The organism is Pseudomonas sp. NPDC088414 (genome assembly GCF_044753325.1).
Lineage (GTDB): Bacteria > Pseudomonadota > Gammaproteobacteria > Pseudomonadales > Pseudomonadaceae > Aquipseudomonas.
Genome location: NZ_JBIVMY010000018.1, coordinates 1 through 55,940, shown reverse-complemented (window position 1 = coordinate 55,940; position 55,940 = coordinate 1). Strand labels below are relative to the sequence as shown.

The following is a 55,940-nucleotide window of genomic DNA, read 5'->3' as shown; positions in this document are numbered from 1 at the left end:
GGAAGTCGTAGTTGAGCTTTTCGCTCTTCAGGCCACGACCGAATTTCTCGCCCATCGAGTCGTCGGACAGGTAGGTGATGTGCCCGACCATCCGCGCCAGCATCAGCCCGCGCTTGGGGATCACGCCCGCTTCCTGGAACGAGCCGCCGTGGAATTCCGGGTCGGTGAGGATCGCCTGACGCGCGACTTCGTTGAAGGCGATGTTCTGCGCCGACAGCTTGGGCGCCGAGGCGATGGCCAGGCAGTGACGCACCCTATCCGGATAGGTGATGGTCCATTGCAAGGCCTGCATGCCACCGAGGCTGCCGCCGATCACGGCGGCGAACTGACGAATGCCGAGCAGGTCAGCCAGACGCGCCTGACTGTGCACCCAGTCTTCGACGGTGAGCACCGGGAAATCGGCGCCGAACGGCTTGCCGGTCTCCGGGTTGATACTGCTCGGGCCGGTGGAGCCGTTGCAGCCGCCCAGATTGTTCAGGCTGACCACGAAGAACTTGTTGGTGTCGATCGGTTTGCCGGGGCCGATGCAGCTGTCCCACCAACCGGGCTTGCGGTCGTCGGCGCTGTGATAGCCGGCGGCATGGTGATGCCCTGACAAGGCGTGGCAGATCAGCACGGCGTTACTCGCCTGCGCGTTCAGCGTGCCGTAGGTTTCGTAGATCAGGTCGTAGGCGGGCAGCGAACGGCCACAGGCCAGAGCCAGAGGTTCACTGAAGTGCGCCGTTTGCGGCGTCACCAGACCAACAGAATCGGGGGGAAAGGCAGCTGGCATCGACCCTGCTCTCGTTGAAATGAGGCGTAAGTCTAAAGACCGGGGGGGTTAGCGGCAAGCGGCCCTCACCCTAGCCCTCTCCCAGAGGTAGAGGGGACCGACCGAGGTGTTCTTTTGAGCTACACCGACCTGATCTATCCGGGGTGAACTCAGGTTCTGAAAACACCCTGGATCGGCTCCCTCTCCAAGGGGAGAGGGCTGGGGTGAGGGGTACAGACGCCGCAAAAACTCAAGACAAGCGCCCAACCAACCCAGGCAACTCCGGCAGCTTCTTCGGCGCACAGATCTTCACCCGTTTCTGCCGGTTCAACTCGCCGCTGAGCAAGCTGACCTGGCTCTTGGACACGCCAAACGCCTTGGCCAGAAAGCCCATCAAATAAGCATTGGCCTTGCCCTCGACCGGCGGCGCGGTAAGGCGGATCTTCAGGCGGTCACCGTGCAGCCCGGCGAAATCATCGCTGCGGGCTGCCGGTTGCAGATGACATTCGAGGATCAAGTCGTCCCCGTCCCAGCGAAACCAGCTCACATCAGCAGGCGCAGGATTTCCGGCATCATGGTCATCGCCGCCAGATTATTGATCACCAGCATGTCGATCAGCTTCAGCGCGAGAAAGGCGAAGATTGGCGACAGATCCAGACCGCCGAGGTTCGGCAGAATCCTGCGGAACGGTGCCAGCGCCGGCTCACAGATCTGGTTCACCAGTTCAGCGCCCGGGTTGTGGCTGCCCGGAGCGACCCACGACAGGATCACGCTGATGATCAGGGCGAAGAAGAAGATCTTCAGGAACAGCGCGGTCACGCCTATGATCGACCAGATGAACAGCTGCAGCGGGTTGCCGGTGGTGCCATAGGTCAGCAGCAGGGTCAGGGCCATCAGCGCCAGTTGCACGAGGATCGCCAGCACCAGCGACGACATGTCCAGGCCGAACAGGCTCGGGATGATCCGGCGCAGTGGTTTGAGCAGCGGCTGGGTGGCCTTGACCACGAACTGGCACAGCGGGTTGTAGAAGTTCGCGCGCACCAGTTGCAGGACGAAGCGCAGCAGCACGATCAGCAGGTACAGACTGCCGAGGGTTTGCAGCACGTAAACCGCTGCGGTGTTCAATCCAATCATGTAAGGCTCCTTATTTGCCCAGTTGTTCGGCCATTTCGGCCGAGCGGTGCGCGGCGGCGCCGAGTGCTTTTTCTACCAGGGCTTCGAAGCCATCAGCCTGGAATGATTTGATCGCGGCCTCTGTGGTGCCATTTGGCGAGGTCACGCGGCGGCGCAGTTCGGCGGCGTCGACATCGCTGGATACCGCCATGTGCGCGGCGCCCAAGGCCGTCTGCACAGTCAGTTGCTCGGCGATTTCCTTGGGCAGGCCGAGTTTGACGCCGGCGGCGGTCATCGCTTCGATCAGCAGGAAGAAATACGCCGGGCCGGAGCCGGAGACCGCGGTCACGGCATCGAGTTGCTGTTCTTCGTTCAGCCACAGCGCGATGCCGACGGCGGACAGCAGCTCTTCAGCCTGCTGACGCTGTTTGGCGGTCACTTCGCTGGTGGCGTACAGGCCGCTGACGCCCTGACGCAGCAGCGCCGGGGTGTTCGGCATGCAGCGCACGATCGGCTGCTCGCCAAGCCATGCGGTCATGCTCGCGCAAGTGATGCCGGCGGCGATCGACACCACCAGTTGCTGCGGCTTCAGGCTGGGGCGGATGGCTTCGCACACGGCTTTCATCGCCTGTGGCTTGACCGCCAGCACGATCACGTCGACGCCGTCGATGGCCTGGGCGTTGTCGGCGAAGGTTTCGATGCCGTGTTCGGCGCTGACGCGTTGGCGGGTCTCTTCGCCCGGATCGCTGGCGCGAATCTGGCTGGCTTGCAGACCCTTGGCCCGCAGGCCGCCGATCAGGCTGGCGGCCATGTTGCCGGCACCGATAAAGGCAATGCGTGTGTTGCTCATGTCAGGTCCTTTTTCAGATGGCTGTCGGTCATTGCTGACCGTAATCTCTGGCGCCAAACAGGGCGGTACCGATCCGCACCCAGGTAGCGCCTTGGGCGATGGCCGACTCGAGGTCGTGGCTCATGCCCATGGAAAGTGTGTCGAGCGGCAGATTCAGGCTGGCCTGCAAACGTTGCACGGCAGCAAAAGCGGCATCTTGTTCGGCGCGATCTTCGGTCGGCTCGGGAATCGCCATCAGCCCGCGCAGTTTCAATCGGGGCAGGGCGCTGATGGCCTCGGCCAGCGCCGGCAGGTCGGCCGGGGTGCAGCCGGACTTGCTGGCTTCGCCGCTGACGTTGACCTGAATGCAGATGTTCAGCGGCGGCAGCTCGGCCGGGCGCTGTTCGGACAGGCGTTGGGCGATTTTCAGGCGATCCACGGAGTGCACCCAGTCGAAATGCTCGGCGATGGCGCGAGTCTTGTTCGATTGAATGGGGCCGATGAAGTGCCAGATCAAGGGCAGGTCGGCCAGTTCGAGCTGTTTGCCCAAGGCTTCCTGCAGATAATTCTCGCCAAAGTCACGCAAGCCGGCGGCGTAGGCTTCACGCAGGTCCTGCGCGGGTTTGGTTTTGCTGACCGCCAGCAACTGCACGCTGTTTTCACTGCGCCCGGCCGCTGCGGTGGCAGCCTGGATGCGCGAACTAACCAGTTGGATGTTGTCTGCTATCGTGGACATCAAGAGGCGCCGGCGGTCTGAAGGTTCGCGGCATTCTACTGGAATTGAGGGACGCTATGGATATCACTGAACTGCTGGCGTTCAGCGCCAAACAGGGCGCTTCCGACCTGCACCTGTCGGCCGGTCTGCCGCCGATGATCCGCGTGGATGGCGATGTGCGGCGGATCAATCTGCCGGCGCTGGATCACAAGCAAGTGCACGAATTGATCTACGACATCATGAACGACACCCAGCGCGTCGACTTCGAGAAACACCTGGAAACGGATTTCTCGTTCGAAGTCCCCGGCGTGGCGCGCTTTCGGGTCAACGCCTTCAACCAGAACCGTGGCGCCGGCGCGGTGTTCCGCACCATTCCCTCGAAAGTGCTGAGCATGGAAGACCTCGGCATGGGCGACGTGTTTCGCAAGATCACCGATGCGCCGCGCGGGCTGGTGCTGGTGACCGGGCCGACCGGGTCCGGCAAGTCGACCACGCTGGCGGCGATGATCGATTACCTCAATACCCATCGCCATCACCACATCCTCACCATTGAAGACCCGATCGAATTCGTCCACGAATCGCGCAAATGCCTTATCAATCAGCGCGAAGTCCATCGCGATACCCGCAGCTTCGCCACCGCGCTGCGTTCGGCGCTGCGTGAAGACCCGGACGTGATTCTGGTGGGCGAGATGCGTGATCTGGAAACCATCCGTCTGGCGCTGACCGCTGCCGAGACCGGGCATCTGGTGTTCGGCACGCTGCACACCACATCGGCGGCGAAAACCATCGACCGTGTTGTCGATGTGTTCCCGGGTGACGAGAAGTCCATGGTGCGTTCGATGTTGTCCGAGTCGCTGCTGGCCGTGGTATCGCAGACCCTGATCAAGAAGATCGGCGGCGGGCGGGTCGCGGCGCACGAGATCATGCTGGGAACGTCGGCGATCCGGAACCTGATCCGCGAGGACAAGGTGGCGCAAATGTATTCGGCGATTCAGACCGGTGGGTCGTTGGGGATGCAGACACTCGACATGTGCCTGAAGGAGCTGGTGACCAAGGGCTTGATCAGCCGCGAGCACGCGCGGGAGAAGGCGCGTACGCCGGATAATTTCTAAAGGCTGGAATGCACCTGTGGCGAGGGAGCTTGCTCCCGCTTGAGCGCGTAGCGCTCACAAGATTTTGGGGCTGCTGCGCAGCCCAGCGGGAGCAAGCTCCCTCGCCACAGTTGATCGTGTTTCAGCGTTGAACTACACGCATCTGCTTGCCAGCCGGTTCTTTCGGCAACACACGCTTGGCAACCACGTAATGCTGTTCCCAGTACGGCTTGTTCAGCGTATCGATGCTCACCGCTTTGCCACGGCGCGGGGCATGGATGAAGCGGTCGTTGCCCAGGTAGATGGCAACGTGGTTGACCCGACGGCTCTTGATGTTGAAGAAAATCAGATCGCCCGGCTTCAGATCCTTGCGTTCGACTTTCTCGCCATGCCCGCTGGCCATCGCGTTGGAGGTGCGTGGCAGGTCGAAGGTCGCGTCGTTGAACGCATATTTCACCAGACCACTGCAGTCGAAACCTTTACTTGGGCTGCTGCCGCCCCAACGATAGGGAGTACCGAGGACGTTCACCGCACGGCTCAGGACGTTGCTGCTTTCCTTGTTGGCCATCGGTGGCACCAGCTTGCCGTGACTCTTGCTGGCGAGCGTGGTGTGTTTCGTTTGTTTGCTGCTCTTGCTCGAAGGAGCCGAAGCATGGGATTTAGGGGTGAAACCGTTAACGTTGGGAAGACGTTGCTCACGATTGGTGGCGTGGGCGGCCAGTGGCATTAATAGGCAGATGGTTAGCCATGTCTTGAAAAATGGTCGCATTAGGCGTGGCTCTTATGTGTTAGCGCGCAACTTTATAACAGCTTTTTTGTCCCTTCCGAGGCCGTTGGTCGATTCCATCGGAGGGCAACGGAACCAAACAAGCGGCAAATGGACGCAATTGTCGGACAGAAGTCCGGTGCTACAAGGCTTTGACGGACGACACGGTAACATTTGCCGTACGTCGCCTACATGTAAAAAAGTCACAAAGAATTAAAGAAAATTTATCTATCGTGTGAATCGAGGTCTTCATGAACCGCTATCAGCAGGTCGCTGCACCGCAGGATACACACAGCAAAATCATCGGTTATCTGCTGTGGATTTTTGGTTTCACCGGCGCTCACCGCTTCTATTACGGCAAGCCGGTGACCGGGACGATCTGGTTCTTCACCTTCGGTCTGCTGGGCATTGGCTGGCTGATCGACGTGTTCCTGATCCCGGCAATGGATCGCGAGGCGGATCTGCGTTTCACCGCAGGGCCGATCGAATACAACGTGGCGTGGATTCTGCTGACGTTTCTGGGCGTATTCGGCGTGCACCGGATGTACCAGGGCAAGTGGATCAGCGGCTTGCTGTATCTGCTGACCGGCGGGTTGTTCTTTGTCGGGGTGCTGTATGACTTCTGGACCCTGAATGATCAGGTGTCGGTGCGCAACGCGCAGAATCGCGGCGCCTTCCAGTAAATGAAAAGAGGGGCAGGCCGCGGGCGCAGTTCGTGCGCTGGCAGGCCCCTCGAATTCCGGCATTGCATCTGTGTTATTTCAAATGAGCGAAGGTTTGCATTTGAAAAACGACAAACGTAACAGCAGTGACACCATAAAGTATTGCAATGATGGCGTGATGGGGCATGGACCAGTACACAATCCGGTCCACCAAAATCATCAGCGATACTGTTGCAATCAAGTAGGCTGATATTTTCAATAACAGACTTGCGAATGATTTAGTGTGTGCCCAGCGTAATAAGAGAACCTGCAGTAGGTGTGTTAGCGTCAGCGTAAGAAAAATAATCAGCGTTACACCAATGGGCAGGCCGATCGAGTCCTGATTTACACTATAAATTCCTGTTTCGAGATTCTTTAATAGTATGAGTGCTCCTGCGCCAGATGTAAGTGCGAGAGTGATCAGGTATATGTAGCTTGGTAGCTTGTAAGTTCTGCTCATTCGCTCTCCGTTGTGCAGGTGTCTGTAACAATATTTGTGTTTATGGGGTGGGATTAAACCCAGTTCCACTTAGCCTTATTTTATGGTCACCGAAAATTTCGATTTCATAATGCGTTCCGGAAAATACCCTGCCTGCTGTCGTTAATAACTCAAGGGCGGTTGATCTGTTGCTTGCGTCGAAGTCGTAAGTATCCGTGTAGGCTCTGATGACACCATCGAAAACCCAGGATCCAGTATTGTCCCGGGTAAAATTTCCTTCCATTTTTAACGTTATTCTTCCTAGATAAGCTCCCGTGACGCTGCTGTCATTGATAGTGGCGTAAGGAATCTTTGGGTCGGATAAGTAATAGGTGCCGGCCTGTCGAGTGCTTGCGATAGAGCTTGCCAATAATGGCAGTTCATTGGCCCTGACATTCAGACCGATATTATTGATGTTAACCCTCATCCTTTCACCATTACCCCAAAGATAATGAGCGAAAGCTTTGATCGGGCTAAAGGTGCCTCCTGAGAGCTCTGTTGTGAGTGTTTCGTAATTCAGGTTGTACGGGGCAGTGGCTGAGACTTTGATCAACGCTTCTATGGGGCTTAGTTTTTGCTGTGCCGCGAATGAATCAGCCAGGCTGAAGTTGATGACTTTGTTCTTGAAGTAACCATGGCTGATAATGGTGGAGCTGTTTAGTAAGTAGTTGTCGCTTTCTGTGATTCTCCAAAGTTCTCGAATTCCACCCAAGGTATCGTTATTGATTGCCTTGCTGACCATTTGCAGTTCATAGGTGAAGGCTTTGATTCCGGATTTCATTTCAAGCCAGGCATGAAACATATCCATTTCTGCTGAGGTTATTACGGGTCCAGTGCTCATTGGTAGTGAGTAGGTTTGGCCGTTATTTGTAATGATGGCCTCTCCGGCGCCTTGCCAGTCTGCTACTGCGTAGGTACCCCAGCTGAATCCGGTATCGACTGTAAAACCGCCAGAGTTTCCTGTTGTGCCTCGGGTGACAATAGGGGGAAGCGTAAGTCCATTTTTCATATGTTCATCCTTGTGGGTATTGGTTGTCCTTCTGACGATTTGATATTAATGGCTGTGCGTATATGTCGCCTAAAGTAACTTTGTAGGCTGTTTCTGATTGTGTGGAAGCTGTTTTTACAGGCGGGTAAAGCGTCGGATATTTCTTTACGGCGGGCGGCCGCTTTCCTACGCCACTTGGTGTAGTCCTATCGGCGGGAATGGCGGGAAGGAGATGTCTGTTGCGAGCAATGATTTTGAGTGAAGCTTATTAATAAAAATGTTTGTCGCAAATCAAATGACACTCAAGGGATAGCAGGCCGTTGCAGCCTGCTATCCCTTGTCTTCAGGCCTGGTGGCTGATCCGACCATCCACCAGCGTATAGCGCACCACACCCGGCAGGGTGTGCCCAAGGAACGGACAGTTCTCGCCCTTCGACAGCCAGCGTTCACCGGCCACGGTGGACGCCTTCGGATCGAACAGTACGATATCCGCCGCACCGCCCACCGCCAGTTTGCCCGCCGGCAGACGCAGTGCATCCGCAGGCCCGGCGCTCAGGCGTGCCAGCAGGGTCGGCAGATCCAGCAAGCCGTCTTCAACCAGCGTCATCGCCAGCGGCAGCAGCAATTCCACGCTGCTGATGCCCGGCTCGGTCGCGCCGAACGGCGCCAGTTTGGCGTCGCGTTCGTGCGGCTGGTGATGGCTGGAGATCGCCGAAATCACCCCGGACTTCACCGCTTCACGCAGGCCGTCGCGGTCGGCGCGGGTGCGCAGCGGCGGTTGCACGTGATACAGGCTGCTGAAGTCGATCAGCGCTTCATCGGTGAGAATCAACTGATACAGGGCGACATCCGCCGTGACCTTCAAGCCACGGGCCTGGGCCTGGGCGATCAGAGCCACGCCGCGCGCGCTGGTCAGTTGGCTGAAGTGCGCGCGCACGCCGGTCTGCTCGACCAGCAGTAGATCGCGGGCCAGGGCTACGGTTTCCGCAGTTTCCGGGATGCCCGGCAGACCGAGGAAACTGGCGACCGCGCCCTCATGGGCCAGACCGCCATCGGCCAGATCGTGATCCTGCGAATTGAAGATCACCGTCAGGTCGAAGGTCGCCGCGTATTCCAATGCCCGGCACAGGGTGCGGGTGTTGCGGAAACTCTCCAGACCATTGCCGAACGCCACACACCCGGCGTCGCGCAGCGCCACCAGCTCTGCAAGCTGTTCGCCGTCCAGCCCTTTGCTCAGCGCGCCGATCGGGAACACCTTGGTGTTGCCGGCTTCGCGGGCGCGGTCGAGGATCAGTTCGGCCACGGCCGAGGTGTCGAGTACCGGTTTGGTTTTCGGCGGGCAGCACAGGCTGGTCACGCCGCCAGCCGCCGCGGCGCGGGTTTCGCTGGCGATGCTGCCTTTGCGGCTGTAGCCCGGCTCGCGCAGAGCCACGTTAAGGTCGACCAGCCCGGGCGCGGCAACGAGGCCTTGGGCGTCGATGGTTTCCACAGCGGTGAAACCGGCCGGTGCGGCGCCGAGGGCGACGATCTTGCAGGCTTCAACGTGAATGTTGGTGATTTGATCCAGGCCGCTGCTTGGATCGATGACGCGGGCGCCGAGAATGCTGAGCTTCACTGGGCGTTCTCCTGCTCGAATTGACGTTGCGCTGTTTGCCCGCTCATGGCCATCGACAACACAGCCATGCGGATGGCGATGCCGTAGGTGACTTGATTGAGGATCACCGAGTGCGGGCCGTCGGCCACCGCGGACTCAATCTCTACCCCACGGTTGATCGGCCCTGGGTGCATGACGATGCAATCGGGTTTGGCCCCGGCCAGACGCGCGGTGGTCAGGCCGAACAGGCGGTAGAACTCGCCTTCGCTCGGCAGCAGGCCGCCGGTCATGCGCTCACGCTGCAGGCGCAGCATGATCACCACGTCGACGTCCTTCAGGCCTTCGTTCATGTCGGTGTAGACCTTGACGCCGTACTGCTCGATGCCGATCGGTAGCAGAGTCTTCGGCGCGATCACGCGGATGTCCGGGCAACCGAGAGTCTTCAGGGCGAGCATGTTCGAACGCGCCACCCGCGAGTGCAGGATGTCGCCGACGATCGCCACCGAGAGGTTTTCGAAACCGCCCTTGTGCCGACGGATGGTGAGCATGTCGAGCATGCCCTGAGTCGGGTGCGCGTGACGGCCGTCGCCGCCGTTGATGATCGCCACCTGCGGGCAGACGTGCTCGGCGATGAAGTGCGCAGCGCCGGAGTCACCGTGGCGCACCACGAACATGTCGGCAGCCATGGCTTCGAGGTTGCGCAGGGTGTCGAGCAGGGTTTCACCTTTGCTGGCCGAGGAGGTCGACACGTTCAGGGTGATCACGTCCGCCGACAGCCGCTGGGCCGCCAGTTCGAAGGTGGTGCGGGTGCGGGTGGAGTTTTCGAAGAACACGTTGCACACGGTCTTGCCGCGCAGCAACGGGACCTTCTTCACCGCCCGGGCACCGACTTCGAGGAACGAGTCGGCAGTGTCGAGGATTTCCGTCAGCAACTCGCGGCGCAGGCCGTCGAGCGAGAGGAAGTGGCGCAGCTGGCCCTGATCATTGAGCTGCAGCGGGCGCTTGGTATCTAGAGGCGTCATCGCGAGGGGGACTCTCAATAAGGGCGGATTAGGAATTCAGGTCTTGCAGTTCGAGCGTCAGCGGCTCCGGGCCGGACAGCTTCACGCGCTCATTGGCGGCCAGCGACAGGGTCGCGCCGACCACATTCGGGCGGATCGGCAGCTCGCCGGCGTCCAGGTCGAGCAGGCAGACCAGGGTCACGCTGGCGGGGCGGCCGTAGTCGAACAGTTCGTTCATGGCAGCGCGGATGGTGCGGCCGCTCATCAATACGTCATCGATCAGCACCAAATGCTGGCCTTCGATCTCGAAGGGCAGGGCCGAGGGGCGCACTTGCGGGTGCAGGCCGTTCTGGCTGAAGTCGTCGCGGTAGAAGGAAACATCCAGCGTGCCCAGCGGCGCGTCGCTGCCCAGTTCCTTGAGCAGGGCCTGCGCGACCCAGATGCCGCCAGTGCGGATGCCGATGTAACGCGGTTCGCTGATATCACGCTGTGCAAGGTGCGCCTTGAGGCGGGTCGCCATCTGGCTGATCAGATCGGCGGGATTGGGCAGGCTCATGGTTGCTCCTTCGTGATTCCGAGCCGCGTCCTGCCGGACGTGGCTGGGTTTATAACCAAAAGAAAAGCGCCGAAGCGCTTGTCAGGATTCAAACAATGCAGTGTTTTCATCGAGCCAGCCCTGCAACAGCAGGGCGGCGGCGATGGCGTCCACCGGGTTGTCGCGGTAACTGCCTTTCTGCCCGCCGCGCACCAGTCGTTCACCCTTGGCTTCAAAAGTGGTCAGGCGTTCGTCGTGGGTATAGAAGGGCACATTGAAGCGGCCGTTGAGGCGCCGGGCGAATTTTTCGGCGCGCAGGCACATTTCGCTTGGCGTGCCGTCCATGTTCAGCGGCAGGCCGACCACCACGGCGTCGGGTTTCCATTCCTTGAACAGCGCTTCGACCTGATTCCAGTCGGGTACGCCGTTCTGCGCTTTGAGGGTGCACAGCTCGCGGGCCTGGCCGGTAATCACCTGGCCGACCGCAACGCCGATCTGTTTGGTGCCGTAGTCGAAGCCGAGAATCAGGCGCAGGGCCATCAGGCGTGCCCCGCCTGACTGGTCAGCAGGCTGAGGTTGATCCCCAGGTGCCGGGCCGCTGCTTCCAGACGCAGTTCGCTGCTGGTGTTGAACAGGATGTCGGCGTCGTACGGGCAGGTCAGCCAGGCGTTGTCGGCCAGTTCGGCTTCCAGTTGCCCGGCTTCCCAACCGGCGTAACCAAGGGCGATCACGCTTTTCGCCGGACCTACGCCGTCGGCGATGGCGAACAGCACGTCCTGCGAGGTGGACAGCGCCAGATCACCGTCCAGCTCGACGGTGGCCTGAAAGGTCTTGCCCGACGGGTGCAGGACGAACCCGCGATCGGTCTGCACCGGGCCGCCAATGAAGATCGGCACATGCTGGCACAGCGCTGGCGGATCGATGTCCGGGCGCAATTGCTCGAGAATGTCAGCCAGATTCAGCTCTTGCGGTCGATTGACCACCAGCCCCATGGCGCCATTGGCCGTGTGCTCGACGATGTAGGTCAAGGTGTGGGCAAAGTTCGGGTCGGCCATGTGCGGCATGGCGATCAGGAAGTGATGCTTGAGGTAGCTGGGGCTGACGTTTTTCATGAGCGATAGTGTGGCGTCGTAGGGGCAAACTGACAAGCTGACGATGCGTTGCAAATGGTCTTCACCGGACCTCTGTGGCGAGGGAGCTTGCTCCCGCTCGGCTGCGCAGCAGTCGTAAAACCTGACAACGCGGTGTATCTGGAAAAAGCAGGGGGCCGCTTCGCAGCCCAGCGGGAGCAAGCTCCCTCGCCACAAAAGCTCGCTTGGCGCTGGTCAGTTACTGGAGAGTTTGTCGCCCCGGGCGAATTTCCAGGTGCGGATGATTTCCAGTCGGTCGATATCCGACAGATCGCCGGTAAACGGCGCAAACGGTGCCGCCAGCCGGACGATGCGCTGCGCCGCCTGGTCCAGCAGCGGCTGGCCGGAGGACTCGAGCACCAGCACTTCATACAGCGAGCCGTCACGGTTGATCGAGACCATCAGGCGCAGATTGCCGTAAATCTGCTTGCGCCGCGCTTCCTCCGGGTAATTGAGGTTGCCGATGCGCTCGACCTTCTTGCGCCAGTCGTCCTTGTACCAGGCGCCCTTGTCGCGCATGGTCGAGGCTGCGCTCAAACGGTGGATACGCGGGCGCTTGGCATACAGCTGTTGTTCGTTGGCCAGTTCCGCTTCGAGGCTGGCGATGTCGCTGGACAGCTGCGAGCTGTCGAACGTCGGTGCGTTGACCGCAGGTTTGGTCTCGGTCTTGGTTTCTTCTTTCTTGGTCGGCGCCTTTTGCTGTTTCGGCGCCACAGTGGTCACCGCAGCCTTGGGCGCCGCTTCGCGCACTTCCGGCTTGGCGGCCGGAGGCGGTGTGACCTTCTTGACCTGATTGTCCTGGAACGGCGCGACCTCGGTGGTCTTGGGAATCGCCTTCTTGTCCAGCGTGCCGCTGCCTTCCTGGTTTTCCTGAGCGAGGAAATCAGCCTTTTTCGGCTTGGTTTCGCTCTTGAAGGTAGCGAGGGTGATTTCCAGGGTTTTGCTGATCTGCTTGGGCTCGACCATGGTAAAGCCGACGCCCAGCAGCAGCGCCAAATGAATCAGCGCCGCCAGAAACAGGGTAAATCCGAGGCGATCGGCCGGGCGCACGCCACGATGGGCGAGTTCTGCGGGCAGATCGGACGGGAGGGTCATGACAAGAAAACCAACATCGCGTTTTTCAGAGGCTGCGCATGATAACGCAATGTTGGTTTCACGCCTTGGGCTTCACGCTTCAAGCGACAAGCTGCATGTGACGCACGTCAAGCTTGCGGCTTTTTGCCGGCGGCTTGCAGCTTCTTGTCGATGGCATCCATCAGCATGCCGCCGATGTCGGTACCGAAAGCATTGTCGATTTCGCGGATGCAGGTCGGGCTGGTGACGTTGATTTCGGTGAGGTTTTCACCGATCACGTCCAGACCGACGAACAGCAGGCCTTTCTCACGTAAAGTCGGGCCGACTTGCGCGGCGATCCAGCGATCCTTGTCGGTCAGCGGACGCGCTTCTCCACGACCACCGGCGGCGAGGTTGCCACGGGTTTCGCCCAAAGCCGGGATCCGCGCCAGGCAGTAGTCCACCGGCTCGCCGTCGATCATCAGGATGCGTTTGTCGCCATCGACGATGGCCGGCAGGTAGCCCTGAATCATGATCTGCTGCTTGCCGTGCAGGGTCAGGGTTTCCAGGATCACCGACAGGTTCGGGTGACCGGCGGTGTGGCGGAAGATCGACGAACCGCCCATGCCGTCCAGCGGCTTGAGGATCACGTCGCCATGGTGGTCGGCGAATTCGCGCAGCACATCCGGGCGACGGCTGACAATGGTCGGTGGCGTGCACTGCGGAAACAGCGTGGCGAACAGCTTTTCGTTGCAGTCGCGCAGGCTCTGCGGCTTGTTGACCACCAGCACGCCGGCGGTTTCGGCCTGTTCCAGCAGGTAGGTGGAGTAGACGAACTCCATGTCGAACGGCGGATCCTTGCGCATCAGGATCACGTCGAGGTCGCTCAGCAGGTTGTCCTGCTCGGCGTCCAGTTCAAACCATTTTTCCGGGTTGGCGAAGACTTTCAGCGGCTTCATGCGTGCCCGGGCCTGACCTTCAGCCTGATACAGGTCGCGCTGCTCCATGTAGAACAGTTCCCAGCCCCGTTTCTGCGCGGCCAGCAGCATGGCCAGCGAGCTATCCTTTTTATAGGAAATGCTGGCGATAGGGTCCATGACAATCCCGACGCGAACGCTCATTGGGTTTTCCTCGAAAATTGGCTACCGGATCGGTATTGAAAAAGTGCCGCCAGAGTGGCTCCGGGCGGGTTTTCGGTCAAGGGAAAACCCGTCGATAGATTGGACCGGGAGACTGTGCTAAAAAGGCTGCCATGCGGTGCTGGCCCTTGAGCATCAAGGGTTTCCAGCCATTACTCATCGCAAAACGGACAATTTGATTCGCAAAGGCGACGGTAGAGCCCCCTTATGGAACAGCAGTCCAGCGCCTTGAAGGTCATGGTCATCGACGACTCGAAAACGATTCGTCGCACCGCCGAAACGCTGTTGAAGAATGTGGGCTGCGAAGTCATCACGGCCATCGACGGTTTCGACGCCCTGGCGAAGATCGCCGACCACCACCCCGGGATCATTTTTGTCGACATCATGATGCCGCGTCTGGATGGTTATCAGACCTGCGCTTTAATCAAGAACAACAGTGCGTTCAAGGCCACGCCGGTGATCATGCTGTCGTCGCGTGACGGGCTGTTCGACAAGGCCAAGGGGCGGATTGTCGGTTCTGATCAATTTTTGACCAAGCCTTTCAGCAAGGAAGAGCTGCTTGACGCGATTCAGGCCCACGTTCCGGGCTTCGCCGCCGTTTTGCCGCAGTAAGACACGTACAGTGACGCTCGGCCAGCGGGCCGGATGTCGACAAGAAAAATGGGGAAGACCATGGCACGTATCCTGATCGTCGATGATTCGCCGACTGAAATGTACAAACTCACCGGCATGCTGGAAAAGCACGGCCATGAAGTGCTCAAGGCCGAAAACGGTGCCGACGGCGTGGCCCTCGCCCGTCAGGAAAAGCCCGACGCGGTGTTGATGGACATCGTCATGCCTGGCCTCAACGGCTTTCAGGCTACCCGGCAACTGACCAAGGATGCCGAGACCAGCCACATCCCGGTGATCATCATCACCACCAAGGATCAGGAAACCGACAAGGTTTGGGGCACCCGTCAGGGCGCCAAGGATTACCTGACCAAACCGGTCGAAGAAGACATGCTGATCAAGACTCTGAACAACGTGCTCAAAGGCTGATCGCGTCGCCATGAACGAATCGCTGACCGCGTTCGAACTGCTGTGGCAGATCGACCAGCGCTGCCGCCTGCTGGCGGCGGACCTGCCGTCGCAACCCGGCCGTCAGGACCGCTGGAGCGGCATCGGCTTTCGCTTGGGCGAGCATTGGTACGTGACGCCGATGGGCGAAGTCAGCGAAGTGCTGCACGAACCGCGTTGCACTCAGTTGCCCGGGGTCAAGCCGTGGGTCAAAGGGGTGGCTAATCTGCGTGGGCGCTTGCTGCCGATCATGGATCTGTGCGGATTTTTCGGCCACGAGCTGTCGCCGTTGCGCAAACAGCGCAGGGTATTGGTGGTGGAGCACAACGACGTGTTTGCCGGGTTGCTGGTGGATGAGGTGTTCGGTCTGCAGCACTTCGAGCAGGGCAGCTTCGAGCCGATCTCGATCAGCAAGCGCCAGGGCTCCAAGGCCGAGTTCGTCAAAGGCTATTTCCGGCGCGAGCAGAACTGGCGAGTGTTCAGCCTGTTTGCGCTGGCGAAATCGCCGGTGTTCATGAGCGTCGCGATATAGCCGAAACACCATAAATCCATGGGGTGGGGTTCTGTGGCGAGGGGATTTATCCCCGATGGTTGGCAAAGCCAACCCAAAACCTGCATTCGCGATGCGCCAGATACAACTCAGTTTTGGGGCCGCTGCGCGACCCATCGGGGATAAATCCCCTCACCACAAATCCCACAGTGGACCGTGGCAGGTTTCATAGGCGAGGACCGATGACAAAAGCAAAAACAGGCAAATCGGCAGAAGGGTCGCGCAGTCGCTCGCAGATCATCGTGCTGTTCATCGCACTGATCGTGTTCATCATGCTGCTGTTCGCCAACTTCGCCTACCTCAACACCCAGGCCAACTACGACAAGCAGTACATCGGCCACGCCGGTGAGCTGCGCGTGCTGTCGCAACGCATCGCCAAGAACGCCACCGAGGCGGCTGCCGGGAAGGCTGCCGCGTTCAAGCTGCTGAGCGATGCGCGCAATGATTTTGCCCAGCGCTGGGGTTACCTGAAGAAGGGTGACCCGTCCACCGGCCTGCCGCCCGCGCCGGCCACCGTGCGCCCGGAAATGCGCGCGGTGCAGCTGGATTGGGAACGCCTGCTGAAAAACACCGACGCGATTCTCTCCAGCGAGCAGACCGTGCTCTCGCTGCATCAGGTCGCCGCGACGCTGGCCGAAACCGTGCCGCAGTTGCAGATCGAATACGAAAAAGTCGTCGAGATCCTTCTGCAGCGCGGCGCCCCGGCAGCGCAGGTGGCGATGGCCCAGCGCCAATCGCTGCTGGCCGAACGCATTCTCGGCGCGGTCAACACCGTGCTCGCTGGCGACGAAAACTCGCAGCAGGCTGCCGATGCGTTTGGCCGCGACGCCACCCGTTTCGGCCAGGTCCTCAACGGCATGTTGCAGGGCAACCCGACCCTGAAAATCAGCCAGGTCGAAGACCGTGATGCCCGTGCGCGGCTGAGTGAAATTTCCGAGCTGTTCCAGTTCGTCTCCGGCTCCGTGGATGAAATCCTCGAAACCTCGCCGGAGCTGTTCAAGGTTCGCGAGTCGGCGAGCAATATCTTCAGCCTGTCGCAGACCCTGCTCGACGAAGCCTCGCACCTCGCCAGCGGTTTCGAAAACCTTGCCGGCGGGCGCAACACCGACACCATTGGCGGCTACGTGCTGGGCTTGCTGGCGCTGGCTTCGATCATCCTGATCGGCATGGTCATGGTCCGCGAAACCAACCGCCAGTTGCGCGAGACCGCCGAGAAGAACGAGCGCAACCAGAACGCGATCATGCGCCTGCTCGACGAAATCGAAGACCTTGCCGACGGCGACCTGACGGTGACCGCCTCGGTGACCGAAGACTTCACCGGGACCATCGCCGATTCGATCAACTACTCGGTCGATCAACTGCGCGATCTGGTCGCCACCATCAACCTCACCGCCGGCCAGGTGGCCGCCGCCGTGCAGGAAACCCAGGCCACCGCCATGCACCTGGCCCAGGCCTCGGAGCATCAGGCGCAGCAGATCTCCGAAGCCTCGACGGCGATCAGCGACATGGCCCAGTCGATTGATCAGGTGTCGGCCAACGCCGCCGAATCCTCAGCGGTGGCCGAGCGTTCGGTGGAGATCGCCAACAAGGGCAACGAGGTGGTGCACAACACCATCCACGGCATGGACAACATCCGCGAACAGATTCAGGACACCGCCAAGCGCATCAAGCGTCTGGGCGAGTCGTCGCAGGAAATCGGCGATATCGTCAGCCTGATCGACGACATTGCCGACCAGACCAACATCCTCGCCCTCAACGCGGCGATTCAGGCGTCGATGGCCGGGGATGCCGGACGCGGTTTTGCCGTGGTCGCCGACGAAGTGCAGCGACTGGCCGAACGTTCGTCCGCCGCCACCCGGCAGATTGAAACCCTGGTGCGGGCGATTCAAACCGACACCAACGAAGCGGTGATTTCCATGGAGCAGACCACCACCGAAGTGGTGCGCGGCGCGCGACTGGCGCAGGATGCCGGTGTGGCACTGGAAGAAATCGAAGGCGTTTCGAAAACCCTCGCCGCGTTGATTCAAAGCATTTCCAACGCGGCGCAGCAGCAGACCTCGTCGGCCGGGCAGATTTCCCTGACGATGAACGTGATCCAGCAGATCACCTCGCAGACCTCGTCCGGCTCGACCGCCACCGCCGAGAGCATCGGCAATCTGGCGAAGATGGCCAGTCAGCTGCGCCGTTCGGTATCCGGTTTCACCTTGCCGTCGGCGTCCGCGACGGACAAGGCGTGAGTGGAGTGGTTATGGGTGACCGGCACGACTACGTGGCCCTCGAATGGGTCAAGGGTGAAATTGCCGAAACGCTGAGGCAGGCGCATCAGGCGATTGAAGCCGTGCTCGATGACCCGCAGGCCGCGCCGGGGCTGGATGAATGCCTGGCGTACATTCATCAGGTGCACGGCAGTTTGCAGATGGTCGAGTTCTACGGCGCGGCGTTGCTCGCCGAAGAAATGGAGCATCTGGTCGAAGCCTTGCAGCAGGGGCGCATTGCCCATCGCGACGAAGCGCTGCACTTACTGCTGCAAGCCTTCGGGCAATTGCCGATCTATCTCGATCGGGTGCAGAGTGCCCGCCGCGATCTGCCGCTGGTGGTGCTGCCGCTGATCAATGACCTGCGCAGTGCGCGCGGCGACAGCCTGCTCTCGGAAACCAGCCTGTTCAGCCCGCCACTGCCGGATTTGCCGCCGTTGAGCGCAGAAGCCCTGGCCGCGCTGGAGCCGGCCGACCTGCCCAACGTATTGCGCAAGTTGCGCCAGATGCTGCAAATGGCGCTGGTCGGGTTGCTGCGCGAGCAGGACGACCAGACCCACCTCGAATACCTGGCGAAAGTCTTCCAGCGCCTCGAAGCGCTGAGCGGCGATGCTCCGTTGAGTCCGCTGTGGCAAGTCGCTTCAGCGCTGGTCGAAGGCATGCGCGAAGGCGCCATCGCCAACAGCCCGGCGTTGCGCAGCCTGTTCAAGGACGCCGACAAGGAGCTCAAGCGCCTGCTCGAACAAGGCCCGCGCGGCCTCAATCAGCCGCCCCCGCCGGAGCTGCTGAAAAGCCTGCTGTTCTATATTGCCAAAGCCGAACATCCCACCGGGCAGATGCTGACCATGAAAGATCGCTACTCCCTGGACGACGCGTTGCCCGACAGCGCGATGGTCGACGAAGAACGTGCGCGTCTGGCCGGCCCCGACCGCGATGCGATGCGCTCGGTACTGGCGGCGCTGTGCGAAGAGCTGGTGCGGGTCAAGGAGCGCCTCGACCTGTTCGTCCGTAGCGACCGTCAGCACACCTCCGACCTGGAGAGTCTGCTGGCGCCGCTGCGGCAGATCGCCGACACCCTCGCGGTGCTCGGTTTCGGCCAGCCGCGCAAAGTCATCATCGACCAACTGGCGGTGGTGCTCAGCCTCGCTCAGGGCCAGCGCGAACCGAATGACGCGACCCTGATGGACGTGGCCGGCGCGCTGCTTTACGTCGAAGCCAACCTCGCCGGAATGGTCGGTACCGTAGAGCCGGAAAGCCCCGAAGACGCGCGCCTGCCGACCACCGACCTGACGCAGATCCATCAGATCGTGATCAAGGAAGCGCGCATCTGCCTGCAACAGGCCAAGGACATGATCGTCGATTACATCGACGCCGATTGGGATCGCCAGCAACTGCAACCGCTGCCGGAGTTGCTGACCCAGGTGCGCGGTGCGCTGGCGATGATTCCGCTGAGCCGCGCGGCGAGTCTGGTCGAGGCCTGCAACAGCTTTATTCGCGAACACCTGCTGCTCGATCCGCACCAGCCGGGCTGGCAGCAACTGGATAATCTGGCCGACGTCATCACCAGCCTCGAGTATTACCTCGAACGCCTGAGTGACGACCCGCAAGCGCCGAATGAACAACTGCTGGATGTCGCGCAAAAGAGCCTTGCCAGTCTGGGGTTCTTTCCACATGAGCCGCACGTGCCGCTGCTCGACGATGTGCTCAGCCCCAGCGAAGCGCTGGTGATGCAGGACCTGCAGGCGCTGGATGACCCCGAGACCGTGCAGTCGCTGGCAGATGTATTGGCCAGCCCGGTGTCGGCGCTCAACCCGCCGGCCTTGATCACCCCCCGCAGCCTGATGCCGCCGCCGGCCGATGAGGAGCCGGTGGACGATGAATTGCGCGAAGTGTTCCTCGAAGAGACCGACGAGGTGCTTGAAGTCCTGCACGAATACCTGCCGCGCTGGACGGCCGACACCCAGAACCGCGCCGCCCTGACCGAACTGCGCCGCGCCTTTCACACCCTGAAGGGCAGCGGGCGCATGGTGCGTGCGCTGATCCTTGGCGAGCTGGCCTGGGCTGTGGAAAACCTGCTCAACCGCGTGCTGGAGCACAGCGTCGAACCCGGCGCGCAGGTGCAGCAGTTGCTCACGGACACGGTGTTGTTGCTGCCGGAACTGATCAGCGAATTCGCCACTCAGCGCCAGCGGCAGCGCAGCGATGTCGATCAACTGGCGGCCCGCGCGCATGCGCTGGCCAAAGGCGTCGAGCCGCTGGCGGCCGAAGACGTCGATGATGTGGCAGCCCTCGACCCGCTGTTGCTGGAGATCTTCCGCAACGAGGCCGAAACCCACCTCGCCAGCCTCAACCGCTTCCTCGATCAGGCCGCCGAGCATGTGCCGCTGCCGGCCAGCGACGAATTGCAGCGCGCCTTGCACACGCTCAAGGGCAGTGCGTCGATGGCCGGCGTGTTGCCGATTGCCGAACTGGCGGCGCCGCTGGATAAACTGGCGCGCGAGTTCAAGGCGCATCAGTTGCCGCTGGATCTCGATGAAGTGGAATTGCTCCTCGAAGCCGAAGGCCTGTTCCGCGTTGGTTTGCGCCAGCTCAAGCACGATCCGCTGGCGCCGATTGTCGGTGCGCAGTCGCTGATCAAACGCACCGAAACGCTGCTGGCCGAACGTCTGGAGGCGATCCTCAGCGCGCCGAGCACCGGCCTGCGGATCAAGCGCGATCCGCAACTGATCAACAACTTCCTCGCCCAGGGCATGGACATCCTGCTCGACGCCGAAAGCCTGTTGCAACGCTGGCAGCAACACCCCGGCGAGCGCCAGGAACTCAGCGCGCTGCTGGACGAACTCACTACTCTGGGCGAAGGCGCACACCTCGCCGATCTGCTGCCGGTGGATGTGCTGTGCGAAGCCTTGCTCGACCTGTATGGCGCCGTCGAAGAAAGCAGCCTGGCGGTCAGCGACAGGTTTTTCCACGAAGCGCAGAACGCCCACGAAGCGCTGATCAACATGCTCGACGAACTGGCTGCCGGCCAGGAAATCACCCCGCAGCCGCAGCGCATCCGCGCCTTGCACGAACTGCTCGATGAAAGCCTCGACCCGACGGCGATGGGGCTGATTCGTAGCGACGGCAGCCGCACCTTGAGCATCCATGAGCTGGGCGCCGCCACCGCCGAACTGTCCCACGCCAATGCCGAGGCGGCGCCGGACGACGAGATCGTCGAGATCTTTCTCGAAGAAGCGGTCGACATTCTCGACAGTGCCGGGCAAGCCCTGCAGCGCTGGTTGAGCGACCCGGACAACGCTGCGCCGCTGTCGTCGTTGCAGCGCGATTTGCACACCCTCAAGGGCGGCGCGCGAATGGCCGAGGTCGATGCCATAGGCGATCTGGCCCATGAGCTGGAAAGTCTTTACGAAGGGCTGGTGGATCGTCGCTACAGTCACAGTGAAACGCTGGGTCGCTTGCTGCACAAGGGCCATGATCGCCTGGCCTTGTTGCTGGAGCAGTTGCAGGCGCATCAACCACTGCGCCCGGCGCAGGATCTGATCGAGACAATCCGCCAGTTCCGCCAGGGCGCCTCCGGCACTGCCGAAACGGCGCAACCGGCCGCCGATCACGACAGCGCCGCACATGACCCGGAACTGCTGGAAATCTTCCTCGAAGAAGGTTTCGACATCATCGAAAATTCCGGCGCGGCACTGCAGCGCTGGCAGGCCGAGCCGGGCAATCGCCAGGAAGTGGAAACCCTGCTGCGCGATCTGCACACCCTCAAGGGCGGTGCGCGGATGGTCGAGATCGGCCCGATCGGCGACCTCGCCCATGAGCTCGAATACCTTTACGAAAGCCTCGCCACCGGCGTGCTGCAACCGTCCGCCGAACTGTTCGCGCTGGTGCAGCGCGGGCATGACCGGTTGGCGCAGATGCTCGATGGCGTGCGCGCCGGGCAGCCATGCCCGCCGGCGGATCGGCTGATCAATGCGATCCAGAATTTCAGCCACCCGGCGACCCCGGACACGCCGCCGTCGTTGCCGCTTCCGGCCAAAACCGAGCCCGCAACACCCGCAGCTGATGCCGGCGCGGACATGGTCAAGGTCTCCGCCGAACTGCTCGATGACTTGGTCAATCTGGCCGGGGAAACCTCGATTTTCCGTGGACGTATCGAGCAGCAAGTCAGCGATGCGCAAACCGCGCTGAACGAGATGGAAACCACCATCGAACGCATGCGCGATCAGTTGCGCCGACTCGACACCGAAACCCAGGGACGGATCCTCAGCCGTCAGCAAGTCGATGCCGAACGCCTTGGTTACGAAGAATTCGACCCGCTGGAAATGGACCGTCATTCGCAGTTGCAGCAACTGTCGCGGGCGCTGTTCGAGTCCGCCTCCGACTTGCTCGATCTCAAGGAAACCCTCGACCGCCGCAATCACGACGCCGAAAACCTGTTGCAACAACAGGGGCGGATCAACACCGAATTGCAGGAAGGCCTGATGCGCACGCGCATGGTGCCATTCGAACGCATGCTGCCGCGCCTCAAACGCATCGTGCGGCAGGTCGCCGAAGAGCTGAACAAAGACGTCGCGTTCATCATCGGCAACGCCGAAGGCGAGATGGATCGCAATGTGCTGGAGCGCATGGCCGCGCCGCTGGAGCACATGCTGCGCAACGCCGTCGACCATGGTCTAGAGTCAGCCGAAGTGCGGCTGGCGGCGGGCAAACCGGCGCAGGGCACGATCACCCTCGACCTGACCCGCGAGGGCGGCGACATCGTTTTCGATATTCGCGACGATGGCGCCGGGGTGCCGCTGGAAGCGGTGCGGCGCAAGGCGATCAAGCGTGGTCTGCTCGCACCGGACGCCGAACTCAGCGACCGCGACGTGCTGCAATTCATCCTGCAGCCGGGGTTTTCCACGGCGGAAAAGATCACCCAGATTTCCGGGCGCGGCGTCGGCATGGACGTGGTTCATGAGGAAGTCCGTCAGCTCGGCGGTACCATGAGCATCGATTCGGTGCCGGGGCAGGGCGTGCATTTCCGCATTCGTCTGCCGTTCACCGTGTCGGTCAACCGTGCGCTGATGGTGCAGTGCGGCGAGGATCAGTACGCGATTCCGCTGAACACCATCGAAGGCATCGTCCGGGTGTTGCCGAATGATCTGGAAGCGCACTACCGCAACGATCCGCCGAGCTACCACTACGCCGGCCAGCGTTACGAACTGTGCTATCTGGGCGAGCTGCTGAAAACCGCGCCGCGGCCCAAACTGCTCGGCCAGAGCCTGCCATTGCCGGTGCTGCTGGTGCAGTGCAATGACCGGCACATCGCGGTGCAGGTCGATGCGATGGCCGGCACCCGCGAGATCGTGGTCAAGAGCCTCGGCCCGCAGTTCGCGGCGGTGCAGGGCGTGTCCGGGGCGACGATTCTCGGCGATGGCCGGGTGGTGCTGATTCTTGACTTGCTCGCGCCGATCCGCGCGATGCAGGCGCGGGTTGCGCAGCGTCCGGCGCAGGCGGAAATCGACAGCGAACCGCAGAAACCGCTGCTGGTGCTGGTGGTCGATGACTCGGTGACCGTGCGCAAGGTCACCAGCCGTTTGCTCGAACGCCACGGCATGAACGTGCTGACCGCCAAGGACGGCGTCGACGCGATGTTGCTGCTGGAAGAACACATGCCCGACCTGATGCTGCTCGACATCGAAATGCCGCGCATGGACGGCTTCGAAGTCGCCACTCAGGTTCGCCAGGACGAACGTCTGCAACACCTGCCGATCATCATGATCACCTCGCGCACCGGGCAGAAACACCGCGACCGCGCGATGGCCATCGGCGTCAACGACTACCTCGGCAAGCCGTATCAGGAATCGGTGCTGCTCGAAAGCATTGCCCACTGGAGCAAGAAACATGCATGAGCGCCGCCACAACGCGCGCACCAGCCAACTCACCGGCCTGCTGCTGCCACTGGCTGATCGCAATCTGATCCTGCCCAACGTCGCCGTGGCCGAGCTGATCGACTACCAGGCCAGCGCCTTCGATCTGGACACGCCACCGTGGTATCTGGGGCGGGTGAGCTGGCGTGAGCGACAGATTCCGCTGCTGAGTTTCGAGTCGGCCTGCGGGCAGAAAATCGTCATCGGCGAACGCGCGCGGATCGTCATCCTCAATGCCCTCGGTGGGTTGCCGCAGCTGAAATTCATTGCGCTGCTGGTGCAGGGGATTCCGCGTTCGTACAAGCTCGACAGTCAGTTGAGTTATGTCGATGTGCCGTTGTGTGCGCTGGAACAGGCAGCGGTGCAGGTCGGGGAGCAGGTGGCGAAAGTCCCGGATTTGTTGGGGTTGGAGCAGTTGTTGGTGGAGGCTGGGCTGGCTCACTGATCCTGCCTTTGTGGTGCTTTGACTGGCCTCATCGCTGGCAAGCCAGCTCCCACAGTGTCCGCGTCGTATTCGGATTTTGTGAATCACCCAAAACCCTGTGGGAGCTGGCTTGCCAGCGATAGGGCCAATTGAATCAGTAAATTCTCACAGGCAAATCCTCAATTCCTGCAGTGCAATAAACACCTTCCAGCACAGCTGTTTAAAGACACTCAGTGTTACGCCTAATCCGCCTACAAATCCTTGCGCCACTGCCTACGCATGCACCAGAATCCGCCGGCTTGTGCGCCCTCGGCGGGCTGCGTAACTTGATTGCGTCACTGATTCCCAGTGATCGGGTTTAGCAGCCCGGCTTCGTTTTATTCCGGTCGTACAAGTCTCATCCGGTCAGGCATTCGCCTGCGCTTGATGGTGGCTGTGTGCATGGCACCTTCGGGTGCGCCGGGTTCCGGAATGACCGGTCTGCTAACTTGCGCACAGCCGCCACCCTACCGTTTAGCAGCGGGATGGTGCGGCCTCACAGAGGTACATTCCGATGTTCAAAGTAACACCTAACCCGCCAGTCACCGACACGGCCTCCCCCTACGAGGCCCCCGAATCAAAGAAATTCCACGAAGCCGCCGAACGCGCCCTCGACCATTACCTCGGCCCGCCAAAACCCGACCTCATGGCCACGGCCTACACCCCCAACACGCTGTACATGGCCAACCCCGACGCCGACAGCGAATCCCTGTTGGCCGACGCCTCCGAATCCCTCGGCTCGGCCACGGTCATGCTCAACAACCATGCGGCGCTGGTGCAAGGCACGCACCGCAAGACACTGCAGGGCATTGCTCAGGTGGTGATGGTGGCGGAGATGGCGGTGAACCGGGTGTTGGATAAGTTGGTGCCGACGGAGTGATTAAAAGCCGACCCTCACCCCAGCCCTCTCCCGGAGGGAGAGGGGGCCGACCGAGGTGTCTGGCGTTGTACATCGACCTGAAAAACCGAGTCGATTATGGATTTGGTAAACCTGGTGAATTCCGGATTCAGTACAACACTCCCAGGTCGGCGTATCCCTTGAGCAACCCCCAATCAGTCCCCTCTCCCTCCGGGAGAGGGCTAGGGTGAGGGCAGCTCTCGATCGTTACCCTGACCGTAACGATCCACCACCGCGCTTGATTGATGCGCCCCGCTCACACGCCTACCTTGGCTCCACGACAGCGAACCCCGTGGAGTGAGCATGACAACAACAATTTCCCCCGACTCGCGCTGGACGCGGCGGCGTGACGAGAAGCAGCGGCGTCTGGACAAGGTGCGCGGGCTGGCCGACGGTGTGGTGTTGCCCAGCGACAAGATCGTCGCCGCGCTTGAAGCGTTGATCCATCCCGGCGACCGCGTGGTGCTGGAGGGCAACAACCAGAAGCAGGCGGATTTCCTTTCCCGTTCGCTGGCCAAAGCCGATCCGGCCAAGCTGCATGATCTGCACATGATCATGCCCAGCGTCGGTCGCTCCGAGCACCTGGACCTGTTCGAACGCGGCATCGCCCGCAAGCTGGATTTCTCCTTCGCCGGCACCCAGAGCCTGCGCATCAGCCAGTTGCTCGAAGACGGCCTGCTGGAAGTCGGTGCGATCCACACTTACATCGAACTCTATGCGCGGCTGGTGGTGGACCTGATCCCCAACGTCGTGCTCTCGGCCGGGTTCATGGCCGACCGCGCCGGCAACATCTACACCGGCCCCAGCACCGAAGACACCCCGGCACTGATCGAACCGGCGGCCTTCAGCGACGGCATCGTCATCGTCCAGGTCAACCAGTTGGTGGACGACGTCAGCGAATTGCCGCGCGTGGATATCCCGGCCTCGTGGGTGGATTTCGTCGTGGTGGCCGACAAGCCGTTCTACATCGAACCGCTGTTCACCCGCGATCCACGGCACATCAAACCGGTGCACGTGCTGATGGCGATGATGGCGATTCGCGGGATCTACGAAAAACACAACGTGCAGTCGCTCAACCACGGCATCGGTTTCAACACCGCCGCCATCGAGCTGATCCTGCCGACCTACGGCGAATCCCTCGGCCTCAAAGGCAAGATCTGCCGTAACTGGACGCTCAACCCGCACCCGACCCTGATCCCGGCGATCGAGAGCGGCTGGGTCGAAAGCGTGCATTGCTTCGGCACCGAACTGGGCATGGAAAACTACATCGCCGCACGCCCCGACGTGTTCTTCACCGGCCGCGACGGCTCGCTGCGCTCCAACCGGATGTTCTGCCAACTCGCCGGGCAATACGCGGTGGATCTGTTCATCGGCGCAACGCTGCAGGTCGATGGCGACGGCCATTCTTCGACCGTCACCCGTGGTCGCCTCGCCGGTTTCGGCGGTGCGCCGAACATGGGCCACGACCCGCGCGGTCGGCGTCACGGCACCCCCGCGTGGCTCGACATGCGCCACGACGACGCGCCGCAACCGATGCTCGAACGCGGCAAGAAACTGGTGGTGCAAATGGTCGAGACCTTCCAGGAGGGCGGCAAACCGACCTTCGTCGAAACCCTCGACGCGGTGGAAGTGGCGAAGAAAAGCGGTATGCCGCTGGCGCCGATCATGATCTACGGCGACGACGTTACCCACCTGCTCACCGAAGAAGGCATCGCCTACCTGTACAAGGCGCGCTCGCTGGAGGAGCGTCAGGCGATGATCGCAGCGGTCGCCGGCGTCACCGCCATCGGTCTGCGCCACAACCCGAAAGATACCGAACGCATGCGCCGCGAAGGCCTGATCGCCTTGCCCGAAGACCTCGGCATCCGCCGCACCGACGCCACCCGTGAACTGCTGGCGGCGAAAAGCGTGGCCGATCTGGTCGAGTGGTCCGGCGGCCTGTACAACCCGCCCGCCAAATTCAGGAGTTGGTAATGCACGCACTCAACCTGCAAGCGAAACCCCTGAGCCTGAGCGAACGCCTGTCGGATCTGGCAGTGGATGCACTGATCGACGAAGCCGATCTGTCGCCGAAACCGGCGCTGGTCGACCGGCGTGGCAATGGCGCGCACACCGATCTGCACTTGGGCCTGATGCACGCTTCGGCGTTGTCGTTATGGCCGGCGTTCAAGGAAATGGCTGAAGCGGCGGTGGACATCGGCGAAGTCGATTCAACGTTGCGCGAAGCGATTGGTCGGATCGGCCGTGAAGGCGAGCAAGCCATGCTCACGACCACCAACGGCGTGAACACCCATCGCGGTGCCATTTGGGCGCTGGGATTATTGGTGACGGCGGCTGCACTGGAACCGAAATCCTCAAGTGCCAACGCCGTCTCTGTTCGCGCCGCACGTCTGGCATTACTCAATGACCGCTACGCACCAAAACCGCTGAGCCACGGCGCACAAGTCGCCCTGCGTTACGGCGCACGCGGTGCCCGTGAGGAAGCGCAACTCGGCTTTCCGTCCGTGCTGCAACGCGGCCTGCCGCAACTCAAGCGCAGCCGCGCCAGCGGCCACGGCGAACAGAACGCCCGGCTCGATGCGCTGCTGGCGATCATGACCGATCTGGCCGACACCTGCGTGCTCTACCGCGCCGGTGAACCAGGCCTGCAGGCCATGCAACACGGCGCGCAAGCAGTGCTCGACGCTGGCGGCAGCGCCAGCCTCACCGGGCGTCGTCGCCTGCACGAACTGGATCAACAACTCATCGCATTGAATGCCTCGCCCGGTGGCGCCGCCGACTTGCTCGCCGCCACGCTGCTGCTCGACCGAATCGAGCGCGACGGCATCCTTCAGGGAGCGTTTTGATGGAAACCTTATCCTTTGAATTCCCCGCCGGGCAGCCGCCACGCGGGCGGGCGCTGGTCGGTTGTGTCGGCTCGGGCGATCTGGAAGTGCTGATCGAACCGGGGCTGGCCGGCAAGCTGACGATCAATGTGCAGACCTCGGTCAACGGTGCGCAGCAGCGCTGGCAGCATCTGTTTGCGCGGATGTTCGACGGCACCACCCCACCGGCGATGGCCATCGATATCCACGATTTCGGCGCCACGCCGGGTGTGGTGCGGCTGCGTCTGGAACAAGGTTTCGAGGAGATCGACCATGACTGACAGCACAGCGCTGTTGCACAAGCACAGCTTCGTCGAACTCGGGGCGCGGCAACGGGCGAAAGCCTTGCCCGACGCCGGGACCTTCCGTGAATTGCTCGACCCGTTTCAACGGGTCATGTCGCCGTGGCTCGAGCGCCAGGGCGTGGTGCCGCAAGCCGATGACGGCGTGGTGATCGCCAAGGGCAGCCTCGACGGTTTGCCGGTGGTGATCGCCGCCATCGAGGGCGCGTTCCAGGGCGGCAGCCTCGGCGAAGTCGGCGGGGCGAAGATTGCCGGCGCGCTGGAACTGGCCGCCGAAGACAACCGCAAGGGCATCCCGACTCGCGCCATTCTGCTGCTGGAAACCGGTGGCGTGCGTTTGCAGGAAGCCAACCTCGGGCTGGCGGCGATTGCCGATATTCACGCGGCGATTGTCGATTTGCAGCAGTACCAACCGGTGGTCGGTGTGGTCGCGGGCAGCGTCGGTTGCTTCGGCGGCATGTCGATTGCCGCTGCTTTGTGCAGCTATTTGCTGGTGACCCAGGAAGCACGCATCGGTTTGAACGGCCCGCAGGTGATCGAGCAGGAAGCCGGGATCGAAGAATACGACTCCCGCGACCGGCCCTTCATCTGGAGCCTGACCGGTGGCGAGCAGCGATTCGCCAGTGGCTTGGTGGATCGTTATGTCGCCGATGATGTGGCGCAGATCCGCCAGCAAATCGGTGAACTGTTGCAGCAAGGTTTGCCAGCACAACCGCGCAGTCAGCGTGCCGAATGGTTCCTGCAACGCCTGAACCGTTTGGAAACTGCCAGGCAAATCGAACCGTCGGTGGTTCGCGATCTGTATCAAGGAGAGCGCTCATGAGTGGTTATTCCGTGCGCGGTTTGAACTGGTTCAACGCCCTGACCGGTGGGGCGAAAGCGGTCGAAGGTTTGCCGCCATCGTTGAAGGTCGCCGATGGCGAACTCGGGCGGTTTATCGCTGTGGTCGCTGACCCGGACAACCGCTTTCCACGCGCTCGCAATGGCGAAGTCGGTTTGCTCGAAGGCTGGGGTCTGGCGAAGGCTGTGGATGACGCGATCACGGCAGATCGCGACAAAGCGCAGAAGCGCCCGATCATCGCCATCGTCGACGTCCCGAGCCAGGCTTACGGTCGTCGCGAAGAAGCCCTCGGCATTCATCAGGCCCTGGCCGGTGCGGCGGACAGTTATGCCCGCGCCCGTCTGGCCGGGCATCCGGTGATTGCGCTGCTGGTGGGCAAGGCCATGTCCGGGGCGTTTCTCGCCCACGGTTATCAGGCCAACCGCTTGATTGCCCTGCGCGATCCCGGGGTGATGGTGCATGCGATGGGCAAGGCCTCGGCGGCGCGAGTGACGCTGCGCAGTGTCGAGGAACTGGAAGCACTGGCCGCCAGCGTGCCGCCGATGGCCTATGACATCGACAGCTACGCCAGCCTCGGATTGCTCTGGGAAACCCTGTCGGTGCAGCAGATCGAGCAGCCGACAGCGGAGGATCTGGCGCGGGTGACCGAGTGCCTGAAACAGGCTATCGACGATATCTCCGGCACTGACTTGCGCAAGCGTCTCGGCGCGAAAAATCGTGAGGCCTCCAGCCGCGTGCGTGAACTGCTGAGGGCGCAGTGGTGAACCTGCCATTGGCCCACGACCTGCTGTGGGGCATGACCCCGGCGCAGCTGCCGGCGGATGCGCCGCAGTGGGCGATCGAGTCGCTGGCTGCCGGGCAACCGGTGGTGGTGCGGCGAGCTGTTAGCGCTGAAGGTTTGGTCGCGGTGGGTATTCGCGGTGTGTTGCGTGAGCAGCGGCTGGCGGCGTTCATGGCGCTTGAGGCGATTGTGCGTCGGGTCAGTCCGGAGGCGCTGTGTCATGTCGGTTGCGAGCGCGATTTGCCAGTGATGCAGGCACTCAATCAACTGCGACCAATGCTCGATGATTGCGGTTGGGTCTGGGGTGTCAGCGGCAGTGTCGGGTTTGAATTGGCCAGTGGTTTTAGAGCGATGCACGCGGCCAGCGATCTCGATCTGATTCTGCGGACACCGCAACTGATCACGCGTAATCAGGCACGCAAACTGGTCGAGCGTTTCGATCAGGCTGTGTGCCGGGTCGACATGCAATTGCAGACGCCGTTCGGTGCAGTCGCCTTGCGCGAATGGGCCAGCGGTTCGGCTCGAGTGCTGCTGAAAAACGCCCATCAAGCGTGTCTGGTCGCTGATCCGTGGAACCCGCAGGAGCAGGCAGCGTGAGCAGCTTGTTGGTGTTCCCCGGCCAGGGTGCGCAACAACCGGGCATGCTCCAGCGTTTGCCTCGGGAAACCTTGACCGAGGCCAGCGACGTACTCGGTGAAGATGTTTCGCTGCTCGATTCTGCCGACGCGTTGCGCAGCACCCGGGCGGTTCAGCTGTGTCTGTTGATCGCTGGGGTCGCTGCCTCGCGGCAGTTGCTGCAGGACGGACTCACGGCGGATTACGTCGCCGGCCTGTCCATCGGTGCGTACCCGGCAGCGGTGGGCGCCGGGGCCTTGAGTTTCAGCGATGCGCTGCATCTGGTCAGTCTGCGTGGCGAGTTGATGCAGCAAGCTTATCCACAGGGCTATGGCATGACCGCAATCATCGGTCTGCAATTATCCACCGTCGAAACGCTGCTGGCGCAGGTGCACAGCGTGGAGTCGCCGGTGTATCTGGCCAACATCAATTCCGATAACCAGGTGGTGATTGCCGGCAGCGACGCGGCGATGCAAGCGGTGGCGGAGCTGGCGCGCAGTCAGGGCGCCGGTCTGGCCAAACGCCTGGCGGTGAGTGTGCCATCGCACTGTCCGTTGCTGGAGGCACCGGCGCAAACCCTCGCCGAAGCCTTTGCCAAGGTTGCACTGAAGACCCCGAAAATCGCTTACCTGAGTGGCAGTCGCGCGCGTCCGCTGATCAAGACTGACGCCCTGCGCGACGATCTCGCGTTCAACATGTGCCGCGTGGTGGACTGGCGCGGCACCGTGCAAAGCGCTTACGAGCGCGGCGTACGTTTACAAATCGAACTGCCGCCCGGTGCGGTGCTGACCGGGCTGGCGCGCCGGGCGTTCGAATCGGGCACGGTCACTGCCTTTGACGGTGCGCGTCTGGACACCTTGCAGGCGCTGTTGCGTGAGGAGGAAAACCGCCGACCCTAAACCGCCGCGACTCAGGCTTCGAACAACAAAAACAACATTCGACGATGCACTTTGAGGACTACAACAATGATTATTTACGGTGTGGCGCTGTTGGCGATCTGTACGCTGGCAGGGGTGATCATGGGTGACATGCTCGGCGTGTTGCTGGGCGTCAAATCCAACGTCGGCGGGGTCGGCATCGCCATGATCCTGTTGATCTGCGCGCGGTTGTGGATGCAGAAACGCGGCGGCATGACCAAGGATTGTGAGATGGGCGTCGGCTTCTGGGGCGCGATGTACATTCCGGTGGTGGTGGCGATGGCCGCGCAACAGAACGTTGTCACCGCCCTGCACGGCGGCCCGGTGGCGGTGCTGGCGGCCATCGGTTCGGTGCTGGTGTGTGGCTGCACGATTGCCTTGATCAGCCGCACCCATAAGGGTGAACCATTGCCCGACGAACCGGTGGAAGTCACTCCGGTCGGCACCCCGGTAGGAGGTCGCTGACATGTGGGCACTCATTGAAAACGGTCTGGAACACAATGGCCTGATCACCGCGTTCGCTTTCGTCGGCGTGATCATGTGGGTCTCGGTGATTCTCTCGAAACGCCTGACCTTCGGGCGCATTCACGGCTCGGCCATTGCCATCGTCATCGGTCTGGTGCTGGCCTGGGTCGGCGGCACCCTGACCGGCGGCCAGAAAGGCCTGGCGGATCTGACGCTGTTCTCCGGCATCGGTCTGATGGGCGGGGCGATGCTGCGGGATTTCGCGATCGTCGCCACGGCGTTCGAAGTGCAGGCGACCGAAGCGAAGAAGGCCGGGTTGATCGGCGTGATTGCGCTGTTGCTTGGTACGATCCTGCCGTTCATTGTCGGCGCGTGCATGGCCTGGGCCTTCGGCTATCGCGATGCGGTGAGCATGACCACCATCGGCGCCGGTGCGGTGACTTACATCGTCGGCCCGGTGACTGGTGCGGCGATTGGCGCGACTTCGGATGTGATGGCGCTGTCGATTGCTACCGGGTTGATCAAGGCGATTCTGGTGATGGTCGGCACGCCGGTCGCGGCGCGCTGGATGGGCCTGGATAACCCGCGTTCGGCGATGGTATTCGGCGGCCTGGCCGGGACGGTGAGCGGGGTGACCGCGGGGCTGGCAGCGACGGATAGGCGGTTGGTGCCTTATGGGGCGTTGACGGCGACGTTCCACACCGGGCTTGGGTGCTTGCTGGGGCCTTCGTTGTTGTTCTTCATTGTTCGCGGGATTGTGGGCTGAAGTTCAAAAGCCCCTCACCCTAGCCCTCTCCCGGAGGGAGAGGGGACTGACCGAGGTGGATGTTGGAGGTACGCCGACCTGAAATTCCTGAGTCGAACTCAGGTTTTGAAAAGCCCCCGATCTGCTCCCTTTCCCCCTCTACCCCTTGGGGGAGAGGGCTGGGGTGAGGGGGTTGCTCTTGTTCTAAACCCCAGCCTGCCGATTCGCATACATCCGACACTCCGCCAGCAACGCCAGCAAATTCGGATCACGCTCCTTGGCCTTCAAGAACACCACGCCAATGTGCTGCTGCAAGCGGTACTTCTCCTGCAACGGAATCAGCTTCACCCGGTTCTCGTACACCGCCGCAATCCGCCCCGGCAGCAACGCATAACCCACTCCCGAGCTGACCATGCTCAGCAGGGTGAAGATGTCGTTGACCTGCATCGCCACCTTCGGCTCGAAGCCCGCCTGCTTGAACACCCGGATGCCGTCCTGGTGGGTGGCGAAGCCTTGGGTCAGGGTGATGAAGGTTTCGTCGCGCACCTCCGCCAGATCGACTTCCTGACGCTGGGCGAATCTTGAATCTGCCGGCGTGGCGAGGAAAATGTCATCGGAGAACAGCGGGATCTGCTCGCAGTCCGGATCGCTGACTGTGTCGTCCAGCGACACCAGGATCGCGTCGACTTCCATGTTCTTCAGCTTGTAGAGCAAGTCGATGTTCGAGCCGAGGATCAGGTCGATGTTGAGTTCGCTGCGGCGGATCTTCAGGCCCATGATCAGTTGCGGTACGGTTTTCACCGTCAGCGAATACAGCGAGCCGAGCTTGAAGCGTTCAGCGGAGAATCCGGCAGCCTCGCGGGTCAGGCGCACGCTTTCGACCACGTCTTGAATCAGCTTCTGCGCGCGTTCTTCGAGGACGTAGGCGCTTTCCAGTGGCGTCAGGTTGCGCCCTTCGTGCTTGAACAGCGGGCAGCGCAGGGCGCTTTCCAGCGAATGGATCGCCCGGTGCACGCTGACATTGCTGGTCTGCAACTCGGCCGCGGCGCGCGCCAGATTGCCGGTGCGCATGAAGGCGAGGAACACCTCGAGTTTTTTCAGGGTCAATTCTTCGTCGATCAGCATGGCGCGGACTCTTTTTCGAATGCGTCGATTGTGCCTTGAAGATCAAAAGATCGCAGCCTTCGGCAGCTCCTACCTGTGGAATGCGATCTTCCTGTAGGAGCTGCCGCAGGCTGCGATCTTTTGATCCTGGCTTTGAACAGAAACATTGCGCTTTTACGCTCAAGGCCCGAGCCTTGCGCGCTGCGGTAACGAATAACGAGGTGAGCGACACATGTATCACGGGGAAAAACTCAACGCCTGGACGCATCTTGTCGGGGCAGTGGCCGCATTTATCGGCGGGGTGTGGATGCTGGTGATTGCCAGCCTCGACGGCAGTCCGTGGAAGATTGTCAGTGTGGCGATCTACGCCTTTACCTTGCTGGTGCTCTACAGCGCCTCGACCGTGTACCACAGCGTGCGCGGGCGCAAGAAAGCGATCATGAAGAAGGTCGATCACTTTTCGATCTACCTGCTGATCGCCGGCAGCTACACGCCGTTCTGTCTGGTGACGCTGCGCGGACCGTGGGGCTGGACGCTGTTCGGGATTGTCTGGGGGCTGGCGCTGATCGGCATCTTGCAAGAGATCAAGCCACGCTCGGAGGCGCGGATCCTGTCGATCGTGATCTATGCGGTGATGGGCTGGATTGTGCTGGTGGCGGTCAAGCCGTTGATTGCGGCGTTGGGCACGGCAGGCTTTGCCTGGCTGGCGTCGGGCGGGTTGCTGTACACCGTGGGCATTATCTTTTTTGCCCTGGATCACCGGTTGCGCCATGCGCACGGGATCTGGCATCTGTTCGTGATCGCCGGGAGCCTGCTGCACTTTGTGGCGATTCTGTTTTATGTCTTGTAGACCGAGTTGCTGCCAATCGCTGGCAAGCCAGCTCCCACAGGTTTTTATGTTGAACACATCAGCGTGTTCCAACCTCATTCCTGTGGGAGCTGGCTTGCCAGCGATGGGGCCCTAGAAGTCACCCCAAAGCTGCTGGGCCACCGCCAGTGCAACCACCGGCGCGGTTTCGGTGCGCAGCACCCGCGGCCCAAGGCGTGCGGCATGGAAGCCGTTGCCCTTGGCCTGCTCGACCTCGGCATCTGACAAACCACCCTCCGGCCCGATCAGAAACGCCAGCGTCGCCGGTCTGGCATGGCTGACCAACGGCTCGGCCACCGGGTGCAGCACCAGTTTCAGTTCGGCTTCGGTCTGCTTGATCCAGTCCGCCAACAACACCGGCGGATGAATCACCGGTACCCGCGAACGACCGCACTGCTCACAGGCGCTGATCGCCACCTGACGCCAGTGCAGCAGGCGTTTGTCGGCGCGTTCGTCCTTCAGGCGCACTTCGCAGCGGTCGCTGAAGATCGGGGTGATTTCCGTCACGCCCAGCTCGGTGGCTTTCTGGATCGCCCAGTCCATCCGTTCGCCCCGGGACAGGCCTTGGCCGAGGTGGATCTGCAGCGGCGATTCAATCTGTCCGGCGAACTGCTCGTCGATCTGCACGACGACGCGTTTCTTGCCGACTTCCACCAGCGCGCCGCGAAATTCATGGCCGGAGCCGTCGAACAACTGCACCGCATCGCCCTCGGCCATGCGCAGCACGCGGCTGATGTAATGCGCCTGGGCTTCCGGCAGTTCGTGTTCGCCGGTGCTCAGGGGGGCGTCGATAAAGAAGCGGGACAGTCTCATGGTGGGTCTCTAAAAAGATGTGAATCAGTTGGATCGGTGTCGACTTCATTCGCGAGCAAGCTCGCTCCCACATTTGGAATGCATTTCCCTGTGGGAGCGAGCTTGCTCGCGAAAGCGGCAGTTCAGGCGCCACAAATTTTCAATCAGCCCGGATCGCGGAACCCCGGGTGGAAATCTTTTGGCACCGCCACGCTGACGCTGTCACGGGTGGCGATGTCGATGCCTTCGCTGGCGACTTCGGCGAGGAAGTCGATCTGCTCCGGGGTGATCACGTACGGCGGCAGGAAATACACCACGCTGCCCAGCGGCCGCAGCAACGCGCCGCGCTCCAGCGCATGCTGGAACACCTTCAGGCCACGGCGTTCCTGCCAAGGGTAGGCCTCTTTGGTGGCTTTATCCTTGACCATCTCGATCGCCAGCACCATGCCGGTCTGCCGCACTTCCGAGACATTCGGGTGATCAACCAGATGCGCAGTGGCCGAGGCCATGCGCCGGGCCAAGGCCTGGTTGTTCTCGATGACGTGGTCCTGCTCGAAGATATCCAGCGTCGCCAGCGCCGCCGCACAGGCCAGCGGGTTGCCGGTGTAGCTGTGCGAATGGAGGAAGGCGCGCAGGGTCGGGTAGTCGTCGTAGAACGCGCTGTAGACCTCGTCGGTGGTCAGGCACGCCGCCAGCGGCAGGTAGCCGCCGGTCAGGGCCTTGGACAGGCAGAGGAAGTCCGGGCGGATGCCGGCCTGCTCACAGGCGAACATGGTCCCGGTACGGCCGAAGCCAACGGCGATTTCGTCGTGGATCAGGTGCACGCCATATCGGTCGCAGGCCTCGCGCAGCAGCTTGAGGTACACCGGATGATACATGCGCATGCCGCCGGCGCCCTGAATCAATGGCTCGACGATCACTGCCGCAACGCTGTCATGATGTTCTGCCAAGGTTTGTTCCATGGCGGCGAACAGGTTGCGCGAATGCTCTTCCCAGCTCATGCCTTCGGGGCGCAGGTAGCAATCGGGGCTTGGCACCTTGATGGTGTCCATCAGCAGCGCTTTGTAGGTCTCGGTGAACAGCGGCACGTCGCCGACCGCCATCGCTGCCATGGTTTCGCCGTGGTAGCTGTTGGTCAGGGTGACGAAGCGCTTCTTGTTCGGCTGGCCGCGGTTGAGCCAGTAGTGAAAGCTCATTTTCAGCGCGACTTCGATGCAGGACGAACCGTTATCGGCGTAGAACACCCGGTTCAGGCCTTCCGGGGTCATCTTCACCAGACGTTCGGACAGTTCGATCACCGGTTGATGGCTGAAACCGGCGAGAATCACGTGTTCCAGCTGATCGACCTGATCCTTGATGCGCTGGTTGATGCGCGGGTTGGCGTGGCCGAACACGTTGACCCACCAGGAGCTGACGGCATCGAGGTAGCGCTTGCCTTCGAAGTCTTCGAGCCAGACGCCTTCACCGCGTTTGATCGGGATCAGCGGCAGCTGTTCGTGGTCTTTCATCTGGGTGCAGGGATGCCACAGCACCGCGAGGTCGCGTTGCATCCACTGGTTATTCAGGCCCATTTACAGTCTCCTCGAGGCGGCTCGCGTCAGGCGCGGGCAAACAATCGCGCAAGCCTATGCAATGCATCGCGCCGGGACAACCCATTGCGTCGATTGAGCTACTTTGTATGGGCCGATAGACGTCGCTGGCGGCGTTTTGATGGCTGACGTATTCTTCGCGGTTCTTTGGGTCGTCTGACCCGCAAAACTGCTTTTTCCTACGTGTATTTCCGGAGTTCGCTGAATGTCTGTCGGTTGGCTGCGCGCCTGTGCGCTGGTGATGTTGGGGCTGTTCAGCGTTACGGCGCTGGCCAAGGATAAAACCGCAATCGTGATCGGCGGCGGCCTGTCGGGCCTGACCGCAGCTTACGAGCTGCAAAACAAGGGTTGGCAGGTCACCCTGCTGGAAGCCAAACCGAGCCTGGGCGGACGCTCGGGCATGGCCACCAGCGAGTGGATCGGCAACGACAAGACCCAGCCGGTGCTGAACAAGTACGTCTCGACCTTCAAGCTGAGCACCACGCCAGCCCCTGAATTCGTGCGCACTCCGGGTTATCTGATCGACGGCGAGTATTTTTCCGCTGCCGATCTGGCGACCAAGCAACCGGCCACCGCCGATGCCTTGAAGCGCTACCAGAAAACCCTCGACGATCTGGCACGCTCGATCGACGACCCGCAGAACCCGGCCGCGACCAACACTCTGCATGCACTGGACCAGATCAACGTGTCGAGCTGGCTGGACAAGCAGAACCTGCCGGCCACCGCGCGTCAGTTGATCAACCAGGACATTCGCACCCACTACGACGAGCCTTCGCGGCTGTCGCTGCTGTATTTCGCCCAGCAGAACCGCGTGTATCGCGGCGTTTCTGACCGCGACCTGCGTGCTTCGCGTCTGGTCGGCGGCAGCCAGGTACTGGCCCAGGCCTTCGTCAAACAGATCAAGACCATCAAGACCAACTCGCCGGTTTCTGCGATCACTCAGGACAAGGACGGCGTGACCGTCAAGGTCGGCAGTGTTGGCTACCAGGCTGATTACGTGGTGCTGGCCGTGCCGCTGCGTGCGCTGAACAAGATTGCGCTGACCCCGGCACTGGACGCTCAGCACCTGGCCGCGATCAAGGGCACCAACTACGGCTGGCGCGACCAGATCATGTTGAAGTTCAAGACGCCTGTGTGGGAAAGCAAGGCGCGCATGTCCGGTGAGATCTACAGCAACGCAGGTCTGGGCATGCTTTGGATCGAGCCGGCGCTGAAGGGCGGCGCCAACGTGGTGATCAACCTGTCCGGCGACAACGCCCGTGTGATGCAGGCGTTCGGCGACAAGCAGATGGTCGATCAGGTGCTGATCCGCCTGCACGCGTTTTATCCACAGGCCCGTGGCTCTTTCACCGGCTATGAAATCCGCCGCTACAGCACCGACCCGTCGATGGGCGGCGCCTACCTGGCTTACGGCCCGGGCCAGATCAGCAAGTTCTGGCGCATGTGGGAACGTCCGTTGCAACGCGTAACGTTTGCTGGCGAGCACACTGACACCTTGTACCCGGGCACCCTGGAAGGCGCGCTGCGCACCGGTCAGCGTGCGGCCAGTCAGGTTGAAGACCTGGCCGCCGGCAAGTCGTTTGAACCGGTCAAAGTAGTTCCAGCCGCAGCAGCGGCAGGCGCGGCGGGTGCCGTGGCGGCGAAGAAGGGCAACTTCTTCAGCAACCTGTTTGGCGGTTCGGATGACGAGAAGAAGCCAGAGCCTGTGAAGGCGCCTGAGCCGGCTCCAGCGCCAGCGGCTCCGGCGCCTGTACCGGCTCCAGCCCCTGCGCCAGCTCCGGTGGAAGCGCCGAAACCAGCGACCCCGGTGAAGGCTGAACCGGCGAAGAAAGCGGCGGCCAAGCCTGCAGCGAAGAAGCCGGCGGCGAAAACCGAGGCGAAGAAGCCTGCGGCCAAACCGGCGGCGAAAAAGGCTGAACCGGCGAAGAAGCCTGCGGCCAAGCCGGCTACAACCCCGGCTCCGGCGGCAAACACCGATAGCAAAGCGCAGTAAGGCTTTGCGGTGAATGAAAAGCGCGGCTCAGGCCGCGCTTTTTTATTGCCTGTGAGAACCTCATCGCGGGCAAGCCCGCTCCCACAGGTTTTGCGGTGAACGCAGAGTTTGTGTGCGCTATTGTCCACTGTGGGAGCGGGCTTGCCCGCGATGAGGCCTGTTCAAACAGCACATCATCAAGATCTTCCACCTGACACCCCGCGACACTTTCGCCTTTAATCTTTCCTTAACACGCCACTTACAGACTCTTGATCGTATTTCTCGATCTTTCAAAGCGAAATTTTCCGCTTTAATTCGATAGATAACTCGCTAGTCTTGGTTCGCAGTTCTCACAGGATTTGGGCAATGCAGCTACGTAACTCTGCTTCACGCTATGGTTGGGTCAGCATCTTCATGCACTGGGGCGTGGCGCTGGCGGTCTACGGACTGTTCGCGCTGGGTCTGTGGATGGTGGGGCTGGATTACTACAGCAGCTGGCGCAAAGACGCGCCGGATCTGCACAAGAGCATCGGTCTGGTGCTGCTGGGTGTGATGGTGTTGCGGGTGTTGTGGCGCTTTATCAGCCCACCGCCACCGACGCTGCAAAGCTACAGCCGCATGACCCGCATCGGCGCGAAATTCGGCCACGGGTTTCTGTACGTCGGGCTGTTCGCTGTGATGCTCGCCGGTTACCTGATTTCCACCGCAGACGGTGTCGGGATCCCGGTGTTTGGCCTGTTTGAAGTTCCTGCACTGGTTTCCGGGCTACCGGATCAGGCAGATACCGCTGGGGTGATTCATCTCTGGCTGGCATGGGCGCTGGTAATTTTTTCCGGTCTCCATGCGTTGGCAGCATTGAAGCACCACTTTATCGATCGTGATGCGACCCTGACGCGAATGCTCGGTCGCAAAGCCTGAAATTCAACCTCGACTCAAAGGAAAAGAAAGCATGTTGAAAAAGACTCTGGCCGCTCTGGCAATCGGTTCTGCCGTACTGTCCGCGAACGTGATGGCTGCTGATTACACCGTCGACAAGGAAGGCCAGCACGCTTTCGTCGACTTCAAGATCAGCCACCTGGGCTACAGCTTCATCACCGGTACCTTCAAGGACATCGACGGCAAGTTCAGCTTTGACGCCGCCAAGCCTGAAGACAGCAAAATCGAATTCAACGTGAAAACCGCCAGCGTGTTCACCAACCACGCCGAGCGCGACAAGCACATCTCCAGCAAAGACTTCCTGGACGTGGGCAAATACGCTGACGCCAAATTCGTCTCCACCAGCGTCAAATCCACCGGCAAGAACGCCGCTGGCAAAGACACTGCAGACGTGACCGGCGACCTGACCCTGCACGGCGTGACCAAGCCAATCGTGGTCAAGGCTGTGTTCCTGGGTGAAGGCAAGGATCCATGGGGCGGCTACCGTGCCGGCTTCGAAGGCACCACCAGCATCAAGCGCTCTGATTTCGGCAAGATGATGGACCTGGGTCCACAGTCCGACAACGTCGATCTGTACATCTCGTTTGAAGGTGTGAAAGCGAAGTAATTTTCGCCGCCATACAAAAACGCCCTCGGTCGCAAGGCCGGGGGCGTTTTTTATTGCCCGCCACAATCCGGAGCCCCTGTAGGAGCTGACGAAGGCTGCGATCTTTTGAGGTTGGTTTTTTCAGGATCAAAAGATCGCAGCCTTCGGCAGCTCCTACATAAAGCGGGTTCTGGGACATCCATAAAAAATGCCCCGGCTCTTTCGAGTCGGGGCATTTTTCAGGGCAGCGATAACTCAGCGATTGCGGGTCAGCAAGGCTGGTTTTTCACCGCGCGGGCGGGTCGGCAGTTGATCGAGCTGCTCAGGTGTCGGGAAGCGGTCGGCTTTCGATTCCTTGTGCATGATCTTCGGCCCGGTGCTGCGCGGGTTCTGCACGGCCGGTTCGGCGCGTTGCTGATCGTCGCGAGCCGGGCGGCGGTTGCGTGAGGACTCGTCACGACGGCCCTGGCCATCACGCGGAGCACCGTTGCGCGGGCCGCTGCGTTTGCCCGGTGGGGTGCCGGTGCTCGAACCGTTGCTGTTGCGCGGACCGTTCTGGCGACCCTGCGACTGACCGCCGCGTGGAGCGCCTGCGCCTGCACCTTGTGCCGGAGCACCCGGACGACGGCCACGGCCACCGGCTGGAGCAGCTTTCGGCACGTAATCCACGCGGTTACCGAAGTTATCGATATCGTCGTCGAGGAACTCGTCCGGTGCACGATCAGCCGCCGCACGCGGTGGCTGGCTCGGACGCTGTTCGCGGGCCGGGGTGCCTTCACGTGGTTTCTGCTGACGGGCAGGGCGCTCGCCGCGTTCGCCGGCGGGTTTTTCCTTGCCCTTGTCTTTGCCTTTGTCCTTGCGACCGCCGCCACCGCCACCGCCATTCGGACCATCGCCACGCGGGCCACGGGAGTTGCGCGGGTTGCGCATGTCCGGGCGCTCGCGCACTTCAGGCTTCTCGGCCTCGATGGTGCTGGCATCGAAGCCCATCAGGTCGCCGTCGGCGATTTTCTGCTTGGTCATGCGCTCAATGCTTTTCAGCAGTTTTTCTTCGTCCGGGGCCACCAGCGAGATCGCCTCGCCCGAACGACCGGCACGGCCAGTACGGCCGATACGGTGCACATAGTCTTCATCGACGTTCGGCAGTTCGAAGTTGACCACGTGTGGCAACTGATCGATGTCCAGACCGCGCGCGGCGATGTCGGTCGCGACCAGAATGCGCACTTCACCGGCCTTGAAGTCGGCCAGGGCTTTGGTGCGGGCGTTCTGGCTCTTGTTGCCGTGGATCGCCACAGCCGGCAGGCCGTGTTTGTCCAGGTACTCGGCCAGACGGTTGGCGCCGTGCTTGGTGCGGGTGAACACCAGTACCTGTTCCCAGGCGCCGGCGGTGATCAGGTGCGCCAGCAGGGCACGCTTGTGGCTGGCCGGCAGACGGAACACGCGTTGCTCGATGCGCTCGACCGTGGTGTTCGGCGGCGTGACTTCGATGCGTTCCGGGTTGTGCAGCAGCTTGCCGGCAAGATCGGTGATGTCTTTGGAGAACGTCGCCGAGAACAGCAGGTTCTGACGCTTGGCCGGCAGACGTGCGAGGACTTTCTTCACGTCGTGGACGAAGCCCATGTCGAGCATGCGGTCGGCTTCGTCGAGGACGAGGATTTCGACGTGGGACAGATCGACACTGCCCTGGCCTGCGAGGTCGAGCAGACGGCCCGGGCACGCGACGAGCACGTCAACGCCACGGGACATGGCCTGGACTTGCGGGTTCATGCCGACGCCACCGAAGATGCAGGCGCTGACGAATTTCAGGTCACGGGCGTAGATCTTGAAGCTCTCGTGAACCTGGGCCGCGAGTTCGCGGGTTGGGGTCAGGACCAGTACGCGCGGTTGGCGCGGGCCATGACGCTGGGATTTGTCCGGGTGACCGTTGGGGAACAACCGCTCCAGGATCGGAAGGGCGAAACCGCCGGTTTTACCGGTACCTGTCTGTGCCGCAACCATCAGGTCGCGACCTTGCAACACGGCGGGAATGGCCCGCTGTTGCACCGGAGTAGGCTCGGTATAGCCCGCATCTTCGATGGCACGGACTAAAGCCTCGGAGAGACCGAGGGAAGCAAAGGACATGAGTAATCCTGTTTTAGTTAGGGCTTGGCCCAATGGGAGTCTTGCCTGGCGCGAATCGCGTTTAAGAGGACGCAATCCCGTCCGGTCCTGCTGCGGTTCCGAAGGCACGTCAGGAGCGCTCGCGCGGGCTGAAAGCTGCGCTGTAGCGGGTCGAGAGGCCTGTTACGGTTCCGGGCGTCCGGGCGTGAGCCTGGCGGGAACGCCGGAGTATAACAGAGCAATCACTGCGCGCTGCTTTCCTGCTGCTCAACGGTTTTGCGGCTGGCCGAAGCATTGCCCAGTGGCACTGCATCGACCGGGGCAGCGCCATAGCGTGCGCTGAGCTCGGCGTAGGCCGGTTCACGCTTGAAACGCTTGAGCTCGGCGCCAAAACGCGCCACCAGCAGATCCATGCCGGCATTGCGTCGAACCGCCAGATATTGGCTCTGACGACTGATGACCGTGGGGTTTTCGGTGATTTGATCGCGAATATTCAGTTGATCGAGCAAATGCTGGCCCACGCGGCGATCGGTGATCAGCAAGTCGATGCGTCCGCGCAGCAGTTTGCCGAAGTTGGCTTCGTGGGTCGGTGCCGGCTCGCGGGTGAATAGTGTCGACTGGCTGAAGTCCGGGCTGTACAGATAGCCCGGCGAAGTGCCGATGGTCAGGCCTTTGAGGTCTTCGAGCTGGCGGAACGGATGGGGACGGTCGTTGGCGTAGAACATCACGAACTCGACGTCCGACAGCGGTTCGATGGGGTAGAGCAGGGTGGCATCGCGCTCGTCGCTGTGAAAAATATCCAGCGCGCCGTCAGCCTGACCGGTTTCGAGCATCGACAGGCAACGCTTCCATGGCAGGAACTGCCACTCGACCTCGATCCCCAGACGCTTGAACACAATGGCGGTGGTTTCGTAGTCCAGCCCGAGGTTCTTGCCATCCTCTTCGTACACGTACGGTGCCCAAGGCTCGGTGACAATACGCAGCTTCTCGCCCCGAGCGGCAAAGCTCAGGCAAGCAAAAACCAGCACCGTGAATAATTGCGCGATCAAAGGCATGGCTTGAGATTACGACGAGAAACGCGAAAGAGCCAGAAAGTGCCTGCACAAGCTCTAATTCGGGGATTCAAAAGCAAAAAATCGCAGCAACGACACCCCTGTAGGAGCTGCCGAAGGCTGCGATCTTTTGATCTTTCTTTTAATGCTTAGCGCGGCAACTTCAGGTTATTCCAGATCGCCAGACTAGGCTCAGCCTGGTTCATGGAATAGAAGTGCAGCCCCGGAGCGCCACCTTGCAGCAGACGTTCGCACATTTCGCTGACAACTTGCTCGCCGAAGCGCTGAATGCTCTGGCTGTCATCGCCGTAGGCTTCCAGTTGCTTGCGGATCCAGCGCGGAATTTCCGCACCGCAGGCATCGGAGAAACGCGCCAGCTTGCTGTAGTTGGTGATCGGCATGATCCCCGGCACGACTGGAATATCCACGCCCAGCGCCTGCAAACGGTCGACGAAGTAGAAGTAGCTGTCGGCGTTGAAGAAGTACTGGGTGATCGCGCTGTCGGCGCCGGCGCGGGCCTTGCGCACGAAGTTGGCGAGATCGTCTTCGTAATTGCGCGCCTGCGGATGCATCTCCGGGTAAGCGGCAACTTCGATGTGGAAATGATCACCGGTTTCTTCACGAATGAATTCAACCAGTTCGTTGGCGTGACGCAGCTCGCCGCTGGTCATGCCCATGCCGGACGGCAGGTCGCCGCGCAGGGCCACGATGCGCTTGATGCCGGCAGCCTTGTACTCGTTCAGCAGGCCGCGCAGGTCGTCCTTGCTGTCGCCGACGCACGACAGGTGCGGTGCGGCCGGTACTTTGACTTCGCTTTCCAGCTGCAGGACGGTGTTGAGGGTACGATCACGGGTCGAACCACCAGCGCCATAGGTGCAGGAGAAGAAGTCGGGGTTGTACGTTGCCAACTGACGGGCAACGTTGAGCAGTTTTTCATGCCCAGCATCGGTCTTGGTCGGGAAGAACTCGAAGCTGTAGCGACGGTCTTGGGACATGGTCATACCCTTGGAAACACGAAAGCCTACGGTATGTTTCATCTGTAGGAGCGTGCTTATGTGGCGAGGGAGCTTGCTCCCGCTGGAGCGCGCAGCGCTCCCAAAATCCTGGGGCCGCTTCGCAGCCCAGCGGGAGCAAGCTCCCTCGCCACAACAAGCCAGTCCGACAAATAAAGCAGCCGGTTACTTAGTAGCGGTAAGCGTGCGGCTTGAACGGGCCTTCGACGGTCACGCCGATGTAGTCAGCCTGTTGCTTGGTCAGTTGGGTGACCACGCCGCCGAAGCCGCGAACCATTTCCAGGGCCACTTCTTCGTCGAGTTTCTTCGGCAGTACTTCAACGGTCAGACGCTCGGCTTTCTGGGCCGGCGACAGGTCGGCGTACTTCTGGCCGAACAGGAAGATCTGCGCCAGTACCTGGTTGGCGAACGAACCGTCCATGATGCGGCTCGGGTGACCAGTGGCGTTGCCCAGGTTCACCAGACGGCCTTCGGCCAGCAGGATCAGGTAGTCGTCGTTCTGCGCGTCGAAAGCGCCCGGGCCGGTACGGTGGATCTTGTGTACCTGTGGCTTCACTTCTTCCCATGCCCAGTTCTTGCGCATGAAAGCGGTGTCGATTTCGTTGTCGAAGTGGCCGATGTTGCAGACAACAGCGCGCTTCTTCAGGGCTTTGAGCATGTTCGCGTCGCAAACATTGACGTTACCGGTGGTGGTCACGATCAGGTCGATCTTGCCCAGCAGCGCTTTGTCGATGCTCGCTTCGGTGCCGTCGTTGATACCGTCGATGAACGGCGAAACCAGTTCGAAACCGTCCATGCAGGCTTGCATGGCGCAGATCGGGTCAACTTCGGAAACCTTGACGATCATGCCTTCCTGACGCAGGGACTGCGCGGAGCCCTTGCCCACGTCACCGTAACCGATGACCAGCGCTTGCTTGCCGGACAGCAGGTGGTCGGTACCACGCTTGATCGCATCGTTCAGGCTGTGACGGCAGCCGTACTTGTTGTCGTTCTTGGATTTAGTCACCGAGTCGTTGACGTTGATCGCCGGGATCTTCAGCTCGCCCTTGGCCAGCATGTCCAGCAGACGGTGAACGCCGGTGGTGGTTTCTTCGGTCACGCCGTGAACGCGATCCAGTACTTGTGGGTACTTGTCGTGCAGCAGCTGAGTCAGATCGCCGCCGTCGTCGAGGATCATGTTGGCGTCCCATGGCTGGCCATCCTTCAGGATGGTCTGCTCCAGGCACCACTCGTACTCTTCTTCAGTCTCGCCTTTCCAGGCGAAAACCGGGATGCCGGCGGCAGCGATGGACGCAGCGGCCTGATCCTGAGTCGAGAAAATGTTGCAGGACGACCAGCGTACTTCGGCACCCAGGGCAACCAGGGTTTCGATCAGCACGGCAGTCTGAATGGTCATGTGGATGCAGCCGAGGATTTTCGCGCCCTTGAGCGGCTGCTCGGAGGCGTACTTGCGGCGCAGACCCATCAGGGCAGGCATTTCCGACTCGGCGATGATGGTTTCGCGACGGCCCCAGGCAGCCAGGGACATGTCGGCAACTTTGTAATCGTTAAAATCTGCAGGCGTGATAACAGCGCTCATGAAGAGCCTCCATTCGTAATGTATGCGAATGGGCGCCGTTGTGCGTTTAGTGTCCGGCCGTGGCCAGTCAACGCCCCATCCGAGCCTGACAGGTTGATCCTGCTGCAGCGCCCCTCGGACAGGTGGCGGGAAAACGGTATCAAGTGAAGGTTACCGTTTTGAAACGGGGGCGATTATAGCCGTCTAGACTGATCTTCCAAAGGGTTTCTGTCGGCCAGATGAAGATCGCTAATAGCGACCATAGTAGAAGGCTCATGGAGCCTGACCGCTCGGTCTGCCAAGATGGCGCCATCTTTCGGCAAACGCTCAGGAGTGAACATGAATTTCCACACCCGCAAATGGGTAAAACCCGAAGACCTGAACCCCAACGGCACCCTGTTCGGCGGCAGCCTGCTGCGCTGGATCGACGAAGAGGCGGCGATTTACGCGATCGTCCAGTTGGGCAATCAGCGCGTGGTGACCAAGTACATTTCCGAAATCAACTTCGTCAGCGCCTCGCGCCAGGGCGACATCATCGAACTGGGCATCACCGCCACCGAGTTCGGCCGCACCTCGATCACCCTGACCTGCGAGGTTCGCAACAAGATCACCCGCAAGAGCATCCTCACGGTCGAGAAGATGGTCTTCGTCAACCTCGGCGAAGACGGTTTGCCGGCGCCGCACGGTCGCACCGAGATCAAGTACGTCAAAGACCAGTTCAAGGAAGATGAGCTGGTAACCAAGTAATCGGTGAATTGTGGCGAGGGAGCTTGCTCCCGCTGGACTGCAAAGCAGTCCCAAAACCGGTGAGTGTTGTTTATCTGAAACACGAGACGACTGCTGCGCAGCCGAGCGGGAGCAAGCTCCCTCGCCACAGGTAATAGTTTCGGTTGGGGGGAGTGAACAGCCAGGAACCGCAGGGGTCGTAGCTGAAAGCCCCCCACCGGTTACCACGCCATGACCACCCCGACAGACGGCAAGACCCCCAACCTCTCGACCGATGAACAGCACGAAGTCGAGAAAAACCAGCCGCCCCGCGCGGCGGTTCTGCATGAAATCATCCGCACCCAAGGCGATCAGGAACTGGAGCGCAGCATCGCCGCGCTGTGGTGGTCGGCGCTCGCCGCGGGGTTGACCATGGGCCTGTCATTGATGGGCATGGGCCTGCTCAATTCGCGCCTGCCCGAGGGTGATGAATTCAAGGTCATCGCCAGTTTCGGCTACTGCGCGGGTTTCCTTGCGGTGATCCTCGCCCGCCAGCAGCTGTTCACCGAAAACACCCTGACCGCCGTCTTGCCGGTGATGACCAAACCGACTCTGGCCAACTTCGGGCGGTTGATCCGCTTGTGGGGCGTGGTCCTGTTCGGCAACTTGTGCGGGACGATTCTGGTGGCGTACGTGATGCTCGAGCTGCCAATCTTCGACAGCAAGACTGATCACGCCTTCCTTGAAATCGGCCGCAAGGTCATGGAAAACCACGCCAGTCAGATGTTCGCCAAAGGCATCGTTTCCGGCTGGATGATCGCCACCATGGTCTGGATGATCCCTTCCATGGAGAGCGCGAAGATGTGGATCATCATCCTCATCACCTACCTGATGGCGCTGGGCGACTTCACCCACATCGTGGTGGGTTCGGCGGAAGTGTCGTATCTGGTGTTTGCCGGCGAGCTGCCGTGGAGTGATTTCTGGATGGTGTTTGCCGGGCCCACGCTGGCGGGGAACATCATCGGCGGCAGTTTCATCTTCGCCCTGATCAGCCATGCACAGATCCGCAGCGAGAGCGGCGCGCCAAAGGAAACGGGCAAAGGGAAACAATCTGCGGATCAGGCCGAACAGCCCGATCCGCAGCAGATCAAGAAATGATCAGTGGTGCGCCGGCTCGGCCGCTGTGGCCGGCTCGTCACGGGTAGCGTGCTTGACCAGTTTGCCGATGGTCAGACCCTGCAGCAGGATCGACGACAGAACCACGATGTAGGTGATGCTCAGCAGCAGATCGCGCTCCGGGCCCAATGGCAGGGCCAGCGCCAGTGCCACCGAAACCCCGCCGCGCAAACCGCCCCAGGTCAAAATGCGAATGGTGCCGCGCGGCACCGTGCGCCAGCGCCGCAGCAGAACGATCGCCGGGGCCACGGTGAGCAGGCGCGACAGCAGAATCGCCAGCGCCAGCAAACTGGCCGCCGCCACGTGCGCCCAGTTGAACGGCAGCAGCAACAGCTCCATGCCGATCAGAGCGAACAGCAGCGCATTGAGCATGTCATCGAGCAGCTCCCAGAAGCCGTCGAGGTACTTGCGGGTCATGTCGTTCATCGCCAGGTTGCGCCCCAGGTTGCCGATGATCAGACCAGCCACCACCATCGCAATCGGCGCCGAGACGTGCAGCTCGGTGGCCATCGCCGAACCGCCGATCACCAGCGCCAGGGTCAGCATCACGGTGATCTGATGCTGCTGGACGCTTTTGATCATCCGGTACACCCCATAACCGATCAGCCCGCCGAACAGCACGCCGCCAATGGCTTCGTGCACGAACAGCATGGCCGTGGCGCTGAGGGTCGGCGTCTCGCCCAGCTGAGCGATGCCCAGCAGCACGGTGAACACCACCACCGCAGTGCCGTCGTTGAACAGCGACTCGCCGACGATGGTGGTCTTCAGTGGCTTTGAGGCATTGGCAGTACGCAGTACGCCGAGCACCGCAATCGGGTCGGTCGGCGAAATCAGCGCGCCGAACAGCAGGCAGTAGAGGAAGCTCACGTGCCAGCCAAACAGGGCAAAAATGTAGTAGGCGAGGCTGCCGATCACGGCGGTGGCAATCAGCACACCGAAAGTCGCCAGCAGGCCGATCGGCCAGCGGTAGCTGCGCAGGTCGTTGAGGTTGACGTGCAGGGCGCCGGCGAACAGCAGGAACGACAGCATCCAGTTCATCAGCAGATCGCCGAAGTCGATCTGGCCGATCAGTTGCTGCACGCGTTCTTCGAGGCCGGGATAACCGAGCACGCTCAGGCCTTGCAGCAACAGGGAGAACATCAGCGCGGTGACCATCACGCCGATGGTCGGCGGCAGGCCGATGAAGCGGTAATTGACGAAGGTGAGAAGGGTGGTGAGGCAGATAAAAGCGGCGACAAGTTCTAGCATCCGGGCTCCATTGGATGGGGGTGGAAAGACAGCGCCCCGATTCTTCGGTGCAAAGGTTGGATGGGCTGATTCGGGGTGGGGACACAATCGAGTCCCCTCGGTTGGTCAGCCGCAGACATTGGTGTAGGGTCAGCAAAAAAATCAAGGAGTGGGACGTGGCGGCGACAGTTCTGGTGTTAATGGCGGCGCTGTTGCATGCGACGTGGAATACCCTGATCAAGTTCAGTGCCGAACGGTTGCTGGTGGTGGCGTGCATGGACACGGTGGCGCTGTTGTTCGTGGCGCTGGCATTTCCATTCATCAGCCTGCCGCCGCTGGAGATCTGGCCGTGGATTCTGGCATCGGCAGCATTCGAGCTGCTGTATCGCTATCTGCTGATTCAGGCCTATCGGGTCGGTGACCTCGGGTTGGTTTATCCGCTGATGCGCGGCTTGTCGCCATTGGTGGTGCTGGCGCTGACCCTGATCTTCGCCGGCGAAGTGCTCACCGCGCAGCAGATCTTCGGGATCATGCTGATTCCGCTGGGCATGGTCTGCCTGCTCTGGCAGGGCGGTGGCGGCAAGCATCTGCCGTGGTCGATGCTGCCAGTGGTGGCGCTGATCGGGCTGTGCATCGGCTGCTACACCTACATCGACGGTCAGGCTCTGCGGCGCTGGTCGCATCCACTGGATTACCTGGTCTGGGTCACGCTGCTCAGCGCCTGGCCGTTTCCGTTGCTGGCGTGGGTCGCCAAACGCCCGGCGTTCCTGGTGTTCTGGCGCGAGCAGTGGAAGCTGGGCCTGGCGGTCGGGTTCTGCGTGTTGTTCAGCTACGCTCTGGTGCTGTGGGCGATGCAGTTGGGCTCGATTGCCGAAGCGGCAGCGCTGCGTGAAATCAGCGTGATTCTGGTGGTGCTGTTCGGCATGCGTTACCTCAAAGAACCTTTCGGCAGACCGCGGCTCTTAGCCTGTGGGCTGGTGCTGATCGGCATGCTGGTGATGAAGTTCTGACTGCCCGCCATTTCTATCACTTGAAGAAGGACGGCTCTATGACGGTAGCTCTGTGGTGCGTGTTGATCGCGATTTTCCTGCCCTATATCTGCACGGGCGTGGCCAAGGCAGTGGGCGGCTACCGACTGAGCGACAACCATGATCCCCGGGACTTTCTGGAAAGTCTCAACGGCGTGGCCCGACGGGCGCATGCGGCGCAGTTGAACAGCTTCGAAGTGACCCCGGCGTTTGCCGCGGCGGTGATCGTTGCGCATCTGGTAGGCACCGCGCAGTTGGTGACGGTGAATGTGCTGGCGGTGATGTTTATCACCAGTCGCCTGCTGTACATCATCTGCTACCTGGCGGACTGGGCGATTCTGCGGTCGCTGGTATGGTTTGTCGGGATGGGGCTGATTGCTGCGTTCTTCTTTGTGTCGGTATAGATAAAGCAAGGTCAAAAGATCGCAGCCTGCGGCAGCTCCTACAAGATTGACCCCCTGTAGGAGCTGCCGCAGGCTCGGGCCGCGTTCGGACGATCTTTTGCTTTTCAGGGTTTGTCAGCCACCTGCGGCACTTGCGGCAACGCCGCGCCTTTGGGCCAGAGCATCCAGATCTGCCCCTGCTGCTTCATGTCCCCGGCCAATTGCCCGGCCGCATCGCCAGTACCCCAGAACAGGTCCGCACGCACCTCGCCGGCAATCGCGCCGCCGGTGTCCTGCGCTGCGACCGGACGCACCAGCGCCGTGCCATCGGGGCGGGTGGTCGATAGCCACAGCAGGCTACCCAACGGAATCACCTTGCGGTCCACCGCCGCGCTATAACCCGCCGTCAGCGGTACGTTCAACGAGCCGCGCGGGCCTTCGTTGCTGTCCGGGTTGCGGGTGAAGAACACGTAGCTCGGGTTGCTGCCCAGCAGTTCCGGGATGCGCGACGGGTTGGCCTTGGCCCAGTTGCTGATGGCGCCCATGGTCACATCTTCTTTCTTCAGCTCGCCTTGCTCGACCAGCCAGCGGCCGATCGGTCGATACGGGTGGCCGTTCTGGTCGGCGTAGGCGATGCGCAGTTGTTTGCCGTCCGGTGTCTGGATCCGCCCGGAACCCTGGATCTGCAAAAATTGCAGGTTCATCGGATCGGTCAGGTACGCCACCACCGGGGCTTTGACGCCTTTGGACTCAATGGTCGCCGCGTCGTCGTAAGGCTTGAGTACCCGGCCTTCAAGGCGACCACGCAGGCGTTTGCCCTTGAGCTCCGGGTAAATGCTGTCCAGCGAGACGATGATCATGTCTTCCGGCACGCCGTACACCGGCACGTTTGCCACCTCGGTGGGCGTCAGACTGCCCGGGTAGACCGGTTCGTAGTAACCGGTGATCAGGCCGTTCGGGTTGTCATGCTCGGCGCGTAGCCCGAACACGTCGAGGTTCTGCTTGAGGAAGGCGCGAATCTCGTTGGCGCTCTGCGGCACGTTGGCGGCTGCGGCGCAGGTGCCGCCCCAGACCGGATCAGCCTTGAGCCGGGTGCAGGCACTGCGCCATGAACCGAAACCGGCGACCAGATCGCTGTCGGATACGGTCGGCAGGGCTTCCCAGCTAGCGCTGGAGTAAGTAGCCAAGGCGTGGGTTTTCGGTTTGGCGGTATCGCCGCCCGTGCAACCGGCAAGAATTGCCAGCAGCGGCAGGGTTGCGATCAGTGGGTGACGCCAGGCCTTGAAGCGGCTGTTCATGGAGTGATTCCTGTGCCGGTTGCCCGAGTGCTCCATGCGCTCGGGCAACCCGTATTTTTAATAGGGCTATTGGTGTTTGTCGGCGACGCGAGGATACTGGCCGCCGAATTCCGTGACCTGAAGCCACCATGACTCTTAAAAGAATTGCTGTTGTATTGCTGGCCTGTCTGACCTTGTCCGCCTGTGGCGGCGTCGATCCGAATTCGCCGTTGGGGCAACGCAAGGCGATCTTCAAACAGATGCTCAAGACCGGCGAAGACCTGGGTGGCATGTTGCGCGGACGCATTCCGTTCGACGGGCCGAAATTCGCCGAAGGCGCGGTGAAGCTCGATGCGTTGTCCCATGAACCGTGGAAGCATTTCCCGCAGGTGCGTGAAGAAGATCACACCAGTGCCAAGGACGATGTGTGGCTGCGGCAGGCACGTTTTCAGGAACTGGCCCGCAACCTTGAGGCGGCCACCGGTGAACTGGTGATCGCCAGCAAGGTTCAGCCGTACAAGGCCAGCAACCTCGGGCCGGCGGTGCAGAAGGTTGAAGATGCCTGCAGCGCTTGCCATAAAGAATTTCGCGATCATTGATTGTCGGAGACTGCCGGACGATTGTGGCGAGGGAGCTTGCTCCCGCTCGGCGGCGCAGCCGTCGTAAACCCATTCAACCGAGTTGAGTCTGCTGCAGCGCCATTGAATGGAGTTGGGGCCGCTTCGCGACCCAGCGGGAGCAAGCTCCCTCGCCACAGGAAATCTCATTCAACGCTGGTTACTTGTCGATCTGGTCCAGCGCATCCTGCAGCTCTTTGCGTGACTCGGCGAGCTTGTCCTTGCGCTTGTTGATCTTCTCCGGATCACCTTTCTTCATCGCCTTGTCGAGATCCGCCTGACGCTTGCTCACTTCGTGCTTGGCTTCCAGCACTTTGTTTTCGCGTTCTTTCTTCAGCCCGGCATCGGTGCAGTTCTTTGTCACTTCATCCAGCGCGGTCTGCAGACCGGCCTGCTGGTCGGTGTTGCCACGGGACTTGGCCTGTTCGAGCTGATTGATGATGCCCTGCTTCTTGGCGGCGCAACCGGTCAGGCCCGGTGCATCTTCGTCGGCCATCACAGGCGCGGCCAGGACGCCACAGAGAGTCAGCAAGGCAAGCGGTGCAAGAAATTTCATAAAAGCTCCATGTGCAAAGGCAGTCGGGTCGGGGGCGCTGCGCTGTTTGAGCGTCTGGTGGCCCTTGGGTTCCCGGCTGCCGGGGATTGCGTGATCAGAAACCGTCGATTCCGGCGGCGCGTAATGTGTCACTCAAGGCCAGCACCTGCGGGTCGCGGAAGAATGCGCTCAATTGCGCCGCGCGGCCCGGGCCGATTCCGGCTTCTGCCTGCCATTGTTCGGTGTCGCGTTGTGCCAGCGCCTGCCACGAGTCGGCCAGTTGTGCCTGCCCCGTCGGCGGTAAACCCAATGCTTTGAGCCACTGGGTGAACGGCCGTTGGCGGGCGCTGTGAAAGCTGTTGATCAGACGTGCGCTGCTGCGTTCGCCGAAGCCGGCAATGTTAGCAAGCTCTGGCTCGTCGAGGGTCAACCAATCCAGCAGGTTGTTCAGGCGGCCTGTTTCCAGAAGTTTCTCCCAGGTGCCGCGTCCGACATTCTGCAGCGCCAGCCCTTGCTTGCCACTGAGCCAGGTCAGGCGCGCGAGAAACTGGCTTTCGCAACCGGGTGTCGGTTGCCAGCAGCTCAAGGCGTGAAAGTCGCCACTGGCCGGAATGTCGATGTCTGCGCGCTCGGTGGTTCGTAGCACCACGCTGTCGAGACGCGGAATCGTCAGCCCGGCCAGGCTGATTGCCACCTGATCACCGGGGCGGATGTCCAGGGCCTGCCAGCGCTTGAGTGAACCGGCGCTGACCCGTTTGATCTCGCGGTCATCGAGCCTGACGGGCGACAACTCCAACACCGGCGTGATGCGTCCGCTGCGGCCGATCTTGAAATTCACTTTACGCACCTCGGCCAGCGCTCGGACAAACGGATATTTCCAGGCGATGGCCCAGTAGGGCGCGCTCGCCTGCCAGCGCTCAGCCGGTGGGCGCTGGCTCTGGCGCAAGACAATGCCGTCGGTGGCGAAGGGCAAGGGCGATCGATACCAGTGCTCGCGCCATTTTTGCGCGTCGGGAAGGTTGGCGATGACCTGACTGAATGGCGCTGTCGCGGCGAAGCCCAATGTCGCCAGTGCCGCTGTTCTTTCGGGCAGATTCGCCGGCCCCTGCGGCCAGTCCCAGACGAACAGACCGATCCCGGACGCCTGTTCTGCGCTCAAGGTTTTACGGCTCATCAGCCCGGCAACCGTGGCGCGGGCGTTGACGCTGCCGGCGCTGGCTTGCACATGTTGATCAAGGCGCCAGTAGAGTTCGCCCTGCACCAACAGGTCCAGCGGTTGGGTCAGTTGTTGCGGAATGGCAGCGATCTTTTGCGCCGCTGCCGTCCAGTCCTGACCGCTGATCCCGTCGCCGCGACTGATCGCCTGCTGCAACAGGCCGCGACGGTAAATCAGCGTCACTGCGACGCCATCGACCTTGGGTTGTACCCAGACGTCCTGGCGATCCTTTAGCCATGCTTGAACGGCGGCCGCTTCGTGAAGCTTGTCCAGGCCGGTGTGGGCGATTGGATGCGCGAGGGAGCCAGTCGCAGTGCGCAAAGGTGCAGGCGCCGGGGGCTGCTGGAAGCACTGGCGCCATTCGTTGAGCCGCAGGCGCGATTGGTCATAGAGATCGTCGGCTATGAGGGAGCGGCCTTCGCGGTGGTAGGCGTCGTCCCATTGGTCGATCTGCTGTTGCAGGGCCGAGACTTCAATTTGCGCTTTGCCGGATGGCCAGTCGGGGCAGGCTGTATGGGCGATCAGAGGGGTGAAACTCAGCAAAAGAACTGAAAACAGGCGCAGCGTGACAAGCATTTTGAGCGTCCTTGCTCAGGGGGAATGCTTTAAGGCTAGGCGAGGATTCAGAGAGGCACCGGGTGGGTGTTTTGCATCGTGTTTCCGTGCCCATACAGGGGGCGCATGGGCCGGCCTCTTCGCGGGCAAGCCCGCTCCCACAGGGTTCTTTATTGATATTGGAAGGGTATTTCAGGCATGAAAAAGCCCCGCACGGCGCGAACCGTGCGGGGCTTTTTTGCAGCCAGGGAATTACAGGCCAGCGGCTGAACGCAGTGCGTCGGCGCGGTCGGTTTTTTCCCAGGTGAAGGTGGTGAAGGTGTCTTCGCCAACAGTCTTGGTCTGCGGAGCACGACCGAAGTGGCCGTAGGCTGCAGTTTCCTGGTACATCGGGTGCAGCAGGTCAAGCATGGTGGTGATCGCGTATGGGCGCAGGTCGAACACTTCACGCACCAGTTTGATGATCTTGTCATCGCTGATCTTGCCAGTACCGAAGGTGTTCAGCGAGATCGAAGTCGGCTGGGCCACGCCGATGGCGTAGGACACCTGAATCTCGCAACGCTCGGCCAGGCCGGCAGCGACGATGTTCTTGGCAACATAACGGCCAGCGTAGGCCGCCGAACGGTCAACCTTCGATGGATCCTTGCCGGAGAATGCGCCGCCGCCGTGACGGGCCATGCCGCCGTAGCTGTCGACGATGATCTTGCGACCGGTCAGACCGCAGTCACCTACCGGGCCGCCAATGATGAACTGGCCGGTCGGGTTGATGTGGAACTGGGTGTCCTTGCTCAGCAGTTCGGCAGGCAGCACGTGCTTGACGATCAGTTCCATCACGCCTTCGCGCAGGTCTTTGTACGACACTTCAGGGTTGTGCTGGGTCGACAGAACCACGGCGTCGATACCAACCACCTTGCCGCCTTCGTAACGGCAGGTCACTTGCGATTTGGCGTCCGGACGCAGCCAAGGCAGCAGACCCGATTTGCGGGCTTCGGCCTGACGCTGCACCAGCTGGTGCGAGAAGGTGATCGGTGCTGGCATCAGCACGTCGGTTTCGTTGCTGGCGTAGCCGAACATCAGGCCCTGGTCGCCGGCGCCCTGGTCTT

54 protein-coding genes and 1 riboswitch (1 of these 55 running past the window's edge) are annotated in these 55,940 nt (G+C 61.4%); of the genes, 27 read left to right on the top strand and 27 right to left on the bottom strand.

Going from position 1 to position 55,940, the window contains the following annotated elements; all coding sequences use genetic code 11:
* The 5 genes from ACIP8I_RS16605 to ACIP8I_RS16585 form a co-directional block, all read right to left on the bottom strand.
* On the bottom strand, window positions 1–772 hold the 5' portion of the coding sequence (locus tag ACIP8I_RS16605) for a homoserine O-acetyltransferase (RefSeq protein ID WP_095137545.1). It extends 368 nt beyond the left edge of the window; 772 of the gene's 1,140 nt are visible here — the first part of the coding sequence; its start codon is at window positions 770–772; its stop codon lies off the left edge, out of view.
* Between the two features lie 229 nt (window positions 773–1,001).
* Window positions 1,002–1,298, bottom strand: coding sequence for a DUF167 domain-containing protein (locus tag ACIP8I_RS16600; protein ID WP_115985948.1), 297 nt, complete (start codon window positions 1,296–1,298; stop codon window positions 1,002–1,004).
* Window positions 1,295–1,885 carry a YggT family protein gene (locus ACIP8I_RS16595; RefSeq protein WP_047297137.1) on the bottom strand — a complete coding sequence of 197 codons (591 nt, stop codon included), beginning with the start codon at window positions 1,883–1,885 and terminating at the stop codon, window positions 1,295–1,297. Before ACIP8I_RS16595 ends, ACIP8I_RS16600 begins: the two co-directional genes overlap by 4 nt.
* A gap of 10 nt (window positions 1,886–1,895) precedes the next feature.
* Window positions 1,896–2,714: a pyrroline-5-carboxylate reductase gene (proC, locus tag ACIP8I_RS16590; RefSeq protein ID WP_400762458.1), complete on the bottom strand. Its 819-nt coding sequence runs from the start codon at window positions 2,712–2,714 to the stop codon at window positions 1,896–1,898.
* Between the two features lie 28 nt (window positions 2,715–2,742).
* Window positions 2,743–3,429, bottom strand: a complete 687-nt coding sequence (locus ACIP8I_RS16585; RefSeq protein ID WP_108591857.1) for a YggS family pyridoxal phosphate-dependent enzyme — start codon at window positions 3,427–3,429, stop codon at window positions 2,743–2,745.
* Between the two features lie 56 nt (window positions 3,430–3,485).
* Between ACIP8I_RS16585 and ACIP8I_RS16580 the strand changes: the two genes are divergently transcribed.
* Entirely contained in the window at window positions 3,486–4,520 is a 1,035-nt protein-coding gene (locus tag ACIP8I_RS16580; RefSeq protein WP_003229114.1) for a type IV pilus twitching motility protein PilT, read from the top strand.
* 121 nt (window positions 4,521–4,641) lie between these two features.
* Here the strand turns inward: ACIP8I_RS16580 and ACIP8I_RS16575 are convergent, their stop codons facing one another.
* A complete protein-coding gene (locus ACIP8I_RS16575) occupies window positions 4,642–5,268 on the bottom strand; it encodes a C40 family peptidase (protein ID WP_108591856.1) in 627 nt (208 codons plus the stop codon).
* A gap of 248 nt (window positions 5,269–5,516) precedes the next feature.
* On the opposite strand from ACIP8I_RS16575, the gene ACIP8I_RS16570 reads away from it, so the two are divergent.
* On the top strand, window positions 5,517–5,948 hold the full coding sequence (locus ACIP8I_RS16570; RefSeq protein WP_041063521.1) for a TM2 domain-containing protein: 432 nt from the start codon (window positions 5,517–5,519) through the stop codon (window positions 5,946–5,948).
* 73 nt (window positions 5,949–6,021) lie between these two features.
* On the opposite strand, the gene ACIP8I_RS16565 is transcribed toward ACIP8I_RS16570, so the two are convergent.
* The 9 genes from ACIP8I_RS16565 to gshB all read right to left on the bottom strand — a co-directional run bounded on the left by ACIP8I_RS16565 (window position 6,022) and on the right by gshB (window position 13,866).
* Complete coding sequence (locus ACIP8I_RS16565) at window positions 6,022–6,426, bottom strand: hypothetical protein (protein ID WP_400762455.1); 405 nt, start codon at window positions 6,424–6,426, stop codon at window positions 6,022–6,024.
* Between the two features lie 40 nt (window positions 6,427–6,466).
* Window positions 6,467–7,453: a lipid II-degrading bacteriocin gene (locus ACIP8I_RS16560; protein WP_400762453.1), complete on the bottom strand. Its 987-nt coding sequence runs from the start codon at window positions 7,451–7,453 to the stop codon at window positions 6,467–6,469.
* Window positions 7,454–7,775: 322 nt separating this feature from the next.
* Window positions 7,776–9,047: a dihydroorotase gene (locus ACIP8I_RS16555; RefSeq protein ID WP_400762451.1), complete on the bottom strand. Its 1,272-nt coding sequence runs from the start codon at window positions 9,045–9,047 to the stop codon at window positions 7,776–7,778.
* Entirely contained in the window at window positions 9,044–10,048 is a 1,005-nt protein-coding gene (locus tag ACIP8I_RS16550; RefSeq protein WP_003229107.1) for an aspartate carbamoyltransferase catalytic subunit, read from the bottom strand. Before ACIP8I_RS16550 ends, ACIP8I_RS16555 begins: the two co-directional genes overlap by 4 nt.
* A gap of 28 nt (window positions 10,049–10,076) precedes the next feature.
* A complete protein-coding gene (gene pyrR / locus ACIP8I_RS16545; RefSeq protein WP_007964111.1) occupies window positions 10,077–10,583 on the bottom strand; it encodes a bifunctional pyr operon transcriptional regulator/uracil phosphoribosyltransferase PyrR in 507 nt (168 codons plus the stop codon).
* A gap of 81 nt (window positions 10,584–10,664) precedes the next feature.
* Window positions 10,665–11,102, bottom strand: a complete 438-nt coding sequence (gene ruvX, locus ACIP8I_RS16540; RefSeq protein WP_003229101.1) for a Holliday junction resolvase RuvX — start codon at window positions 11,100–11,102, stop codon at window positions 10,665–10,667.
* A complete protein-coding gene (locus tag ACIP8I_RS16535; protein ID WP_007964108.1) occupies window positions 11,102–11,674 on the bottom strand; it encodes a YqgE/AlgH family protein in 573 nt (190 codons plus the stop codon). The genes ruvX and ACIP8I_RS16535 overlap by 1 nt, the downstream gene beginning before the upstream one ends.
* Before the next feature lie 213 nt (window positions 11,675–11,887).
* On the bottom strand, window positions 11,888–12,787 hold the full coding sequence (locus ACIP8I_RS16530; RefSeq protein WP_007964106.1) for an energy transducer TonB: 900 nt from the start codon (window positions 12,785–12,787) through the stop codon (window positions 11,888–11,890).
* Window positions 12,788–12,894: 107 nt separating this feature from the next.
* Window positions 12,895–13,866, bottom strand: a complete 972-nt coding sequence (gene gshB / locus ACIP8I_RS16525; RefSeq protein ID WP_400762448.1) for a glutathione synthase — start codon at window positions 13,864–13,866, stop codon at window positions 12,895–12,897.
* 225 nt (window positions 13,867–14,091) lie between these two features.
* Here gshB and pilG point away from each other — a divergent pair, with 225 nt between their 5' ends.
* The 16 genes from pilG to madM all read left to right on the top strand — a co-directional run bounded on the left by pilG (window position 14,092) and on the right by madM (window position 32,569).
* A complete protein-coding gene (pilG, locus tag ACIP8I_RS16520; protein ID WP_003229093.1) occupies window positions 14,092–14,496 on the top strand; it encodes a twitching motility response regulator PilG in 405 nt (134 codons plus the stop codon).
* Window positions 14,497–14,556: 60 nt separating this feature from the next.
* Window positions 14,557–14,922 carry a twitching motility response regulator PilH gene (pilH, locus tag ACIP8I_RS16515; RefSeq protein ID WP_083367667.1) on the top strand — a complete coding sequence of 122 codons (366 nt, stop codon included), beginning with the start codon at window positions 14,557–14,559 and terminating at the stop codon, window positions 14,920–14,922.
* A 10-nt stretch (window positions 14,923–14,932) separates the two neighbouring features.
* Complete coding sequence (locus ACIP8I_RS16510) at window positions 14,933–15,472, top strand: chemotaxis protein CheW (RefSeq protein WP_400762447.1); 540 nt, start codon at window positions 14,933–14,935, stop codon at window positions 15,470–15,472.
* A 200-nt stretch (window positions 15,473–15,672) separates the two neighbouring features.
* Window positions 15,673–17,727 (top strand): methyl-accepting chemotaxis protein, encoded by a 2,055-nt coding sequence (locus ACIP8I_RS16505; RefSeq protein ID WP_007964095.1) that lies wholly within the window; start codon window positions 15,673–15,675, stop codon window positions 17,725–17,727.
* Window positions 17,728–17,738: 11 nt separating this feature from the next.
* A complete protein-coding gene (locus ACIP8I_RS16500) occupies window positions 17,739–23,639 on the top strand; it encodes an Hpt domain-containing protein (protein WP_400762511.1) in 5,901 nt (1,966 codons plus the stop codon).
* Window positions 23,632–24,102 carry a chemotaxis protein CheW gene (locus ACIP8I_RS16495; RefSeq protein ID WP_330205875.1) on the top strand — a complete coding sequence of 157 codons (471 nt, stop codon included), beginning with the start codon at window positions 23,632–23,634 and terminating at the stop codon, window positions 24,100–24,102. The genes ACIP8I_RS16500 and ACIP8I_RS16495 overlap by 8 nt, the downstream gene beginning before the upstream one ends.
* A gap of 532 nt (window positions 24,103–24,634) precedes the next feature.
* On the top strand, window positions 24,635–25,000 hold the full coding sequence (locus ACIP8I_RS16490) for a DUF6124 family protein (protein ID WP_400762444.1): 366 nt from the start codon (window positions 24,635–24,637) through the stop codon (window positions 24,998–25,000).
* Window positions 25,001–25,321: 321 nt separating this feature from the next.
* A complete protein-coding gene (mdcA, locus tag ACIP8I_RS16485; RefSeq protein WP_108184078.1) occupies window positions 25,322–26,992 on the top strand; it encodes a malonate decarboxylase subunit alpha in 1,671 nt (556 codons plus the stop codon).
* Window positions 26,992–27,864, top strand: a complete 873-nt coding sequence (locus ACIP8I_RS16480; RefSeq protein ID WP_400762442.1) for a triphosphoribosyl-dephospho-CoA synthase — start codon at window positions 26,992–26,994, stop codon at window positions 27,862–27,864. Before mdcA ends, ACIP8I_RS16480 begins: the two co-directional genes overlap by 1 nt.
* Window positions 27,864–28,163, top strand: a complete 300-nt coding sequence (locus ACIP8I_RS16475; RefSeq protein WP_098966054.1) for a malonate decarboxylase subunit delta — start codon at window positions 27,864–27,866, stop codon at window positions 28,161–28,163. The genes ACIP8I_RS16480 and ACIP8I_RS16475 overlap by 1 nt, the downstream gene beginning before the upstream one ends.
* On the top strand, window positions 28,156–29,007 hold the full coding sequence (locus ACIP8I_RS16470) for a biotin-independent malonate decarboxylase subunit beta (protein WP_400762440.1): 852 nt from the start codon (window positions 28,156–28,158) through the stop codon (window positions 29,005–29,007). Before ACIP8I_RS16475 ends, ACIP8I_RS16470 begins: the two co-directional genes overlap by 8 nt.
* Window positions 29,004–29,789, top strand: coding sequence for a biotin-independent malonate decarboxylase subunit gamma (gene mdcE, locus ACIP8I_RS16465; RefSeq protein ID WP_400762438.1), 786 nt, complete (start codon window positions 29,004–29,006; stop codon window positions 29,787–29,789). The genes ACIP8I_RS16470 and mdcE overlap by 4 nt, the downstream gene beginning before the upstream one ends.
* Complete coding sequence (locus ACIP8I_RS16460) at window positions 29,783–30,403, top strand: malonate decarboxylase holo-ACP synthase (RefSeq protein ID WP_400762436.1); 621 nt, start codon at window positions 29,783–29,785, stop codon at window positions 30,401–30,403. Before mdcE ends, ACIP8I_RS16460 begins: the two co-directional genes overlap by 7 nt.
* The gene (gene mdcH, locus ACIP8I_RS16455; RefSeq protein ID WP_400762434.1) at window positions 30,400–31,320 is read left to right on the top strand and encodes a malonate decarboxylase subunit epsilon; all 921 of its coding nucleotides are present in this window, start codon (window positions 30,400–30,402) and stop codon (window positions 31,318–31,320) included. Before ACIP8I_RS16460 ends, mdcH begins: the two co-directional genes overlap by 4 nt.
* Before the next feature lie 66 nt (window positions 31,321–31,386).
* Window positions 31,387–31,803, top strand: coding sequence for a malonate transporter subunit MadL (madL, locus tag ACIP8I_RS16450; RefSeq protein ID WP_027610595.1), 417 nt, complete (start codon window positions 31,387–31,389; stop codon window positions 31,801–31,803).
* A 1-nt stretch (window position 31,804) separates the two neighbouring features.
* Window positions 31,805–32,569, top strand: a complete 765-nt coding sequence (gene madM, locus ACIP8I_RS16445) for a malonate transporter subunit MadM (protein ID WP_103485191.1) — start codon at window positions 31,805–31,807, stop codon at window positions 32,567–32,569.
* A 183-nt stretch (window positions 32,570–32,752) separates the two neighbouring features.
* On the opposite strand, the gene ACIP8I_RS16440 is transcribed toward madM, so the two are convergent.
* On the bottom strand, window positions 32,753–33,673 hold the full coding sequence (locus ACIP8I_RS16440; protein WP_045122660.1) for a LysR substrate-binding domain-containing protein: 921 nt from the start codon (window positions 33,671–33,673) through the stop codon (window positions 32,753–32,755).
* 211 nt (window positions 33,674–33,884) lie between these two features.
* Here ACIP8I_RS16440 and ACIP8I_RS16435 point away from each other — a divergent pair, with 211 nt between their 5' ends.
* Window positions 33,885–34,502 carry a hemolysin III family protein gene (locus ACIP8I_RS16435; protein ID WP_400762432.1) on the top strand — a complete coding sequence of 206 codons (618 nt, stop codon included), beginning with the start codon at window positions 33,885–33,887 and terminating at the stop codon, window positions 34,500–34,502.
* A 111-nt stretch (window positions 34,503–34,613) separates the two neighbouring features.
* Here the strand turns inward: ACIP8I_RS16435 and ACIP8I_RS16430 are convergent, their stop codons facing one another.
* Both ACIP8I_RS16430 and ACIP8I_RS16425 read right to left on the bottom strand, forming a co-directional pair.
* Complete coding sequence (locus tag ACIP8I_RS16430) at window positions 34,614–35,333, bottom strand: 16S rRNA (uracil(1498)-N(3))-methyltransferase (protein ID WP_329697156.1); 720 nt, start codon at window positions 35,331–35,333, stop codon at window positions 34,614–34,616.
* 143 nt (window positions 35,334–35,476) lie between these two features.
* Entirely contained in the window at window positions 35,477–36,883 is a 1,407-nt protein-coding gene (locus ACIP8I_RS16425; protein ID WP_400762430.1) for an adenosylmethionine--8-amino-7-oxononanoate transaminase, read from the bottom strand.
* 223 nt (window positions 36,884–37,106) lie between these two features.
* Here ACIP8I_RS16425 and ACIP8I_RS16420 point away from each other — a divergent pair, with 223 nt between their 5' ends.
* The 3 genes from ACIP8I_RS16420 (at window position 37,107) to ACIP8I_RS16410 (ending at window position 40,416) form a co-directional block, all read left to right on the top strand.
* Complete coding sequence (locus ACIP8I_RS16420) at window positions 37,107–38,894, top strand: flavin monoamine oxidase family protein (RefSeq protein WP_400762429.1); 1,788 nt, start codon at window positions 37,107–37,109, stop codon at window positions 38,892–38,894.
* A gap of 345 nt (window positions 38,895–39,239) precedes the next feature.
* Window positions 39,240–39,791, top strand: coding sequence for a cytochrome b (locus ACIP8I_RS16415; RefSeq protein ID WP_007962073.1), 552 nt, complete (start codon window positions 39,240–39,242; stop codon window positions 39,789–39,791).
* Window positions 39,792–39,822: 31 nt separating this feature from the next.
* Complete coding sequence (locus ACIP8I_RS16410) at window positions 39,823–40,416, top strand: YceI family protein (protein WP_346609180.1); 594 nt, start codon at window positions 39,823–39,825, stop codon at window positions 40,414–40,416.
* A 234-nt stretch (window positions 40,417–40,650) separates the two neighbouring features.
* Here the strand turns inward: ACIP8I_RS16410 and ACIP8I_RS16405 are convergent, their stop codons facing one another.
* The 4 genes from ACIP8I_RS16405 to ahcY form a co-directional block, all read right to left on the bottom strand.
* Window positions 40,651–42,516 (bottom strand): DEAD/DEAH box helicase, encoded by a 1,866-nt coding sequence (locus ACIP8I_RS16405; protein ID WP_098966035.1) that lies wholly within the window; start codon window positions 42,514–42,516, stop codon window positions 40,651–40,653.
* A 221-nt stretch (window positions 42,517–42,737) separates the two neighbouring features.
* The gene (locus ACIP8I_RS16400) at window positions 42,738–43,550 is read right to left on the bottom strand and encodes a substrate-binding periplasmic protein (protein WP_400762427.1); all 813 of its coding nucleotides are present in this window, start codon (window positions 43,548–43,550) and stop codon (window positions 42,738–42,740) included.
* A gap of 146 nt (window positions 43,551–43,696) precedes the next feature.
* Window positions 43,697–44,542, bottom strand: a complete 846-nt coding sequence (metF, locus tag ACIP8I_RS16395) for a methylenetetrahydrofolate reductase [NAD(P)H] (protein WP_003229047.1) — start codon at window positions 44,540–44,542, stop codon at window positions 43,697–43,699.
* Between the two features lie 187 nt (window positions 44,543–44,729).
* Window positions 44,730–46,139, bottom strand: a complete 1,410-nt coding sequence (gene ahcY / locus ACIP8I_RS16390; RefSeq protein ID WP_007959684.1) for an adenosylhomocysteinase — start codon at window positions 46,137–46,139, stop codon at window positions 44,730–44,732.
* Window positions 46,140–46,162: 23 nt separating this feature from the next.
* Window positions 46,163–46,261: riboswitch (S-adenosyl-L-homocysteine riboswitch) on the bottom strand.
* A gap of 196 nt (window positions 46,262–46,457) precedes the next feature.
* On the opposite strand from ahcY, the gene ACIP8I_RS16385 reads away from it, so the two are divergent.
* Together ACIP8I_RS16385 and ACIP8I_RS16380 are read left to right on the top strand one after the other, a co-directional pair.
* Window positions 46,458–46,865, top strand: a complete 408-nt coding sequence (locus ACIP8I_RS16385; RefSeq protein ID WP_003229043.1) for an acyl-CoA thioesterase — start codon at window positions 46,458–46,460, stop codon at window positions 46,863–46,865.
* Window positions 46,866–47,075: 210 nt separating this feature from the next.
* Entirely contained in the window at window positions 47,076–47,981 is a 906-nt protein-coding gene (locus ACIP8I_RS16380) for a formate/nitrite transporter family protein (RefSeq protein WP_400762424.1), read from the top strand.
* On the opposite strand, the gene ACIP8I_RS16375 is transcribed toward ACIP8I_RS16380, so the two are convergent.
* The gene (locus ACIP8I_RS16375) at window positions 47,982–49,247 is read right to left on the bottom strand and encodes a cation:proton antiporter (RefSeq protein WP_400762422.1); all 1,266 of its coding nucleotides are present in this window, start codon (window positions 49,245–49,247) and stop codon (window positions 47,982–47,984) included.
* Between the two features lie 155 nt (window positions 49,248–49,402).
* Here ACIP8I_RS16375 and ACIP8I_RS16370 point away from each other — a divergent pair, with 155 nt between their 5' ends.
* Both ACIP8I_RS16370 and ACIP8I_RS16365 read left to right on the top strand, forming a co-directional pair.
* Entirely contained in the window at window positions 49,403–50,236 is an 834-nt protein-coding gene (locus ACIP8I_RS16370) for an EamA family transporter (RefSeq protein ID WP_400762420.1), read from the top strand.
* Window positions 50,237–50,274: 38 nt separating this feature from the next.
* The gene (locus ACIP8I_RS16365; RefSeq protein ID WP_007961888.1) at window positions 50,275–50,658 is read left to right on the top strand and encodes an MAPEG family protein; all 384 of its coding nucleotides are present in this window, start codon (window positions 50,275–50,277) and stop codon (window positions 50,656–50,658) included.
* Window positions 50,659–50,762: 104 nt separating this feature from the next.
* Here the strand turns inward: ACIP8I_RS16365 and ACIP8I_RS16360 are convergent, their stop codons facing one another.
* The gene (locus ACIP8I_RS16360) at window positions 50,763–51,935 is read right to left on the bottom strand and encodes a murein transglycosylase A (protein ID WP_400762418.1); all 1,173 of its coding nucleotides are present in this window, start codon (window positions 51,933–51,935) and stop codon (window positions 50,763–50,765) included.
* A 128-nt stretch (window positions 51,936–52,063) separates the two neighbouring features.
* Here ACIP8I_RS16360 and ACIP8I_RS16355 point away from each other — a divergent pair, with 128 nt between their 5' ends.
* Window positions 52,064–52,513, top strand: a complete 450-nt coding sequence (locus ACIP8I_RS16355; protein WP_007961886.1) for a cytochrome c — start codon at window positions 52,064–52,066, stop codon at window positions 52,511–52,513.
* Between the two features lie 178 nt (window positions 52,514–52,691).
* Here ACIP8I_RS16355 and ACIP8I_RS16350 read toward each other — a convergent pair whose 3' ends face one another.
* From ACIP8I_RS16350 to metK, 3 genes are all read right to left on the bottom strand, one after another.
* On the bottom strand, window positions 52,692–53,087 hold the full coding sequence (locus ACIP8I_RS16350; protein WP_007961884.1) for a DUF1090 domain-containing protein: 396 nt from the start codon (window positions 53,085–53,087) through the stop codon (window positions 52,692–52,694).
* Between the two features lie 94 nt (window positions 53,088–53,181).
* Window positions 53,182–54,858 (bottom strand): NAD-dependent DNA ligase LigB, encoded by a 1,677-nt coding sequence (ligB, locus tag ACIP8I_RS16345; RefSeq protein ID WP_400762416.1) that lies wholly within the window; start codon window positions 54,856–54,858, stop codon window positions 53,182–53,184.
* A gap of 231 nt (window positions 54,859–55,089) precedes the next feature.
* Window positions 55,090–55,940 (bottom strand): methionine adenosyltransferase (metK, locus tag ACIP8I_RS16340; protein WP_400762414.1); only part of this gene is annotated, 851 nt, incomplete at its 5' end.

Coding starts and splice junctions, on each gene's coding strand:
- ACIP8I_RS16595 (WP_047297137.1), bottom strand. CDS start 1,885: ATGATTGGATTGAACACCGCAGCGGTTTACGTGCTGCAAACCCTCGGC.
- proC (WP_400762458.1), bottom strand. CDS start 2,714: ATGAGCAACACACGCATTGCCTTTATCGGTGCCGGCAACATGGCCGCC.
- ACIP8I_RS16585 (WP_108591857.1), bottom strand. CDS start 3,429: ATGTCCACGATAGCAGACAACATCCAACTGGTTAGTTCGCGCATCCAG.
- ACIP8I_RS16580 (WP_003229114.1), top strand. CDS start 3,486: ATGGATATCACTGAACTGCTGGCGTTCAGCGCCAAACAGGGCGCTTCC.
- ACIP8I_RS16575 (WP_108591856.1), bottom strand. CDS start 5,268: ATGCGACCATTTTTCAAGACATGGCTAACCATCTGCCTATTAATGCCA.
- ACIP8I_RS16570 (WP_041063521.1), top strand. CDS start 5,517: ATGAACCGCTATCAGCAGGTCGCTGCACCGCAGGATACACACAGCAAA.
- ACIP8I_RS16565 (WP_400762455.1), bottom strand. CDS start 6,426: ATGAGCAGAACTTACAAGCTACCAAGCTACATATACCTGATCACTCTC.
- ACIP8I_RS16560 (WP_400762453.1), bottom strand. CDS start 7,453: ATGAAAAATGGACTTACGCTTCCCCCTATTGTCACCCGAGGCACAACA.
- ACIP8I_RS16550 (WP_003229107.1), bottom strand. CDS start 10,048: ATGACGCCTCTAGATACCAAGCGCCCGCTGCAGCTCAATGATCAGGGC.
- pyrR (WP_007964111.1), bottom strand. CDS start 10,583: ATGAGCCTGCCCAATCCCGCCGATCTGATCAGCCAGATGGCGACCCGC.
- ruvX (WP_003229101.1), bottom strand. CDS start 11,102: ATGGCCCTGCGCCTGATTCTCGGCTTCGACTACGGCACCAAACAGATC.
- ACIP8I_RS16535 (WP_007964108.1), bottom strand. CDS start 11,674: ATGAAAAACGTCAGCCCCAGCTACCTCAAGCATCACTTCCTGATCGCC.
- ACIP8I_RS16530 (WP_007964106.1), bottom strand. CDS start 12,787: ATGACCCTCCCGTCCGATCTGCCCGCAGAACTCGCCCATCGTGGCGTG.
- gshB (WP_400762448.1), bottom strand. CDS start 13,866: ATGAGCGTTCGCGTCGGGATTGTCATGGACCCTATCGCCAGCATTTCC.
- pilG (WP_003229093.1), top strand. CDS start 14,092: ATGGAACAGCAGTCCAGCGCCTTGAAGGTCATGGTCATCGACGACTCG.
- pilH (WP_083367667.1), top strand. CDS start 14,557: ATGGCACGTATCCTGATCGTCGATGATTCGCCGACTGAAATGTACAAA.
- ACIP8I_RS16510 (WP_400762447.1), top strand. CDS start 14,933: ATGAACGAATCGCTGACCGCGTTCGAACTGCTGTGGCAGATCGACCAG.
- ACIP8I_RS16505 (WP_007964095.1), top strand. CDS start 15,673: ATGACAAAAGCAAAAACAGGCAAATCGGCAGAAGGGTCGCGCAGTCGC.
- ACIP8I_RS16500 (WP_400762511.1), top strand. CDS start 17,739: ATGGGTGACCGGCACGACTACGTGGCCCTCGAATGGGTCAAGGGTGAA.
- ACIP8I_RS16495 (WP_330205875.1), top strand. CDS start 23,632: ATGCATGAGCGCCGCCACAACGCGCGCACCAGCCAACTCACCGGCCTG.
- ACIP8I_RS16490 (WP_400762444.1), top strand. CDS start 24,635: ATGTTCAAAGTAACACCTAACCCGCCAGTCACCGACACGGCCTCCCCC.
- mdcA (WP_108184078.1), top strand. CDS start 25,322: ATGACAACAACAATTTCCCCCGACTCGCGCTGGACGCGGCGGCGTGAC.
- ACIP8I_RS16480 (WP_400762442.1), top strand. CDS start 26,992: ATGCACGCACTCAACCTGCAAGCGAAACCCCTGAGCCTGAGCGAACGC.
- ACIP8I_RS16475 (WP_098966054.1), top strand. CDS start 27,864: ATGGAAACCTTATCCTTTGAATTCCCCGCCGGGCAGCCGCCACGCGGG.
- ACIP8I_RS16470 (WP_400762440.1), top strand. CDS start 28,156: ATGACTGACAGCACAGCGCTGTTGCACAAGCACAGCTTCGTCGAACTC.
- mdcE (WP_400762438.1), top strand. CDS start 29,004: ATGAGTGGTTATTCCGTGCGCGGTTTGAACTGGTTCAACGCCCTGACC.
- madL (WP_027610595.1), top strand. CDS start 31,387: ATGATTATTTACGGTGTGGCGCTGTTGGCGATCTGTACGCTGGCAGGG.
- madM (WP_103485191.1), top strand. CDS start 31,805: ATGTGGGCACTCATTGAAAACGGTCTGGAACACAATGGCCTGATCACC.
- ACIP8I_RS16440 (WP_045122660.1), bottom strand. CDS start 33,673: ATGCTGATCGACGAAGAATTGACCCTGAAAAAACTCGAGGTGTTCCTC.
- ACIP8I_RS16435 (WP_400762432.1), top strand. CDS start 33,885: ATGTATCACGGGGAAAAACTCAACGCCTGGACGCATCTTGTCGGGGCA.
- ACIP8I_RS16430 (WP_329697156.1), bottom strand. CDS start 35,333: ATGAGACTGTCCCGCTTCTTTATCGACGCCCCCCTGAGCACCGGCGAA.
- ACIP8I_RS16425 (WP_400762430.1), bottom strand. CDS start 36,883: ATGGGCCTGAATAACCAGTGGATGCAACGCGACCTCGCGGTGCTGTGG.
- ACIP8I_RS16420 (WP_400762429.1), top strand. CDS start 37,107: ATGTCTGTCGGTTGGCTGCGCGCCTGTGCGCTGGTGATGTTGGGGCTG.
- ACIP8I_RS16415 (WP_007962073.1), top strand. CDS start 39,240: ATGCAGCTACGTAACTCTGCTTCACGCTATGGTTGGGTCAGCATCTTC.
- ACIP8I_RS16410 (WP_346609180.1), top strand. CDS start 39,823: ATGTTGAAAAAGACTCTGGCCGCTCTGGCAATCGGTTCTGCCGTACTG.
- ACIP8I_RS16405 (WP_098966035.1), bottom strand. CDS start 42,516: ATGTCCTTTGCTTCCCTCGGTCTCTCCGAGGCTTTAGTCCGTGCCATC.
- ACIP8I_RS16400 (WP_400762427.1), bottom strand. CDS start 43,550: ATGCCTTTGATCGCGCAATTATTCACGGTGCTGGTTTTTGCTTGCCTG.
- metF (WP_003229047.1), bottom strand. CDS start 44,542: ATGTCCCAAGACCGTCGCTACAGCTTCGAGTTCTTCCCGACCAAGACC.
- ahcY (WP_007959684.1), bottom strand. CDS start 46,139: ATGAGCGCTGTTATCACGCCTGCAGATTTTAACGATTACAAAGTTGCC.
- ACIP8I_RS16385 (WP_003229043.1), top strand. CDS start 46,458: ATGAATTTCCACACCCGCAAATGGGTAAAACCCGAAGACCTGAACCCC.
- ACIP8I_RS16380 (WP_400762424.1), top strand. CDS start 47,076: ATGACCACCCCGACAGACGGCAAGACCCCCAACCTCTCGACCGATGAA.
- ACIP8I_RS16375 (WP_400762422.1), bottom strand. CDS start 49,247: ATGCTAGAACTTGTCGCCGCTTTTATCTGCCTCACCACCCTTCTCACC.
- ACIP8I_RS16365 (WP_007961888.1), top strand. CDS start 50,275: ATGACGGTAGCTCTGTGGTGCGTGTTGATCGCGATTTTCCTGCCCTAT.
- ACIP8I_RS16360 (WP_400762418.1), bottom strand. CDS start 51,935: ATGAACAGCCGCTTCAAGGCCTGGCGTCACCCACTGATCGCAACCCTG.
- ACIP8I_RS16355 (WP_007961886.1), top strand. CDS start 52,064: ATGACTCTTAAAAGAATTGCTGTTGTATTGCTGGCCTGTCTGACCTTG.
- ACIP8I_RS16350 (WP_007961884.1), bottom strand. CDS start 53,087: ATGAAATTTCTTGCACCGCTTGCCTTGCTGACTCTCTGTGGCGTCCTG.
- ligB (WP_400762416.1), bottom strand. CDS start 54,858: ATGCTTGTCACGCTGCGCCTGTTTTCAGTTCTTTTGCTGAGTTTCACC.